The organism is Erwinia mallotivora (assembly GCF_000590885.1).
GTDB lineage: Bacteria > Pseudomonadota > Gammaproteobacteria > Enterobacterales > Enterobacteriaceae > Erwinia > Erwinia mallotivora.
On the sequence record NZ_JFHN01000072.1, the window covers coordinates 1 to 40860 of the forward strand.

54 protein-coding genes, 2 pseudogenes and 1 other annotated feature are annotated in these 40860 nt (G+C 47.5%); of the genes and pseudogenes, 52 read left to right on the forward strand and 4 right to left on the reverse strand.

Annotated features, from left to right (window positions below; translation table 11 throughout):
• The 35 genes from BG55_RS22130 to BG55_RS22140 form a co-directional block, all read left to right on the forward strand.
• Nucleotides 1–154: EF-Tu C-terminal domain-related protein (locus BG55_RS22130; protein ID WP_478210296.1), on the forward strand; the 154-nt coding region annotated here is incomplete at its 5' end.
• Between the two features lie 190 nt (nt 155–344).
• A complete protein-coding gene (gene bfd / locus BG55_RS18840) occupies nt 345–539 on the forward strand; it encodes a bacterioferritin-associated ferredoxin (protein ID WP_034940855.1) in 195 nt (64 codons plus the stop codon).
• A gap of 84 nt (nt 540–623) precedes the next feature.
• Nucleotides 624–1094 (forward strand): bacterioferritin, encoded by a 471-nt coding sequence (gene bfr / locus BG55_RS18845; RefSeq protein WP_034940857.1) that lies wholly within the window; start codon nt 624–626, stop codon nt 1092–1094.
• 316 nt (nt 1095–1410) lie between these two features.
• Nucleotides 1411–1722 carry a 30S ribosomal protein S10 gene (rpsJ, locus tag BG55_RS18850; RefSeq protein ID WP_001181005.1) on the forward strand — a complete coding sequence of 104 codons (312 nt, stop codon included), beginning with the start codon at nt 1411–1413 and terminating at the stop codon, nt 1720–1722.
• A gap of 32 nt (nt 1723–1754) precedes the next feature.
• Entirely contained in the window at nt 1755–2405 is a 651-nt protein-coding gene (rplC, locus tag BG55_RS18855; protein ID WP_034940860.1) for a 50S ribosomal protein L3, read from the forward strand.
• 10 nt (nt 2406–2415) lie between these two features.
• Nucleotides 2416–3021: a 50S ribosomal protein L4 gene (gene rplD, locus BG55_RS18860; RefSeq protein WP_034940862.1), complete on the forward strand. Its 606-nt coding sequence runs from the start codon at nt 2416–2418 to the stop codon at nt 3019–3021.
• Nucleotides 3018–3320 carry a 50S ribosomal protein L23 gene (gene rplW, locus BG55_RS18865; RefSeq protein ID WP_034940865.1) on the forward strand — a complete coding sequence of 101 codons (303 nt, stop codon included), beginning with the start codon at nt 3018–3020 and terminating at the stop codon, nt 3318–3320. Before rplD ends, rplW begins: the two co-directional genes overlap by 4 nt.
• Nucleotides 3321–3337: 17 nt before the next feature.
• Nucleotides 3338–4159, forward strand: coding sequence for a 50S ribosomal protein L2 (rplB, locus tag BG55_RS18870; protein WP_034940867.1), 822 nt, complete (start codon nt 3338–3340; stop codon nt 4157–4159).
• Between the two features lie 16 nt (nt 4160–4175).
• On the forward strand, nt 4176–4454 hold the full coding sequence (gene rpsS, locus BG55_RS18875; RefSeq protein ID WP_013204132.1) for a 30S ribosomal protein S19: 279 nt from the start codon (nt 4176–4178) through the stop codon (nt 4452–4454).
• A gap of 12 nt (nt 4455–4466) precedes the next feature.
• Entirely contained in the window at nt 4467–4799 is a 333-nt protein-coding gene (rplV, locus tag BG55_RS18880; RefSeq protein WP_000447532.1) for a 50S ribosomal protein L22, read from the forward strand.
• 17 nt (nt 4800–4816) lie between these two features.
• Nucleotides 4817–5515 (forward strand): 30S ribosomal protein S3, encoded by a 699-nt coding sequence (rpsC, locus tag BG55_RS18885; protein ID WP_034940870.1) that lies wholly within the window; start codon nt 4817–4819, stop codon nt 5513–5515.
• 12 nt (nt 5516–5527) lie between these two features.
• On the forward strand, nt 5528–5938 hold the full coding sequence (gene rplP / locus BG55_RS18890; protein ID WP_002438716.1) for a 50S ribosomal protein L16: 411 nt from the start codon (nt 5528–5530) through the stop codon (nt 5936–5938).
• Entirely contained in the window at nt 5938–6129 is a 192-nt protein-coding gene (gene rpmC, locus BG55_RS18895) for a 50S ribosomal protein L29 (protein WP_034940873.1), read from the forward strand. Before rplP ends, rpmC begins: the two co-directional genes overlap by 1 nt.
• Nucleotides 6129–6383: a 30S ribosomal protein S17 gene (gene rpsQ, locus BG55_RS18900; RefSeq protein WP_034940875.1), complete on the forward strand. Its 255-nt coding sequence runs from the start codon at nt 6129–6131 to the stop codon at nt 6381–6383. The genes rpmC and rpsQ overlap by 1 nt, the downstream gene beginning before the upstream one ends.
• 509 nt (nt 6384–6892) lie before the next feature.
• Nucleotides 6893–8248 carry an 8-oxoguanine deaminase gene (locus BG55_RS18905; RefSeq protein WP_034940940.1) on the forward strand — a complete coding sequence of 452 codons (1356 nt, stop codon included), beginning with the start codon at nt 6893–6895 and terminating at the stop codon, nt 8246–8248.
• Between the two features lie 293 nt (nt 8249–8541).
• Nucleotides 8542–8913, forward strand: a complete 372-nt coding sequence (gene rplN, locus BG55_RS18910; protein ID WP_004160583.1) for a 50S ribosomal protein L14 — start codon at nt 8542–8544, stop codon at nt 8911–8913.
• A 10-nt stretch (nt 8914–8923) separates the two neighbouring features.
• The gene (gene rplX / locus BG55_RS18915) at nt 8924–9238 is read left to right on the forward strand and encodes a 50S ribosomal protein L24 (protein ID WP_034940878.1); all 315 of its coding nucleotides are present in this window, start codon (nt 8924–8926) and stop codon (nt 9236–9238) included.
• A 14-nt stretch (nt 9239–9252) separates the two neighbouring features.
• Complete coding sequence (rplE, locus tag BG55_RS18920) at nt 9253–9792, forward strand: 50S ribosomal protein L5 (protein ID WP_034940880.1); 540 nt, start codon at nt 9253–9255, stop codon at nt 9790–9792.
• Nucleotides 9793–9805: 13 nt separating this feature from the next.
• Complete coding sequence (rpsN, locus tag BG55_RS18925) at nt 9806–10111, forward strand: 30S ribosomal protein S14 (RefSeq protein ID WP_034940883.1); 306 nt, start codon at nt 9806–9808, stop codon at nt 10109–10111.
• A gap of 30 nt (nt 10112–10141) precedes the next feature.
• Nucleotides 10142–10534, forward strand: a complete 393-nt coding sequence (gene rpsH / locus BG55_RS18930; RefSeq protein ID WP_034940885.1) for a 30S ribosomal protein S8 — start codon at nt 10142–10144, stop codon at nt 10532–10534.
• An 11-nt stretch (nt 10535–10545) separates the two neighbouring features.
• A complete protein-coding gene (gene rplF, locus BG55_RS18935; protein ID WP_034940888.1) occupies nt 10546–11079 on the forward strand; it encodes a 50S ribosomal protein L6 in 534 nt (177 codons plus the stop codon).
• Between the two features lie 9 nt (nt 11080–11088).
• Nucleotides 11089–11442, forward strand: a complete 354-nt coding sequence (rplR, locus tag BG55_RS18940) for a 50S ribosomal protein L18 (protein ID WP_034940890.1) — start codon at nt 11089–11091, stop codon at nt 11440–11442.
• A gap of 14 nt (nt 11443–11456) precedes the next feature.
• On the forward strand, nt 11457–11957 hold the full coding sequence (gene rpsE, locus BG55_RS18945) for a 30S ribosomal protein S5 (RefSeq protein WP_004160571.1): 501 nt from the start codon (nt 11457–11459) through the stop codon (nt 11955–11957).
• A 5-nt stretch (nt 11958–11962) separates the two neighbouring features.
• The gene (gene rpmD / locus BG55_RS18950) at nt 11963–12142 is read left to right on the forward strand and encodes a 50S ribosomal protein L30 (protein WP_004160569.1); all 180 of its coding nucleotides are present in this window, start codon (nt 11963–11965) and stop codon (nt 12140–12142) included.
• A gap of 3 nt (nt 12143–12145) precedes the next feature.
• Nucleotides 12146–12580, forward strand: coding sequence for a 50S ribosomal protein L15 (gene rplO, locus BG55_RS18955; RefSeq protein WP_034940893.1), 435 nt, complete (start codon nt 12146–12148; stop codon nt 12578–12580).
• Nucleotides 12581–12587: 7 nt separating this feature from the next.
• Complete coding sequence (gene secY, locus BG55_RS18960; RefSeq protein ID WP_034940895.1) at nt 12588–13919, forward strand: preprotein translocase subunit SecY; 1332 nt, start codon at nt 12588–12590, stop codon at nt 13917–13919.
• A gap of 31 nt (nt 13920–13950) precedes the next feature.
• Nucleotides 13951–14067 (forward strand): 50S ribosomal protein L36, encoded by a 117-nt coding sequence (gene rpmJ / locus BG55_RS22135; protein WP_013204118.1) that lies wholly within the window; start codon nt 13951–13953, stop codon nt 14065–14067.
• 136 nt (nt 14068–14203) lie between these two features.
• Nucleotides 14204–14560 (forward strand): 30S ribosomal protein S13, encoded by a 357-nt coding sequence (gene rpsM / locus BG55_RS18965; RefSeq protein ID WP_034940898.1) that lies wholly within the window; start codon nt 14204–14206, stop codon nt 14558–14560.
• A 16-nt stretch (nt 14561–14576) separates the two neighbouring features.
• Complete coding sequence (gene rpsK / locus BG55_RS18970) at nt 14577–14966, forward strand: 30S ribosomal protein S11 (RefSeq protein ID WP_034899652.1); 390 nt, start codon at nt 14577–14579, stop codon at nt 14964–14966.
• Nucleotides 14967–14998: 32 nt separating this feature from the next.
• Nucleotides 14999–15619, forward strand: a complete 621-nt coding sequence (gene rpsD, locus BG55_RS18975; protein ID WP_004160561.1) for a 30S ribosomal protein S4 — start codon at nt 14999–15001, stop codon at nt 15617–15619.
• 25 nt (nt 15620–15644) lie between these two features.
• The gene (locus tag BG55_RS18980) at nt 15645–16634 is read left to right on the forward strand and encodes a DNA-directed RNA polymerase subunit alpha (RefSeq protein ID WP_034940900.1); all 990 of its coding nucleotides are present in this window, start codon (nt 15645–15647) and stop codon (nt 16632–16634) included.
• A 40-nt stretch (nt 16635–16674) separates the two neighbouring features.
• A complete protein-coding gene (gene rplQ / locus BG55_RS18985; protein WP_003850180.1) occupies nt 16675–17061 on the forward strand; it encodes a 50S ribosomal protein L17 in 387 nt (128 codons plus the stop codon).
• Nucleotides 17062–17172: 111 nt separating this feature from the next.
• Nucleotides 17173–17544, forward strand: coding sequence for a DnaJ family domain-containing protein (locus BG55_RS18990; RefSeq protein ID WP_034940903.1), 372 nt, complete (start codon nt 17173–17175; stop codon nt 17542–17544).
• Nucleotides 17544–17966, forward strand: a complete 423-nt coding sequence (gene zntR, locus BG55_RS18995; RefSeq protein WP_034940904.1) for a Zn(2+)-responsive transcriptional regulator — start codon at nt 17544–17546, stop codon at nt 17964–17966. Before BG55_RS18990 ends, zntR begins: the two co-directional genes overlap by 1 nt.
• A 41-nt stretch (nt 17967–18007) precedes the next feature.
• Complete coding sequence (locus BG55_RS22140; RefSeq protein WP_071995064.1) at nt 18008–18184, forward strand: alternative ribosome-rescue factor A; 177 nt, start codon at nt 18008–18010, stop codon at nt 18182–18184.
• Nucleotides 18185–18234: 50 nt separating this feature from the next.
• On the opposite strand, the gene BG55_RS19000 is transcribed toward BG55_RS22140, so the two are convergent.
• Together BG55_RS19000 and BG55_RS19005 are read right to left on the reverse strand one after the other, a co-directional pair.
• Nucleotides 18235–19275 carry an IS481 family transposase gene (locus BG55_RS19000; protein WP_034940907.1) on the reverse strand — a complete coding sequence of 347 codons (1041 nt, stop codon included), beginning with the start codon at nt 19273–19275 and terminating at the stop codon, nt 18235–18237.
• 210 nt (nt 19276–19485) lie between these two features.
• Nucleotides 19486–20028, reverse strand: coding sequence for a tyrosine-type recombinase/integrase (locus tag BG55_RS19005; protein ID WP_034940909.1), 543 nt, complete (start codon nt 20026–20028; stop codon nt 19486–19488).
• A gap of 1926 nt (nt 20029–21954) precedes the next feature.
• Here BG55_RS19005 and BG55_RS19010 point away from each other — a divergent pair.
• The 10 genes from BG55_RS19010 (at nt 21955) to BG55_RS19050 (ending at nt 31135) form a co-directional block, all read left to right on the forward strand.
• On the forward strand, nt 21955–22134 hold the full coding sequence (locus tag BG55_RS19010; protein WP_034940912.1) for a hypothetical protein: 180 nt from the start codon (nt 21955–21957) through the stop codon (nt 22132–22134).
• Nucleotides 22131–22307 (forward strand): hypothetical protein, encoded by a 177-nt coding sequence (locus BG55_RS22915; RefSeq protein WP_160170878.1) that lies wholly within the window; start codon nt 22131–22133, stop codon nt 22305–22307. The genes BG55_RS19010 and BG55_RS22915 overlap by 4 nt, the downstream gene beginning before the upstream one ends.
• Nucleotides 22270–23850 carry a hypothetical protein gene (locus tag BG55_RS19015; protein WP_034940913.1) on the forward strand — a complete coding sequence of 527 codons (1581 nt, stop codon included), beginning with the start codon at nt 22270–22272 and terminating at the stop codon, nt 23848–23850. The genes BG55_RS22915 and BG55_RS19015 overlap by 38 nt, the downstream gene beginning before the upstream one ends.
• Before the next feature lie 974 nt (nt 23851–24824).
• Entirely contained in the window at nt 24825–25100 is a 276-nt protein-coding gene (locus tag BG55_RS19020; protein ID WP_034940915.1) for a hypothetical protein, read from the forward strand.
• Between the two features lie 310 nt (nt 25101–25410).
• Nucleotides 25411–25698 carry a hypothetical protein gene (locus BG55_RS19025; RefSeq protein WP_034940916.1) on the forward strand — a complete coding sequence of 96 codons (288 nt, stop codon included), beginning with the start codon at nt 25411–25413 and terminating at the stop codon, nt 25696–25698.
• A gap of 12 nt (nt 25699–25710) precedes the next feature.
• On the forward strand, nt 25711–26070 hold the full coding sequence (locus BG55_RS19030) for a hypothetical protein (protein WP_034940917.1): 360 nt from the start codon (nt 25711–25713) through the stop codon (nt 26068–26070).
• A gap of 14 nt (nt 26071–26084) precedes the next feature.
• Nucleotides 26085–26903: a major capsid protein gene (locus tag BG55_RS19035; protein WP_034940919.1), complete on the forward strand. Its 819-nt coding sequence runs from the start codon at nt 26085–26087 to the stop codon at nt 26901–26903.
• A gap of 141 nt (nt 26904–27044) precedes the next feature.
• The gene (locus BG55_RS19040) at nt 27045–27236 is read left to right on the forward strand and encodes a hypothetical protein (RefSeq protein ID WP_034940920.1); all 192 of its coding nucleotides are present in this window, start codon (nt 27045–27047) and stop codon (nt 27234–27236) included.
• 85 nt (nt 27237–27321) lie between these two features.
• Nucleotides 27322–29211: a hypothetical protein gene (locus BG55_RS19045; protein WP_034940922.1), complete on the forward strand. Its 1890-nt coding sequence runs from the start codon at nt 27322–27324 to the stop codon at nt 29209–29211.
• A 772-nt stretch (nt 29212–29983) separates the two neighbouring features.
• The gene (locus tag BG55_RS19050; RefSeq protein ID WP_034940923.1) at nt 29984–31135 is read left to right on the forward strand and encodes a glycosyltransferase; all 1152 of its coding nucleotides are present in this window, start codon (nt 29984–29986) and stop codon (nt 31133–31135) included.
• A gap of 105 nt (nt 31136–31240) precedes the next feature.
• On the opposite strand, the gene BG55_RS19055 is transcribed toward BG55_RS19050, so the two are convergent.
• Nucleotides 31241–31861: an L-threonylcarbamoyladenylate synthase gene (locus BG55_RS19055; protein ID WP_034940925.1), complete on the reverse strand. Its 621-nt coding sequence runs from the start codon at nt 31859–31861 to the stop codon at nt 31241–31243.
• Between the two features lie 32 nt (nt 31862–31893).
• Nucleotides 31894–32757: pseudogene (gene rnm, locus BG55_RS19060) on the reverse strand (RNase RNM).
• 170 nt (nt 32758–32927) lie between these two features.
• Nucleotides 32928–33024, forward strand: a sequence feature (Trp leader region).
• 24 nt (nt 33025–33048) lie between these two features.
• Between rnm and BG55_RS19065 the strand changes: the two are divergent.
• From BG55_RS19065 to BG55_RS19100, 7 genes and pseudogenes are all read left to right on the forward strand, one after another.
• Nucleotides 33049–34611, forward strand: a complete 1563-nt coding sequence (locus BG55_RS19065; RefSeq protein WP_034940926.1) for an anthranilate synthase component 1 — start codon at nt 33049–33051, stop codon at nt 34609–34611.
• Nucleotides 34611–36204: pseudogene (trpD, locus tag BG55_RS23355) on the forward strand (bifunctional anthranilate synthase glutamate amidotransferase component TrpG/anthranilate phosphoribosyltransferase TrpD). The gene BG55_RS19065 and the pseudogene trpD overlap by 1 nt, the downstream one beginning before the upstream one ends.
• A 2-nt stretch (nt 36205–36206) precedes the next feature.
• Nucleotides 36207–37568: a bifunctional indole-3-glycerol-phosphate synthase TrpC/phosphoribosylanthranilate isomerase TrpF gene (gene trpCF / locus BG55_RS19080; RefSeq protein WP_034940932.1), complete on the forward strand. Its 1362-nt coding sequence runs from the start codon at nt 36207–36209 to the stop codon at nt 37566–37568.
• Nucleotides 37569–37610: 42 nt separating this feature from the next.
• Complete coding sequence (gene trpB, locus BG55_RS19085; RefSeq protein ID WP_034940934.1) at nt 37611–38801, forward strand: tryptophan synthase subunit beta; 1191 nt, start codon at nt 37611–37613, stop codon at nt 38799–38801.
• Nucleotides 38801–39607 carry a tryptophan synthase subunit alpha gene (gene trpA, locus BG55_RS19090; protein WP_034940936.1) on the forward strand — a complete coding sequence of 269 codons (807 nt, stop codon included), beginning with the start codon at nt 38801–38803 and terminating at the stop codon, nt 39605–39607. The genes trpB and trpA overlap by 1 nt, the downstream gene beginning before the upstream one ends.
• 155 nt (nt 39608–39762) lie before the next feature.
• Nucleotides 39763–40077: a BON domain-containing protein gene (locus BG55_RS19095; RefSeq protein ID WP_034940938.1), complete on the forward strand. Its 315-nt coding sequence runs from the start codon at nt 39763–39765 to the stop codon at nt 40075–40077.
• Between the two features lie 228 nt (nt 40078–40305).
• Nucleotides 40306–40698 carry a CesT family type III secretion system chaperone gene (locus BG55_RS19100; RefSeq protein WP_152542855.1) on the forward strand — a complete coding sequence of 131 codons (393 nt, stop codon included), beginning with the start codon at nt 40306–40308 and terminating at the stop codon, nt 40696–40698.
• Nucleotides 40699–40860 lie beyond the last annotated feature (162 nt).

Consider the following 40860-nt stretch of genomic DNA (forward strand, 5'->3'; position numbering starts at 1 on the left):
GCCAGAAGGCGTTGAAATGGTAATGCCAGGTGATAACATCAAAATGGTTGTTACGCTGATCCACCCAATCGCAATGGACGACGGTCTGCGTTTCGCAATCCGCGAAGGCGGACGTACTGTTGGTGCGGGCGTTGTTGCTAAAGTTATCTCTTAATTATTGATAACCTTACTGGCGGTAATTCGCCAGAATAAAAAAGAGCACTTCGGTGCTCTTTTTTTTCATGAAAATATCCTGGCACCATAAAGTAAGCGCTTCAGACAGTCAGATGGCGAAATAAATGCGGATTGAAATAAAAACAATTCGTATTTAGAATATCATTCAGGAATTGTATCGGAGTAATGATATGTACATCTGTTTGTGCAACGCAGTGAGTGACAAAACAATCCGTGAAGCCGTTCGGCGCTATCAGCCCAGGTCTGTTCAGCAATTGCGCCAGCTTGTGCCAGTAGGTAAACAGTGCGGCAAATGTATTCGTGCTGCACGTGATATCATGGATGAAGAACTAAAACATACTCCGCAATATAAAGAGATCGCCTGATTATCTCCCTTTAGTTAATAATGTTTTTTTGACTTCCCCTGTTCCGCGTCTACGCTCAGATCAACGGGCAGCGGAGGATGCGAAATGAAAGGCGATGCAAAGATCATTAATCATTTAAATAAATTGCTTGGTAATGAACTGGTTGCTATCAACCAGTATTTTCTGCATGCGCGAATGTTCAAAAACTGGGGACTGATGCGCCTGAATGACGTCGAGTACCACGAATCGATCGATGAAATGAAACATGCGGATAAATATATTGAACGTATTTTATTTCTTGAGGGCATTCCCAATCTCCAGGATTTGGGGCGGTTACGCATTGGTGAAGATGTGGAAGAGATGCTGAAGTCAGATCTGGCGCTGGAACTGGAGGGTGCCAGAGACTTGCGTGAGGCTATCGATTATGCCGACAAAGTCCATGATTATGTCAGCCGGGATATGATGATTGTTATTCTGGAAGATGAAGAACACCATATCGATTTCCTCGAGACGGAGCTGGATTTGATAGGCAAAATTGGCATTCAGAATTACCTGCAATCACAAATCAAATCATAGCGGGCAGGGCACCGATAATCTTCGCGCTTACTTTATGCCGCTGATAAAGGCTTTCGGCGGCTCCCTCACCCGAAGACTTTGCAGTTCCATCCCTGTCTCCTGATAAACCAGTTGCAATACCCTGGTATGTACGTATAATGCGCGGGCTTGTCAGAAATGACGGCCCGGTTCGATATGAACCGCAGGCGGGTGTCAAAGCCAGCCTGACAATACTCCCAATCGGGGAGTTATGTACAGACGATTACACTCCCCCATCAATCGTAATGGGTGCGGGTAGTAATTTTTTTCGTTTATAAATAATTGGAGCTCTGGTCTCATGCAGAACCAAAGAATCCGTATCCGTCTTAAAGCGTTTGATCATCGTCTGATCGATCAATCAACTGCGGAAATCGTAGAGACTGCCAAGCGCACTGGTGCGCAGGTACGTGGTCCTATCCCGCTGCCGACCCGCAAAGAGCGCTTTACCGTTCTGATCTCTCCGCACGTTAACAAAGACGCGCGCGATCAGTATGAGATTCGCACTCACAAGCGTCTGGTTGACATCGTTGAGCCAACTGAAAAAACGGTTGATGCTCTGATGCGTCTGGATCTGGCTGCCGGTGTAGACGTGCAGATCAGCCTGGGTTAATCAGGTCATTGAGCGATTGAGAGGTTGAAACAATGAGTGATTTAGTCGGTAAAAAACTGGGTCTGGTCGGTAAAAAAATCGGTATGACTCGCATCTTCACTGAAGATGGCGTTTCTATCCCAGTTACCGTAATTGAAATTGAAGCAAACCGCGTAACTCAGGTTAAGAGTCTGGAAAACGACGGTTACACTGCTGTTCAGATTACCACCGGTGCCAAAAAAGCAAACCGTGTGACTAAGCCTGAAGCAGGTCATTTTGCGAAAGCTGGAGTTGAAGCTGGCCGCGGTCTTTGGGAATTCCGTACCGCCGAAGGCGAAGAATTCGCAGTAGGTCAGAGCATCAGCGTTGATATTTTCGCTGACGTGAAAAAAGTTGACGTGACTGGAACATCTAAAGGTAAAGGTTTTGCCGGTACTGTTAAGCGCTGGAACTTCCGTACTCAGGATGCAACCCACGGTAACTCCTTGTCTCACCGCGTTCCGGGTTCTATTGGTCAGAACCAGACTCCGGGCAAAGTGTTTAAAGGCAAGAAAATGGCAGGCCAGCTGGGTAATGAGCGCGTAACCGTTCAGAGCCTGGATGTAGTACGTGTTGACGCTGAGCGCAACCTGCTGCTGGTTAAAGGTGCAGTTCCCGGTGCAACCGGTAGCGACCTGATCGTTAAACCAGCTGTGAAGGCGTAAGGGGATAGCAATGGAATTAGTATTGAAAGACGCGCAAAGCGTGCTGACTGTTTCCGAAACTACCTTCGGTCGTGATTTTAACGAAGCGCTGGTACATCAGGTTGTTGTTGCTTATGCAGCAGGTGCCCGTCAAGGTACTCGTGCTCAGAAGACGCGTGCTGAAGTTACTGGTTCTGGCAAAAAGCCATGGCGCCAGAAAGGTACCGGCCGTGCACGTTCAGGTTCTGTTAAGAGCCCGATCTGGCGCAGCGGTGGTGTGACCTTTGCTGCTCGTCCACAGGACCACAGTCAAAAAGTAAACAAAAAGATGTACCGCGGCGCGCTGAAAAGCATTCTGTCCGAACTGGTACGTCAAGATCGTCTGATCGTTGTCGAGAAGTTTTCTCTGGAAGCACCTAAAACTAAGTTGCTGGTCGAGAAACTGAAAGACATGGCGCTGGAAGACGTGCTGATTATCACTGGTGAACTGGAAGAGAATCTGTTCCTGGCCGCCCGCAACCTGTACAAGGTTGATGTACGTGATGCAGCCGGTATTGATCCAGTTAGCCTGATCGCCTTCGACAAAGTCGTTATGACTGCTGATGCAGTTAAGCAAGTTGAGGAGATGCTGGCATGATCCGTGAAGAACGTCTGCTGAAAGTACTGCGCGCGCCGCACGTATCTGAAAAAGCGTCTGCTGCGATGGAAAAAACTAACACCATCGTTCTCAAAGTTGCTAAAGACGCGACCAAGGCAGAAATCAAAGCCGCTGTACAGAAGCTTTTCGAAGTGGAAGTAAAAGACGTAAACACCCTGGTTGTTAAAGGGAAAGTGAAGCGTCATGGGCAGCGTATTGGTCGTCGTAACGACTGGAAAAAAGCTTACGTCACCCTGAAAGAAGGCCAGAATCTGGACTTCGTCGGCGGCGCTGAGTAAGTCGGAGGAGAAGAACAATGGCAGTTGTTAAATGTAAACCGACATCTCCGGGTCGTCGTCACGTAGTAAAAGTGGTGAACCCAGAGTTGCACAAGGGCAAACCTTTTGCCCCGCTGGTTGAGAAAAACAGCAAATCCGGTGGCCGTAACAACAATGGTCGCATCACTACCCGTCATATCGGTGGTGGTCATAAGCAGGCTTACCGTATTGTTGACTTCAAACGCAACAAAGATGGTATCCCGGCAACCGTTGAACGTCTTGAGTACGATCCGAACCGTTCCGCGAATATCGCGCTGGTTCTGTACAAAGACGGCGAGCGCCGTTACATCCTGGCCCCTAAAGGCCTGAAAGCTGGTGACCAGATTCAGTCTGGTGTTGATGCTGCGATTAAAGCAGGTAACACCCTGCCAATGCGTAACATTCCAGTAGGTTCTACCGTACATAACGTAGAAATGAAACCAGGTAAAGGCGGTCAGATTGCCCGCTCAGCCGGTGCTTACGTGCAGATCGTTGCGCGTGAAGGTTCCTACGTTACCCTGCGTCTGCGTTCTGGTGAAATGCGTAAAGTCGAATCTGACTGCCGCGCGACACTGGGCGAAGTCGGTAACGCTGAGCACATGCTGCGCGTTCTGGGTAAAGCTGGTGCTGCTCGTTGGCGTGGTGTTCGTCCTACCGTTCGCGGTACTGCGATGAACCCAGTCGATCACCCACACGGTGGTGGTGAAGGTCGTAACTTTGGTAAGCACCCGGTAACTCCGTGGGGCGTTCAGACCAAAGGTAAGAAGACCCGTAGCAACAAGCGTACTGATAAATTTATCGTGCGTCGCCGTAGCAAATAATTTTAGAGGATAAGCCATGCCACGTTCTCTCAAGAAAGGTCCTTTTATTGACCTGCACTTGCTGAAGAAGGTAGAGAAAGCGGTGGAAAGCGGAGACAAGAAGCCTTTGCGCACCTGGTCCCGTCGTTCAACGATCTTCCCTAACATGATCGGTTTGACCATCGCTGTCCATAATGGTCGTCAGCACGTTCCTGTCTTTGTTTCCGACGAAATGGTCGGACACAAATTGGGTGAATTTGCACCGACTCGTACTTATCGCGGTCACACAGCTGATAAGAAAGCCAAGAAACGCTAACAGGAGGAAGAGATGGAAACTATCGCTAAACATCGCCACGCTCGTTCTTCTGCCCAGAAGGTTCGACTGGTAGCGGATCTTGTACGCGGTAAGAAAGTGTCGCAGGCTCTGGATATTTTGACCTACACCAATAAGAAAGCGGCTGTACTGGTTAAAAAAGTTCTGGAATCTGCCATTGCTAACGCCGAACACAACGATGGCGCTGACATTGATGATCTGAAAGTGACGAAAATCTTCGTCGACGAAGGCCCAAGCATGAAGCGCATTATGCCGCGTGCAAAAGGTCGTGCAGATCGCATCCTGAAGCGCACCAGCCACATTACTGTGGTTGTGTCCGATCGCTGAGACTCTGGAGACTAGCAATGGGTCAGAAAGTACATCCTAATGGTATTCGCCTGGGTATTGTTAAACCCTGGAACTCTACCTGGTTCGCCAATACCAAAGAATTCGCTGACAACCTGGACAGCGATTTTAAAGTTCGTCAGTACCTGATGAAGGAACTGGCTAAAGCGTCTGTATCTCGTATCGTTATCGAGCGTCCGGCCAAGAGCATCCGTGTAACTGTTTACACCGCTCGTCCGGGTATCGTTATCGGTAAAAAAGGTGAAGACGTAGAAAAACTGCGCAAGGGCGTAGCGGATATCGCTGGTGTTCCTGCACAGATCAATATCGCCGAAGTCCGTAAACCGGAAATGGACTCTAAGTTGGTTGCTGACAGCATCACTTCACAGCTGGAGCGTCGTGTGATGTTCCGTCGTGCAATGAAGCGTGCTGTTCAGAACGCAATGCGTCTGGGCGCTAAAGGGATCAAAGTTGAAGTTAGTGGCCGTCTGGGTGGTGCTGAAATCGCACGTACCGAATGGTATCGCGAAGGCCGTGTGCCGTTGCACACACTGCGTGCTGACATTGACTACAACACCTCAGAAGCGCACACCACTTATGGTGTAATCGGCGTTAAGGTATGGATCTTCAAAGGTGAGATCCTGGGTGGTATGGCTGCTGTTGAACAACCGGAACCGGCTGCTCAACCTAAAAAGCAGCAGCGTAAAGGCCGTAAGTAAGGAGAGTCGCTGATGTTACAACCAAAGCGTACGAAATTCCGTAAAGTGCACAAAGGCCGCAACCGTGGTCTGGCGCAGGGTACGGATGTTAGCTTCGGTACTTTCGGTCTGAAAGCTGTTGGCCGTGGTCGTCTGACTGCTCGTCAGATCGAAGCAGCACGTCGTGCTATGACCCGTGCAGTTAAGCGTCAAGGTAAAATTTGGATCCGTGTATTCCCGGACAAACCAATTACCGAGAAGCCGCTGGAAGTGCGTATGGGTAAAGGTAAAGGTAACGTAGAGTATTGGGTTGCCTTGATCCAGCCTGGTAAAGTCCTGTATGAAATGGACGGTGTTCCGGAAGAGCTGGCCCGTGAAGCATTCAAGCTGGCAGCAGCAAAACTGCCTATCAAAACCACCTTTGTAACTAAGACGGTGATGTAATGAAAGCAAATGAGCTGCGTGAAAAAAGTGTTGAAGAGCTGAACACTGAGCTGCTTAACCTGCTGCGTGAGCAGTTTAATCTGCGCATGCAGGCAGCATCTGGCCAGCTGCAACAGACTCATCTGTTGAAGCAGGTACGCCGTGATGTTGCACGCGTTAAGACTTTACTGACTGAGAAGGCGGGTGCGTAATGACCGATAAAATCCGTACTCTGCAAGGTCGTGTGACCAGCGACAAAATGGAGAAATCCATTGTTGTTGCTATCGAACGTTTCGTTAAACACCCTATTTACGGGAAGTTCATCAAGCGTACGACCAAACTGCACGTACATGACGAGAACAATGAATGTGGAATTGGCGACAAGGTAGAAATCCGTGAATGCCGTCCACTGTCCAGAACGAAGTCCTGGACTCTGGTTCGCGTTGTAGAGAAAGCGATTCTGTAATAAAGAATCTTTTCTCTGTGAAAGCCTCCGCTTGTCGGGGGCTTTTTTATTGCCTGATGGATGCGGTACGCTGTGCGTGTGACCAGTTTCAGGCTCTGATTCCACCATAATCGAACAGGAACTGACTGATAAGACTGATTTTCCAAAACTGGAACTATGTTGTCGTTAATAGAATTGATATCCCCTTTCACGGCGCGTTTTACATATCATTTTTCAGCCCCTCTAAACTCAATGTATTAATTTATCTGATGCTTTTTGCGCTGTCAGGTGTCTTAGTCACAGTGTGTTTGATACGGATCACGTCTGGCTGTTTATCTTAAGAATAAGATTTTCATCGGATTTCAGGACTGCCGCTTTTCACGGGCAGCGAGTTTTAAACATGGATGATTTATATGACTAAAGATACACCCGATCGTACTCGCCGGTTGTTGTTATCTGTTCCTCTACTTGCTGCGTCATCACAATTAATCGCTGCTACTAAGACCTTTGCTCCAGCAACAGATTTATTGGTGCCTGGTCGTACCCTGTTGCTCAAAAACGCGGATGTGATTGTCACTATGGACAGCGAAAAAAGGGAAATCAGGAATGGAAGTATCCTGATCAGAGACAACAAAATTGCGGCCGTTGGAAAAACAGAAGAATTACCGCAAACCGCTGATGAGGTGATTAATCTTAAGGGACATATCGTCATACCCGGCTTAATCAACACTCACCATCACATGTATCAGAGTCTGACACGCGTCATTCCCCCGGCTCAGGATGGTGAATTATTTAAATGGATTAGCAACCTTTATCCCATCTGGCAAAAGATGACCCCGGAGATGATTCGCATTTCAACTAAGATGTCGATGGCCGCACTGATCCTTTCAGGTTGTACCACTACCAGCGATCATCTCTATTTATATCCCGGAGGGTGTCGTCTTGATGACAGTATTGATGCAGCAAAAGAAATGGGAATGCGTTTTCATCCCAGTCGTGGAAGCATGAGCTTAGGGCAGTCACAGGGAGGTTTGCCGCCAGACTCTCTGGTAGAGAAAGAAAGTGACATCCTGGAAGATACCCAGCGTGTTATTGAGCGTTATCATGACGCGAACCACGGCTCAATGCTGCGTCTGGTCGTTGCTCCCTGTTCACCATTTTCCGTCAGCCAGAATTTGATGAAAGAATCAGCCACGCTGGCCCGTCATTATCAGGTTTCAATGCACACACACCTCGCAGAGAATGACAACGATATTCGTTACAGCAGGGAAAGGTTTAACCGTACACCTGCGCAATACGTTGAAGATTTAGGCTGGACAGGGCATGACGTCTGGCATGCACATTGCGTAAAACTTGATGACTATGGCATCGAACTATTCTCACGGACTGGAACGGGAGTAGCACATTGTCCATGCTCGAATATGCGACTGGCTTCAGGTATTGCCCCGGTCCGCAAAATGCTGGACGCTGGTTTGCATGTGGCAATAGGTGTGGATGGCTCAGCTTCAAATGATACCTCGGATATGATAGCGGAAGTTCGCCAGGCAATGCTGTTGCAGCGGGTAGGCTTTGGCCCTGATGCAATGACGGCAAGGCAGGCGCTGGAAATAGCGACACGGGGAGGCGCTAAAGTGCTCAATCGTGATGATGTGGGTGCGCTTGAAGTCGGGATGGTGGCAGATATTGCCGTATTTAATTTAAATAAACCGGGTATGGCTGGCGCTGTTCATGATCCCGTTGCTGCGCTGGTATTCTGTAATCCCGGACAGGTGGCTTACAGCATTATCAATGGCAAAGTTAAGGTAAGAGAAGGCCAGCTAACAGGCATCGATTTACCGGTGTTGATTGAACGACATAATCAGCTGGCTGCCACGCTGTACGATTAACCCACTGTTATTCATCAAAATTGTCATTTAATTTTCGGCCTGGTTACGGTTGCCAGTAAGCTCTCGAGCCCGGCTGAAAAAGTGTGCATATTACGATTGCTACAGGATGAACAATTCCTTAGAATGTCGCGTCCCTCTTCCCGGAGGGACAAATGTCGGTTTAATAATTAGCCGTTTATTTTTTCTACCCATATGCGAGATGCGGTGTTATAATACTGCGCCCTCAATAATGGGGCTTTCATACGACCTGAATCAGGTCCCGAAGTAGTAGTTGACATTAGCGGAGCACTAAAATGATCCAAGAACAGACTATGCTGAACGTCGCCGACAACTCCGGTGCACGTCGCGTAATGTGTATCAAGGTTCTGGGTGGCTCGCACCGTCGCTACGCAGGCGTAGGCGATATCATCAAAATTACCATCAAGGAAGCAATTCCTCGCGGTAAGGTTAAAAAAGGTGATGTGCTGAAAGCGGTAGTGGTGCGCACCAGGAAGGGTGTTCGTCGCCCGGACGGTTCTGTCATTCGCTTCGATGGTAATGCATGCGTTATTTTAAATAATAACAGTGAGCAGCCTATCGGAACGCGTATTTTTGGGCCGGTAACTCGTGAACTTCGTACTGAAAAGTTCATGAAAATTATCTCTCTGGCACCAGAAGTACTCTAAGGAGCGAAAAATGGCAGCTAAAATCCGTCGCGATGACGAAGTTATCGTGCTGACCGGTAAAGATAAAGGTAAGCGCGGTAAAGTTAAAAATGTCCTGTCTTCTGGCAAGGTCATTGTTGAAGGTATCAACCTGGTTAAGAAACATCAGAAGCCGGTTCCGGCCCTGAACCAACCGGGCGGCATCTTTGAAAAAGAAGCTGCTATTCAGGTTTCCAACGTTGCGCTTTACAACAGTGCCACCGGCAAGGCTGACCGTGTAGGCTTTAGATTCGAAGACGGCAAAAAAGTCCGTTTTTTCAAATCTAACAGCGAAACTATCAAGTAATTTGGAGTAGTACGATGGCGAAACTGCATGATTACTACAAAGACGAAGTAGTTAAAAAACTCATGACCGAGTTTAACTACAATTCTGTCATGCAAGTCCCTCGGGTCGAGAAGATCACCCTGAACATGGGTGTTGGTGAAGCGATCGCTGACAAAAAACTGCTGGATAATGCAGCAGCAGACCTGGCAGCAATCTCTGGTCAAAAGCCGTTTATCACCAAAGCACGCAAATCAGTTGCAGGCTTCAAAATCCGTCAGGGCTATCCGATCGGCTGTAAAGTGACTCTGCGTGGCGAACGCATGTGGGAGTTCTTTGAGCGTCTGATCTCTATTGCTGTTCCTCGTATTCGTGACTTCCGTGGCTTGTCCGCTAAGTCATTCGATGGTCGTGGTAATTACAGCATGGGCGTTCGTGAGCAGATCATCTTCCCAGAAATCGACTATGACAAAGTCGATCGCGTTCGTGGTTTGGATATTACCATTACCACTACTGCGAAATCTGATGATGAAGGCCGTGCTCTGCTGACTGCCTTTGACTTCCCGTTCCGCAAGTAAGGCAGGGTTACTGATGGCAAAGCAATCAATGAAAGCACGCGAAGTTGTTCGCGTAAAACTGGCTGAAAAATACCGCGCTAAACGCGAGGAATTGAAGGCTATCATCTCTGGTGTGAACTCTTCCGACGAAGAACGTTGGAATGCTGTTCTCAAGCTGCAAACTCTGCCGCGTGATTCCAGCCCGTCCCGTCAGCGTAAACGCTGCCGCCAAACTGGCCGTCCACATGGTTATGTGGGCAAATTCGGGTTGAGCCGTATTAAGCTGCGTGAAGCCGCCATGCGCGGTGAAGTGCCTGGCTTGAAAAAGGCTAGCTGGTAATTACCAATTGAATCACGGGAGTAAAGACAGATGAGCATGCAAGATCCGATCGCGGATATGCTGACCCGTATCCGTAACGGTCAGGCCGCGAACAAAGTTGCGGTCACCATGCCTTCCTCCAAGCTGAAAGTGGCAATTGCCAACGTGCTGAAGGAAGAAGGTTATATTGAAGAATTTAAAATTGAAGGCGACATCAAGCCAGAACTGGAACTGACTCTTAAGTATTTCCAGGGCAAGGCTGTGGTAGAAAGCATTCAGCGTGTAAGCCGTCCAGGTCTGCGTATCTATAAACGCAAAGACGAACTGCCAAAAGTTATGGCTGGACTGGGTATTGCTGTTATTTCTACCTCTAAAGGTGTTATGACCGATCGTGCAGCGCGCCAGGCTGGTCTTGGTGGCGAAATTATCTGCTACGTAGCTTAACGGAGGAAAGAATGTCTCGTGTTGCTAAAGCACCTGTCGTCATTCCTGCCGGCGTAGAGGTAAAACTCAACGGTCAGGTTATTACGATTAAAGGTAAAAACGGCGAGCTGACTCGTACTATCAATGCTGCTGTAGAAGTTAAGTTTGCTGACAACGTCCTGACTTTCGCTCCTCGCGAAGGCTTCCCGGATGGATGGGCGCAGGCTGGTACTACTCGTGCGCTGTTGAACAGTATGGTTATCGGTGTTACCGAAGGCTTCTCTAAGAAGCTGCAGCTGGTTGGTGTAGGTTATCGTGCAGCAGTAAAAGGCAACTCAGTGAGTCTGGCTCTTGGCTTCTCTCACCCTGTTGACCATGCGCTGCCAGCGGGAATTACTGCTGAATGTCCAACTCAGACTGAAATCGTGCTCAAAGGCGCTGATAAGCAGCTGATTGGTCAGGTTGCAGCTGATTTACGCGCCTACCGTCGTCCTGAGCCTTATAAAGGCAAGGGTGTTCGTTACGCCGACGAAGTCGTGCGTACCAAAGAGGCTAAGAAGAAGTAAGGTAACACTATGGATAAGAAATCTGCTCGTATCCGTCGTGCGACCCGCGCACGCCGCAAGCTCAAGGAGCTGGGTGCAACTCGCCTGGTGGTACATCGTACCCCGCGTCATATTTACGCACAGGTAATTGCACCTAATGGTTCCGAAGTTCTCGTTGCTGCTTCTACAGTAGAGAAAGCAATCAATGAGCAACTGAAGTACACCGGAAACAAAGATGCTGCTGCTGCTGTTGGTAAAGCAGTTGCTCAGCGCGCAATCGAAAAAGGCATCACTGGTGTTTCTTTCGATCGCTCTGGTTTCCAATATCATGGTCGTGTCCAGGCACTGGCAGATGCTGCCCGTGAAGCTGGCCTACAGTTCTAAGGTAGAGGTGTAAGATGGCACACATCGAAAAACAAGCTGGCGAACTGCAGGAAAAGCTGATCGCGGTAAATCGCGTATCGAAAACCGTTAAAGGTGGTCGTATTTTCTCCTTCACTGCACTGACAGTGGTAGGTGATGGTAACGGTCGCATCGGTTTTGGTTACGGTAAAGCGCGTGAAGTTCCAGCAGCGATCCAGAAAGCGATGGAAAAAGCTCGTCGCAATATGATCAATGTTGCGTTGAACAACGGTACCTTGCAGCACCCTGTTAAAGGTGTTCATACAGGATCTCGTGTGTTCATGCAGCCAGCTTCCGAAGGTACCGGTATCATTGCCGGCGGTGCGATGCGCGCCGTACTGGAAGTTGCTGGGGTTCATAACGTTCTGGCTAAAGCCTACGGTTCCACAAACCCAATTAACGTGGTTCGTGCAACTCTGGATGGCCTGGCCAACATGAATTCCCCAGAAATGGTCGCTGCTAAACGTGGCAAATCCGTTGAAGACATTCTGGGGTAATGACCATGGCTAAGACTATTAAAATCACTCAAACCCGTAGTTCCATCGGTCGTTTGCCAAAACACAAGGCAACGCTGCTTGGCCTGGGTCTGCGTCGTATTAACCACACCGTCGAGCGTGAAGATACGCCAGCTGTACGCGGTATGGTTAACGCGATTTCCTATATGGTTAAAGTGGAGGAGTAACAGATGCGTTTAAATACTCTGTCTCCGGCCGAAGGGTCTAAACACGCACCTAAACGTTTGGGTCGTGGTATTGGTTCTGGCCTCGGTAAAACCGGTGGTCGTGGTCACAAAGGTCAGAACTCTCGTTCTGGCGGTGGCGTACGTCGCGGGTTCGAAGGTGGTCAGATGCCTCTGTACCGTCGTCTGCCGAAGTTTGGTTTCACCTCTCGCAAAGCAGCAGTCACCACAGAAGTGCGTCTGTCTGACCTGGCGAAAGTTGAAGGCGGTATTGTCGACCTGAACACGCTGAAAGCAGCCAACATTATCGGTATTCAGATTGAATTCGCTAAAGTTATTCTTTCTGGCGAAGTCTCTGTGCCGGTAACGATTCGCGGCCTGCGTGTCACTAAAGGCGCTCGTGCTGCAATCGAAGCTGCTGGCGGTAAAATTGAGGAATAAGTAGCAGATGGCTAAGCAACCGGGATTAGATTTTCAAAGTGCCAAAGGTGGATTTGGCGAACTGAAACGCAGACTTCTGTTTGTGATTGGTGCGCTGATTGTTTTCCGCATTGGTTCTTTTATTCCAATCCCTGGTATTGATGCCACTGTACTTGCCAAACTGCTTGAGCAACAGCGTGGTACCATCATTGAAATGTTTAACATGTTCTCTGGTGGTGCACTGAGCCGTGCTTCTATCTTTGCCCTGGGAATCATGCCGTATATCTCGGCATCCATCATTATCCAGCTGCTGACTGTGGTTCATCCCGCGTTGGCAGAAATAAAGAAAGAAGGGGAGGCTGGCCGTCGTAAGATCAGTCAGTACACCCGTTACGGTACTCTGGTGCTGGGTATTTTTCAGTCAATTGGTATTGCTACCGGTTTGCCGAATATGCCTGGAATGCAAGGCCTGGTGTTAAATCCAGGCTTTGCCTTCTACTTTACCGCTGTTGTAAGCCTGGTGACCGGAACAATGTTTCTGATGTGGCTGGGTGAACAGATTACTGAGCGGGGTATCGGTAACGGTATCTCAATCATTATCTTCGCGGGTATTGTTGCGGGGTTACCGCCGGCCATTGGCCATACCATCGAGCAAGCACGGCAAGGCGACCTGCACTTCCTCCTGTTACTGTTGGTTGCAGTTCTCGTATTTGCAGTGACCTTCTTCGTTGTTTTCGTTGAGCGTGGTCAACGCCGCATTGTGGTGAACTATGCGAAACGTCAGCAAGGCCGTCGTGTCTATGCTGCACAGAGCACACATTTACCGTTGAAAGTGAATATGGCTGGGGTCATCCCGGCAATCTTCGCCTCGAGCATCATTCTGTTCCCTGCAACCATTGCATCATGGTTTGGGGGCGGAACGGGCTGGAACTGGCTGACAACTATTTCAATGTATTTGCAGCCCGGACAACCGCTTTATGTGTTACTCTATGCGTCTGCAATCATCTTCTTCTGTTTCTTCTATACGGCGTTGGTTTTCAATCCGCGTGAAACAGCAGATAACCTGAAGAAGTCTGGTGCATTTGTACCAGGTATTCGTCCGGGAGAACAGACGGCGAAGTATATTGATAAAGTTATGACCCGCCTGACTTTGGTCGGTGCGCTTTATATAACCTTTATCTGCCTGATCCCGGAGTTCATGCGTGATGCGATGAAAGTTCCGTTCTACTTTGGTGGTACATCACTGCTGATCGTAGTCGTTGTCATCATGGACTTTATGGCTCAAGTGCAAACTCTGATGATGTCCAGTCAGTACGAGTCTGCATTGAAAAAAGCAAACCTGAAAGGCTACGGCCGGTAATCAGGCGCTTGTGAAGTTACGGAGAGTAAAAATGAAAGTTCGTGCTTCCGTCAAGAAATTATGTCGTAACTGCAAAATCGTTCGTCGTGAAGGCGTTGTTCGTGTTATTTGCAGCGCCGAGCCTAAGCACAAACAGCGCCAGGGCTAATATTTTTCTTGCAAAGTCGGGTTGAGCTGGCTAGATTAGCCAGCCAATCTTTTGTATGTCTGTGCGTTTCCATTTGAGTATCCTGAAAACGGGCTTTTCGGCATGGGACGCATTAGTAATTAAATAGGAGTGCATAGTGGCCCGTATAGCAGGCATTAACATTCCTGATCATAAACATACCGTAATTGCATTAACTGCTATTTTCGGTATCGGCAAAACCCGTTCACAGGCTATCTGTGCATCAACGGGTATCGCTGAAAATGTTAAGATCAGTGAGCTGTCTGAAGAACAAATCGACCTTCTGCGTGATGCAGTTGCAAAATTTGTTGTTGAAGGCGATTTGCGTCGTGAAGTCACCCTGAGCATCAAGCGTCTGATGGACCTTGGTTGCTATCGTGGTTTGCGTCATCGTCGTGGTCTTCCAGTGCGCGGTCAGCGTACCAAGACCAACGCACGTACCCGTAAGGGTCCGCGTAAACCGATCAAGAAATAATCGGGGTGATTGAATAATGGCAAAGGCACCAGTTCGTGCACGTAAGCGTGTAAGAAAGCAAGTCTCTGATGGCGTGGCTCATGTCCATGCATCTTTCAACAACACCATCGTAACTATTACCGATCGTCAGGGTAATGCGCTGGGTTGGGCAACAGCCGGTGGTTCCGGTTTCCGTGGTTCTCGTAAGTCCACTCCGTTCGCAGCTCAGGTCGCTGCTGAGCGCTGTGCTGACGCCGTGAAAGAATACGGTATTAAGAATCTGGAAGTTATGGTTAAGGGTCCAGGTCCAGGCCGCGAATCTACGATTCGTGCTCTGAATGCTGCTGGTTTCCGCATCACGAACATTACTGATGTGACTCCGATCCCTCACAACGGTTGTCGTCCGCCGAAAAAACGTCGCGTATAACGCTCGTTTTTTAGGAATGTTGGAGAAAGAAAATGGCAAGATATTTGGGTCCTAAGCTCAAGCTGAGCCGTCGTGAAGGTACAGACCTCTTCCTGAAGTCTGGCGTTCGGGCGATTGATACCAAGTGTAAGATTGAACAAGCTCCTGGTCAGCACGGTGCGCGCAAGCCACGTCTGTCTGACTATGGTGTACAGTTGCGTGAAAAGCAAAAAGTTCGTCGTATCTACGGCGTTCTGGAGCGTCAGTTCCGTAACTATTATAAAGAAGCTGCACGTCTGAAAGGCAACACCGGTGAAAACCTGTTAGCTCTGCTGGAAGGTCGTCTGGATAACGTAGTCTATCGTATGGGCTTTGGTGCCACTCGTGCAGAAGCACGTCAGTTGGTTAGCCATAAATCTATTATGGTAAATGGCCGCGTTGTTAGCATCGCTTCTTATCAGGTAACTCCGAATGACGTTGTTAGCATCCGTGAGAAAGCCAAAAAGCAGTCTCGCGTGAAAGCCGCTCTGGAGCTGGCTGAACAGCGTGAAAAGCCAACCTGGCTGGAAGTTGATGCAACTAAGATGGAAGGTGTGTTCAAGCGTATTCCTGAACGTACCGATCTGTCTGCGGACATTAACGAACACCTGATCGTCGAGCTTTACTCTAAGTAAAGCTTAGTACCAAAGAGAGGACACAATGCAGGGTTCTGTGACAGAGTTTCTAAAACCGCGCCTGGTAGATATCGAGCAAGTGAGTTCGACGCACGCCAAGGTGACCCTTGAGCCTTTAGAGCGTGGCTTTGGCCATACTCTTGGTAACGCACTGCGCCGTATTCTGCTTTCATCAATGCCGGGTTGCGCGGTGACCGAGGTTGAAATTGATGGTGTACTGCATGAGTACAGCACCAAAGAGGGCGTACAGGAAGATATCCTGGAAATCCTGCTCAACCTGAAAGGGCTGGCGGTAAGAGTTCAGGGGAAAGATGAAGTTATTCTTACTCTGAATAAATCTGGCATTGGCCCTGTGACTGCAGCCGACATCACCCATGATGGTGATGTTGAAATCGTCAAGCCTCAGCACGTTATCTGTCACCTGACTGATGAAAACGCAGCTATCAGCATGCGTATCAAAGTTCAGCGTGGTCGTGGTTATGTGCCGGCTTCTGCCCGAATTCATTCGGAAGAAGATGAGCGCCCGATCGGTCGTCTGTTGGTCGACGCCTGCTACAGCCCTGTAGAGCGTATTGCCTACAATGTTGAAGCAGCGCGTGTAGAACAGCGTACTGACCTGGACAAGCTGGTCATCGAAATGGAAACCAACGGCACTATCGATCCTGAAGAAGCGATCCGCCGTGCGGCAACCATCCTGGCAGAACAACTTGAAGCTTTCGTTGATTTACGTGATGTACGTCAGCCGGAAGTGAAAGAAGAGAAACCAGAATTCGCTCCGATCCTGCTGCGCCCTGTTGACGATCTGGAATTGACTGTCCGCTCTGCTAACTGCCTTAAGGCAGAAGCTATCCACTACATCGGTGATCTGGTACAGCGCACAGAGGTTGAGCTACTTAAAACGCCTAACCTTGGTAAAAAATCTCTTACCGAGATTAAAGATGTGTTGGCTTCTCGTGGACTGTCTCTGGGCATGCGCCTGGAAAACTGGCCGCCCGCTAGCATTGCTGATGAATAACCCGATCACAGGTTAAGGTTTCACTGAGAAGGATAAGGTCATGCGCCATCGTAAGAGTGGTCGTCAACTGAATCGCAACAGCAGCCATCGTCAGGCTATGTTCCGCAACATGGCTGGCTCTTTGGTTCGTCATGAGATCATCAAGACGACCCTGCCAAAAGCAAAAGAGCTGCGTCGTGTAGTTGAGCCGCTGATTACTCTTGCCAAGACCGACAGCGTAGCTAATCGTCGTCTGGCATTCGCCCGTACTCGTGATAACGAGATCGTGGCAAAACTGTTTAACGAGCTGGGCCCGCGTTTCGCGAGCCGTGCCGGTGGTTACACTCGCATTCTGAAGTGTGGCTTCCGCGCTGGTGACAACGCTCCGATGGCTTACATCGAGCTGGTTGATCGTCCAGAAGCTCAAGCAGAAGCTGCCGCAGAGTAATTCTGTAGCGCTTTAAAAAAACCGGGCTTGCCCGGTTTTTTTACGTCTGAATTTTCCCTTCTTTTCTCTTCGCGCTATGCTGTTTTCTTCCATTACTTTCCTGAGGTTGCTATGTGGTTGATTGATCAACTGGCAGAGCAGTATATTACCGAGGCTCAGAAAAACGGTGAATTTGATAACCTTGCTGGCAAAGGTAAAAGGCTTAAGCTCGATGATGACAGTCACGTGCCTGTGGAATTACGTGCAGCTTATCGGTTGATGAAAAATTCAGGTTTTCTTCCCCCGGAACTTGAGATGCGCCGGGAAGCAATTAGCCTGAATGAGCTGTTAACACAAGTGGATCCTGGAGATCAACAATACGATCTGCTATCTAAACGTTTAACTCTGCTTAGAATAAAACTCCAGCAGGCGGGTATGAGTACTGATTTTTTACAAAGTGAATACGCCCCCTGTTTTCATCATCGTTTTAATGGAGAAGAGTAATGTACAAAATAGGCCAGTTGGCAAAGCTTGCAGACGTCACGCCCGATACAATTCGTTACTACGAAAAGCAGCAGATGATGGACCACGAAATTCGCTCTGAGGGTGGTTTTCGTCTTTACAGCCAAAACGATCTACAGCGGCTTAAATTCATCCGCTATGGCAGACAACTGGGTTTTAGTCTTGAAGCTATTCGGGAGCTGTTATCAATTCGTGTAGATCCTGAGCATCATACCTGTCAGGAATCCAAAAATATCGTTCAGGCACGACTCCTGGAAGTTGAAAGAAGGATTGCAGAACTACAACATATGCATCGATCGCTTAGCATGTTGAATGATGCTTGTTGTGGCACGGCTCATAGTAGTGTTTCATGTTCGATTCTCGAAGCTCTGGAAAAAGGGGAAATTGCATTACCAACTGATTAATTTTTTGCATTTATTGTAACATTCAGTCAAAGGAATCCATCATGGCAATATATCAACATAAGAAAGGTATTATTCGGGACAATGCGCTGGAGGCACTACTGCATGATCCGTTGTTCAGAAGCCGGGTAGAAGTGAATAAAAAAGGGAAGGGAAGTTATCGACGTAAAGATAAGCACGTCAGTCAGGACAGCCGGGAGGCCAGTGGTAAAGTGTATTAGCTCAGACCTGATCTGACAGTTACCGGTTATTTATACAGGTGTCTGTCAGATTACATCTGGCTTAAGTTTTTCTCAGCCCAGATGTGTTTTCCATCAAGTAACGTTTCCATTGGCGTCCGGCCACAGCACATTTTCCCCTGATGGGTTCGTTCATTATTATAGTGAACCAGCCATTCATCAAGATCCGACTGTAATGTATCGAGTTCGCCATACAGTTTTTTGCGGAATGCTACCTGATAAAACTCCTGCAATATCGTCCTGTGGAACCGTTCGCAGATGCCGTTCGTCTGCGGCGACATCGCTTTGGTCTTCGTGTGGTCGATATCATTTATTGCCAGATAAAGCTGGTAATCATGCTGCTCCACTTTGCCACAGTACTCTGTGCCTCTGTCGGTCAATATTCTCAGCACAGGCAGTCCCTGAGAGGCATAGAACGGCAGCACACGGTCATTCAGCAGATCTGCTGCTGTAATTGGCGTTTTGGTGACATACAGCTTGCAGTGAGCGACCTTCGAGTAGGTATCCACGAACGTCTGCTGATAAAGACGTCCAACACCTTTCAGGTTTCCCACGTAGAACGTGTCCTGAGACCCCAGATAACCCGGATGAGCGGTTTCAATTTCGCCACAGGCCTCGTCATCACTGGCTTTACGTTCCAGTGCGGCGATCTGGCTGTCAGTCAGTTCGATACCCTCACGAGCTACTTTTTCTTCCAGTGCTTTAAGGCGCTTTTTGAAATTCTCAAGGTTGTGGCGCAGCCAGACAGAGCGGACACCACTGCCGGAGATAAAAACGCCCTGTTTACGCAGTTCGTTGCTGGTCCGGTGCTGGCCGTGAGCCGGGAATGCGACAGCATAATCAGCGACAGCTCGTTCAGTGGCCTCATCGGTTCGGTTCTTAAAGTTAGGAGCACGACGGCTGCGATTTATCAGCGCATCCACGCCACCTTCATCGGCCAGCTCACGATACCGGTAAAACGTATCTCGTGAAACGCCCATTATTTTGCAGGCTTTGGAGACGTTGCTGAGTTCTTCTGCCAGATTGAGCAAACCGGCTTTGTGTTTGATAACGGGATTGTTAGTATGGAGCATGAGAGTTACCTCGTGTTTTGTATAAGGATTCGACACCCATATCAAAACCGGTAACTCTCAACCTTTCAAGGCTATATGTCAGATCAAGTCGCGACTAATACAAGTGATGTTACGCCCGGTGTAGTTGTATACGGCTAGTAGGTACGTTAGAAACGCTGTATATATTTTCATCTTCATACATTATCGTCTGTTTACTTAAAACTGGTAATCCTAGTAGGACTGATGCACTTCTGACTCCCGAATATCAAGATAAATCTCTGTGACTTTTATTGAGCTATGGTTCAGCATCTTACTAACTAAGGCAATGTCTCTAGTCTCTTCATAGATGATACGTGCGCGAGTCTTTCTCGCCGAATGCGTTCCTACGTTCAGATCCTTACAGACCCTTTCCCCCGCTGCCTTGAATGCCCTTGAAACGCCCTCACGAGCGACAGGAGAGGCTTGGGCTTTAACCCTGTTTGATTTGCTCTGGAATAGGTAAACGTCTTCAGGGTTTTCCTTACGGCGCTTCTCGATGATTGCACGGGCTGCATCATTAATTGGAAACTGTTTCACTTTGCCTGTTTTTGTTTCGGTGATGCGTAATGTGTTCGCCTGTACATCTTCAAAGGTCAGTGCCAGTAAATCAGAAATCCTTAAAGCCAAATTAAGATTTAGCCTCCAGATTTCTGCGTACGTCTCCTGTTTGCTACGGCGTAGGACCTGTTCAATCTGTGCGGCCTGAACTCTATCGACTGCATTCACCTTCATCATTACATCCTCATTACATCACAATATCAAAGAGTATTGATCAGTATTCATATAATTTACAAGTGATTTTTAGATCATTTTTTCTAATTAAAGAGATATTAAAGCCTATTAAATGTGATTAATTGTCAATTAAATCTGATTAAAAATTGCACATTTAGTAACCAGCTATACAGCCCTTAACACACAAATCAATTTAAAAATTATAAAAATCAATATCTTATAATTTTATGTAGTTTGATTGACGTTCTACTGCCAGGCAATAACCCTCCAATAAAAAAATTATTACACCCCCACCCCATACAACTCAGCCAGCGCCGTGTCATCGCACAAATCAAACGGGAATAAATATCAACCTCCCATAACCGCCCTCACCTTTCAGCCTACTCAACTGGAATGGCGCTTAACGCAACACCATAAGCGATTCTCATTTGCATTTAAAAATGACAAATATCAGAGGTTGCTTTCGCTTTATCGTGGCGGTAACTATGCAAATAAGTGCATAAAGGCTGCATAAATTGGCGATACAGGCTAAACGGTCGTTTGTTAACTGTAACTCAATCGCTAAGTTATTGATTTTAATTAGGTGAGAATACTTAGATCACAATATGATAATTAAGTGATTTAATAACTTTACTGCCAATTTAGTTATCATGCTAATTGTTTTATAAGATATGATTAATTATGTTATGTTTTCATGTGAAACCATATTGCCTTGAGATTTTGTTCAAATTCTGAGAGAAAGAAGAAAATGTTGTTTAGCATACTTAGCATAATAATAATCACATAACAGGCATCTCAGAGTTAAATTAGATTAAATTACTTGAAAACATTATCTATTCTTGTAATTGTCAATAAATTTATTATTAGATTGCTAATTGTTATTATTGTTATCATTTATGTATTAGTAAGGGTTTCATTACATATTTCCTTTGATTTACTTTCTATTTTCAGGTGATTTTAATGTGGATTATTCGCAGACTTAGTTGCCCATATATTTTTCTTTGGAATACATCCAGAGAAAAGCCTTAGCACGTGTTAGATTAAGAGGAATAAGGGAATGACTATGACTGAATAACGATTAATCTTTTACTAAGTGTTAAGCTTGAGCGAATGTAATGAGTGATAAGCTGTTACATTATCAACACGAGTCCAGAAGCTTGCACGGATTGAAAGGTTATGGATAACGAGTGTTAGAGTGGTTATTTTAATGAATGATAATGAATTAAATAATCCTCTTACACATAAGCACGAATCATTAAGCATTGCATATTGAACGAATGTAATGAGTGAGATTGTAATGGTTAATGTTATGAGTGTTATATAGTGACATACCTCATAAAGCCTTGCACATTAAATGAATGATAATGAATTAAATGGGTAATGGTTTATGAATAGGTATGTTATAGGATTATTGATGAGTGAATGTTAATGAGCGATTTATAAGCCTATTACTTATATTATTTCTATTACCTTGAACGTTGCCTGTGTTGGCAATGGTGAAAGGTGATAGCTTTGATTACTGTGGGCGACTGTGGAGTCCCACATTACACATTTACATTAAACCTTTAATCAAAAAGGTATCACTTTCCCATATAAGGGTCTTATATGTAAAAACGATACTTTTTTCACTTAGCCTGCGAGTAGACATCCCACCTACTGTAGACCTCTGAGATTATAAACCACTTACGATAAAACCTAAGATATCATAAATAAACAGATATACATTAGTAAATTACAATAAATCAATTAAAAATTTTTGACAAAATGTAATAAATCGTAGTATTATAGAAATAGGGTAATAAAGATTTAATAGATAGTTATTTCCATTCCTGAGTTATTCTAATTCCCAAATACAAAAACACTGTCGTGCTGAGGCTAATAAAGTCTTCCAGCGTGGCATTTTTCTATCCCAATAAAAAAGGAGAGCAAATGGCCTGGCCAAAATACGACCTGCCGGAACAAGTCTTTAACCTCTTTAAAGAGGGCAAGTTAACTAAGCAAAGAATCCAGACATCCTATTATGATAATCTCAGGCTTAAACGGAAACGTGCAGATTTCTACTGGGAAGTGTTAGAGATGATTAAACAGTATGAGGAAACAAAGAAATGAATATTCGATTAACTCCTGATGTATTCGATTTATTGATGAAGAAATCACGATTAGAAGGTATGGGTGCTGCTGCCCTGATGTGCAAAATTATCACCGATTACCTGAAAGGCAATATCCTAAAAGATGAGGAAATTAATGAAAAAGGAACAACTAAAAGTCGCACCATCGCCTGATGTAAAGCCAGTTCATTTCGTTGATGCGATTCCTTCAAGTGGAAAATCAGTAAAACTTCTCCAGCATATCAAATCGTATCACGGTAATAACAGAATTCTTGTAGCATTGCCTACAGCCGATTTGATCAGACAAACCAGAGACGAACTTAAAGGCATTTCCAAAAGAACTGTACTTTCATCTGAGGGGTCTAATTCAGTTGTAAGAGACCTGAAAGCAGCACTTGCCCCTGATTCGACGGAGAAAGTAATCCTTTGTACGCACGATGGCCTATCACTTTATGCTCAGGCGTCTGTATTTGATGGGTCGATGCAGACAGCATTTAATAATGTTCAGGTATTTATCGACGAGGTGCCAGCAGGTTCATTTGGACAGCAAATCAGAGTCCGGCACAGCGAAATCGGTGAGTTAGAAAACAACTTTCATTTTATGAAGTGGTTATCTGTAGATTCAAAAGGCGGATTTTTTCTTAACCCTGAATATTTTGATGAACTGAAAAAGTATTGGGAAGAAGGCCACGCCCATTCTAATCAGATGAAAGATATTGTTTGGTGTCTTCTGAATAGTAGTGCAATGACTAAATCTACTGATGACTCCGGATTCTGGCTCACAAGTTACTCTGCTAACCCTATCCTGCTGGCTTCACAGTGGTGCGTATCCTTCACGTTATTGGGGTGTGGAGCAAGTGATTCAGAATTTTTATATAGGGCTAAAGAACACCTGAAGTATCCGGTTCTGAAAGCTGACGATAAATTTCAGCCTGATATCTCACGTGCAAAATTTACCAATACCGAAAATATAACGATTCACTACGTATTACAAGAAAAGGCGAGTATGACTAAGTTGTCTTCTGTTTATCTTGAAGCATTGCAATGGGTTAAAAGAAACTATAGAGAAAACTTTTTATATACCACAAATAACGATAAATCCACTTCGGCGCTGAACATTGATTTTACCTCTCTTGCAGATAGTGAATTTTCAGAACTTGGTCAACGGGTATCTATGGCCTCATATGGATTAAATTATTACGCTGGTCATTCTGTGAATCGTTTGACACGAGAGCAGTTAGCGGGGATTGTATCGAATGTTGATGCTGCATACCAAGGATATGCAAAATGCGCTTACCTGGCATCTGTGAATATGGACCCTTTCAGTCTCATCAGACTAAAAGAATATTGTGAGGTGATGGACTGGGATTTCCAAACGCTTTACGATAAATGGTCTGTACAGCAAAATACTGAACGGTGTTTACAAGTTATTTCGAGGACTGTTATTCGAAATCGTGCTAATAAGGAAAAAGTATCCTTTCTGGTTCCCGATAAGTCCACTGCTGAATACCTGAAAAATAAATACTTTTACAACTGCACCCTCACCCATACAGGGATAAAAACCCCAGTTAAAGAAAACAAGGGTAATATTCAATATCAAAAGGTACAGGAGTTGAGATTACAAGGAAAAAGAATTAAAGAGATTTCCCAAACTTTAGGTCTATCTCTTCCACAGGTAAAACGTTATAGTGCAAAATGCAGCAAAGAGGCAGCTTAATGACATATCTAACTATGCTGATTTTGCTATTAGCTATCTATGCTGATTTTAAACTTACATTTCCAAAGGAGAAATATTGCAAGAAAAAGAAGATAAATCGTTAATTGGCTACATAAAATCTAACATAAATCTTTCAAATGAAAAAATTGCATTAGATTTAGGCATATCACCTGAACTTGTATCAAAACTAAGGAAGTATGTAAGATTTAATAGATAGTCAAAGTAAAACAAAGTTAACTTTAAACAATCAAATATTGGAGGTAATATTTACGTTTCAAAATCAAATTATAATACAAATGCACTTTATAAAAACCCAGCGCATTCAGCAAGAAAGAAAACAAACAAATCCCCGCTGATTATTGAAAAGATTTACACCCCATCCCCTAAACTAAGTACTGAAGAGATTATAAATCTCAAAGATATCTTGCAAAGCTGTTCCGGGGTTAGATATAACCCACGCCCGGTTCAAAAAACAGTAATCTCAGGGGGAGATAAATGGGAAATGATTTTTCAAGACAAAGATCATTACGCCGGGTGGCTTCATTACCAAAGGTTAGATAACAGTAATTACTCCGCTGGAGAACTGGATAGTTTATTTAATCAAAATAACTATGGGGAAGAATAATGAATAATAAAGACCTTTAATATTACCGAGGGGTAATTTTTGATATTCGAAATGACCTTGCCGTCCATTGCAGAAGAAATATTTTTAAGTATGGGGATGCTGTTTTATCCTCTATCACTGATTTAATAAATATTCTACAGGAAGTCACAAAAGAAGCCCTCGATAGCCCCTCTCTGAGCCATTCTGACAAGAGTTCTCTGTGGTGTGAGGTAGAGATATTGCTCGAACAATTTAAGAGCGCCAGGGTGCATCTGAGAGCGATTCATGAGCTACAACAAGAACTCAATCCATCCACCAGTTCATATAGTTATGTGACCGACAGATTTTTAAGAGATTAACAGGATAAAAAATGGAAAATAACATTAAGAATGAATTCGAAAATTTTTATAATCAGGTTTCTGATTTGACACTCAATCTAATCGAGGGAGCGTATAAAACGCAGGATACATATCTCCAAAATTACAACTTCGTAAAAGAAAAATTACTGGCTTTTAACGAAAAAACAAATAAAGAAGAAATGAAAATATTAGCGATGGAACATCCAAATCTATTTATTGATTGGACAAACATCTCAACTTGCATCGCCTCAATAGAAAATTGCCTTCAGCACCTTAAATTAAAATAAATATAAATTTATATTGAAAAATGCAACCTTTTAGTTGCAAGTATAATTAATCTCTGATATAATAAAATTATAGACATTGATTATTTAAATATGTTATTGGCATTCCATATTTCCCTGATTAATATCTTGTTTTGGTCATTATATACCAATAAAGGTAACGCCTTTTACCTTCCCTCAAAAAGCGTCTGATTAACGCATAGGCACCTTCCTTATTATTTCCAAAGTGAATTTAAACTCCTTTGTTTTATTTAAGTTAGCTTAAAGCCCTTCCCTGACAGGTGGGGCTTTCTTTTTATGGAAGATAAAAATAATGAAAGAACCGATTTTCAAACAGATGCTACCGGACGGTAGGGTCGCTGTTACATTGCTTGTAAGCGACATTGAGATCGCAAATGAGCTATTCAAGATTGCTAAAAAAAATGCAGTTGAAGTAGTAGAGGCTGAACCTGAAAAGCCCACAGTGAACAAAACAGCAGATAAAACAAATCAAGAAGAAATATTTAAACGCATTTCAGCTATTGCTGATCAAATGACAAAAAAGGCACCAGAAAAGCAAGAAACTCTTGCGGAACGCCTTGCAAATAAAATCAAAAAATAAGGAGTTCAAAATATGGCACTTGTTGGTGTTAAAAATAACCCATACAACATTACAGATGTGGTATCTCACGAAATTATCCCCTTTAGTCGTAAGGTTCTCAAGACCGCCCTTGCACAAGATGTGGTCCCAGGCTCTGTTATTGATGAATCTGGTGCGCTTGTAACAGGCGATTCAAATCAGGCATTTGTTGTACTGGAATATGTAAAGGCTTCATCTGAGCAAGTCTCCGTTCTCGTTGGTGGAACTAACATTTGGTATAAGAAGTTTGCTCTCCAAGCCGCTGATAAGGCAGGTGTAGATAAAGCTGTGCTGCTGCTGTTGCAGAACCCAGCAGTTCGTTTCTCGGACGCACCCGATTTCCAAACAACTTAATAAGGATAATAATAATGGCAACTTTAATTGATTATAGTGCTTTCGGTTTGGTTGATTTGACCCCGGCCTTTACCGTTACTTCCCAGCAGAATTACCTTTTACAGGCTCTTAATATTTTTGAATCTGTTGGCTCAGAAACCATTAAGATTAGTTTTGACCGTATCGTTGAGAGCAATAAGTCACTGCTTAACGATCCTAAGAAACGTTACAGCTTTGAGCACAACTCAACAGCCCGTGGCGATGCAACTAACTTCTTGATTGAATGTCCTTATTTCCTGCGTTCAGATCAGGTTAGTGCCGCAGATTTCCAGCGTGGCAATCGTCGTCCAGGCCGTGATGAGTATGACCAAGTCGCAGATAGTGCAGAAGGTTTGTATAGCAATATGACCCGTGTAATAGTCTTTGCTGGTCGGAATGTGTATAACAAGCTTCGATTCCATCCCAGTATGAAAAGTGCTTTCCAGTATGTCTCACCATTGGATGTCGAAAATATCATTACTAAACGCAGGGAATTGCTGCCAAACGTGCAAACAATGACCGTGCCGGGCCTGAGTCTGGATGTTGTAAGTGTAGCTGACCCCTTGCTCACGCAATATATCGGCGCTGATGAGCTGATTCTGGTGCCTATCTTCCGTGCAGGAACAAACGCCTACAATCATATTTACACTCCCGCAAGTACAAACACTAAACTGGCTCGTACAGGTGTTGCCGCAGAGTATTTCAGTTATATGATTGAAAAGGATTTGGGAGAGACCGATATTTATTTTGAGGCCTCTATTCTCCCAGTGAATAATGTGACCAGTTCGATCCTTAAGGTCAGCGTCAAAATTTAATGAAGCGTTTTAGTATCCTGCTGTTTCTCTTCGTCATTGAAATGGCGGTTTACTTTGGATTAGTGAATGCAGGGTATCATTACATACCCTTTCATTTATTATTCCCTCTATTAAAACAATTTATTGAATAAGGATTAGAATATGAAAATATTATTCAAGAAAGATAATGGCCAGGTCGTTGATTTTAACGTGAGAGAAGATCAATTGTCTTCTGTACTCAATATCGCCGGAATGTGCAGACTGCTTGACTTGCCTTACGAAAGAGTTAAGTCACGTATTAATCGGGGCTGGCATCCGCTTTTAGCGCTGAGCACATCTGAGTCAGAAGAATAAATAAACTGATAAAGTTATCAAGATAACCCCTGTCCCTTTAACCGGGGATGGGGTTTTTTATTATAAAAAATTTAAGGAGTTAATTGTGTCTACAAATATAACGGGTGCCAGGATTATTAACAAGGTTGTTTATGATTCTGATAGAGCTTCATTACGCCGCGTAAGAAAAGAACTACAGGCATTAAAAAACCTTTCAGCTAAACAAAGCGTGGATAGTGCCAAAGCTGAAATCAAAGCTGCAAAAGATGCTGCAAATGCACAAATTGCGCAGACAAAAAGGGTCATTCAGTTTCATCAACAGCAGGAAAGAAAAGGAAAAGGAACTGGGATGGTTGGCACTGCTGCTATGTATGACCCGGCAAAAGTAGCCCGTCAGACCGCTCAGATGAATAATCTTGCACAAAAAAGTGTTTCTGAGCGGATGCGTCAGCAGGAAAGACAACAGAAAGCAGCAGCTAAGCAGAGAAAAGATGCTTTAGACCGGGATATCAACGGAATTATGGGCTTGAGAAAGACAGCATTTGATATCAACAGATTGCAAGGTCTGGATATAGGTAAACGTTATGAGGCTATCCAACAGGCTCGGAAATTAGCTGATGAGTACAAGCGTGGAAATTTAGAGATCGGCGAGATGCGCGAGGGCCTACGTCAAGTAAAAGTGCTTACCTCCGCTACAGCTCGTGAAGCCCGCAAGATGGCTAAACGTGATGGCAGACCAACTAAAAAGGGAAATAGCAACTGGCTAACTTCTGGAGCAGCCTTTGGAGGATTTGTACCTGCATTAAGTCTCGCCGGAGCTACCTATGGCGCGATTCATACAACGAGAAGTAATCTCAGCGATAGCATTGACCGCCAGGCTGGGAGGCGCATGCAAAAGAGTATGGGCCTAGACCCCCTTGAAGGGCAAGCACTCCAGCAGGCCATCTTTCAACAGACAGGCCAGAATTTCTCAGCAGACAAGCTTTCAAATATATCTAAAGACGTACAGGATAAAGTTGGACAGCTATCACAAGGCCAATGGAAGCAAAACAAAAAAGACGGAACCTGGAATTTCTCTGGTGGTGGTGAACTTTCAGATTGGCTAAATATTATGACTACAAGAGGTGGTTATGGTCGAGACGAAGCCGTTCAGACATTAAGAAATGCCAAAGGGCCTGTAGAGTTTGCTTTGATTCTGGAAAATCTTAAAAAACAAGCAAAACTAACAGATACAGAATTCACAGCTTTATCTGAATCCGTTGATGACCTTTCTTATGTAACTAAATCCATAGGACCAGAGGCTGAAAATGTCACAAAGAATCTGAATGAGATTGCACGTAGCGGACTGGCCCTGACTGACCAACAGCAGAAATATATTGAATCTCTTTCAGAATTGTCTACGAAAACAAGAATGGTTAGTGAAAACCTGAGTGATAATTTCTCTGCATCTTTTGCAAAAGGGTTGTCAGATGCAGGTTTAACCGCTGGCAAGCTAACTGATGACTTGTTAGAGCTTCGCCCCATTGTAAAAACGCTGGGGCATGAATTTGGTGAGTTAACAGCGAATATCTTGAGTTTGCTTAGACATATACCCGGCACACAGAGCTACAACAGGCAAGCATACAGTGATGCGCAGGCCAACCAAAAATGGGCCTCTAAGCAAAATGACCCGGTTGTCAGTTGGTTAGTTGAACGCTGGAGTAGCACCAGTACAGCAGGTGCTCAAGGTTGGAATGATGCGGTTCAGCAGAACAGAGATGGTAATCAGAATAATATGTTCACCAATATCAAATCTGATTGGATGTCCCAGGCCACACAGGGGAATCCCTTTGCTATGCAACTTCCAAACCTTCAATTGTCGATGGCTGGAAATGTCAATGTCAACGTCAATGCAGGTGAATTAACCTCTCTCTTTAACGCAGAAATGGACAGCAGGATTACCAACTCCTGGGATGCTGCAACCTTCGATTTGAACCAATCTAATTCATATAATTGATAAATATGTAAGTTTAGGCAGAGCGTTTGTCTATTCTTACTTTTTGTTATTATTAGGCCCCTCATCATCACTTACCCTTATGGCAAATTTCAGAGATTCCAAAACGCTTCAGGTGTTCGTATAGCGTGTACCAAAAACAGGTACACACGGGGTTCATAAAAGGTGGGATACACAAGGAGATACACTGCTGAACTTGTTATTTCAAGTTATTGAATTTATTAAATTTTTTATTTTTATTGACCGCCTTCCCAGGCGTCATGTTGGATGTAAATTTCTTTTATTTTCAATTACTTAAATTTGCGTAACATTATACAGACATTTCACCACAGTGTAACCTTCTTTGTTGCCGCCCGGACAACGTACCTTTCGCGCCCTGTCTGATGAAAAGACTGGCCATCTTCATGAAAGAAGATTACCCGGCGGACCATTCAACTCCCGACCGTGAAGTAATGGTATTACACAATTTTTCGCTGATAAAAGGGCAACTATCAGCTTAATACCCCAAACACTTTCGTTCAGGTCTTATTGTTTCATCTCGCCATAAGCAGATATATCTGACACTACCATCCTGGTTTTAAATTTTATTGGTTTGAATATTTTCGATTCGGGAAAATGACTTAATTCAACTGTGTGACTTCAGGGTGAAATTGCAGCTAAGGAATAATCCTATTATCAATCGGTTAGATTTCGTGTAAACCGTTTAACATAGCTAATGAATGGTTTCAGCTCATCAACCTGAATCCTCCCTGAAACAACAGAGTGTCGGAAATTTATGAAGATTGCGATTAGTGGCACAGGATATCCGGAGCAGAGAAACATTATTGTTGATCCGCAAAATGACTACGTTAATTGCAAAAAGAAAAACATCTATTCTTATATCAATGTGATACGCAGTAAATTTCTCAAGAAAAACAAAACCTTTTTGTTCCAGTGCTTACCGGGCACCCTGCCTGCTGGTACTCAGGTTATTCATCTTTTTAATGAGGTTGCCCGCACCTCGCATCCATGGGTGGCTACTTTTGAGACAGAAATCCCCAGAGTACTGCCTGTCGCGGGTGTGGCTAAGACAGAGAATCCTGAACTGCATCACCTTCTCGGGCTGGCTGCCGATAAATCCTGCATCCGTTTGATTGCCATCTCAGAGTCCACCCTTCAGATTCAGAACAAACTGTTACAGGCTTTTCCGGCCTGGCAAAAAGTAATCAGCGAGAAATTATGTGTGTTACACCCGCCACAACCGGTACTGGCCGGCAATGCACGCCAGGTGCAGAGCGGCAAGGTGAATTTCACTTTTGTGGGCAATGAGTTTTATCGTAAGGGCGGAGCGGAAGTGGTTCTGGCATTCTCGGCGCTGGCAGATGAGGGATTAATTAACAGCGATGACGTACAGGTAAATCTGATTGGTGATTTATCCCGCAAACACAACATTGCCCATCGTGGCTGGCAGGACACAGCAGATTTTCACCGCCATATTGAAAGTCAGCTGGCAAAATACCCTTTTTTCAGACACCACAGCAGCCTGCCTAATGCGCAAGTGATGACGTTGCTGGCTGAGAGTGATGTCGGGTTATTACCCACCTGGCAGGACACCTATGGCTTTTCAGTGCTTGAAATGCAGGCCAGCGGTTGTCCGGTTATCACCACCAATCTGCGCGCGCTACCAGAAATAAATCCGGACGCCGCTGGATGGCTGATTAACTGCCCACTGAACGATATGTATGAATTTGATGTGAACAGTGCGAGCGCTAAAGAAAAGTTAAGGAAATCCATCGTCGGGCAGCTCAAGGCGCATGTTCTTTCCGCCCTGCATAACCGTGATGACATCAGCGCGAAATCTGCCCGTTCGCTGGAAAGGATAAAAGATGAACACGATCCAACCAGATTCAAACAGCAACTGAATAATATCTATTCATCTGCCCGATAACTGCCCCTGATGGTTCAGCGCCACAACCGGCGGCAGTTTTACATTAAAATCCGTCAGCCATAAGGAACAGCACGCCTTATGGCTGGTTGTTTCCCTTCTGCGTTATCACAGAAAAGGCTGAACATCTCCGACACCTTCCCTGACTACAACTGGCGCGTCTTCAGTAAGATCAATCACCGTAGTCGGCTGCTGGCCCAGATAGCCACCATGAATAATCAGGTCTACCAGCTTACCTGTACTGTCCTGAATGGCCTCCGGATCGGATTCGGTGAAATCATTGCCGGGTAGCATCAGGGAGGTCGACATCAGCGGTTCATTCAGTGCTTCAAGCAACGCCAGCGCGATCTGGTTTGAAGGTACGCGCAGGCCAATGGTTTTTCGCTTCTCACTCATCAGCCGCCGGGGCACTTCTTTGGTTGCTTTCAGAATAAACGTGTAATTCCCGGGCGTATTATTTTTGATCAGCCGGAAGGCACTGTTATCGACGTGAGCATAGGTAGAGAGTTCCGAGAGATCGCGACACATCAACGTAAAGTTGTGGTCGCCATCCAACTGCCTGATGCGGCAGATGCGCTCCATGGCATTTTTATCTTCCAGCCGACAGCCAAGCGCATAACCGGAGTCGGTCGGATAGACAATCACTGCGCCTTTAGTCAGCAGTTCCACCGCCTGTTTAATCAGGCGAGGCTGGGGATTTTCCGGGTGAACATAAAAAAACTGACTCATAAAAACCTCTTGTCTGCCGCATCACCGACGGTTCAACGTTTCGCGATGTCGGGAAAACGCTGCCAGACGGCCTCAACACCGCCCGGCAACCATAATTTTTTTCCCAGCTCTATCCACGCACAGGGTTGATGGAAATCAGAACCCTGTGACGCAGCCAGCTGGAAGTCCTGGGCGTAGCGCGCCAGCTGGCTTCGTTCCTGGGGGGGCTGCTGGCACTGCGCCACTTCCATCGCATCGCCTCCGGCTTCACAGAAGCAGGTCAGCAGACGCTTTAACCATTTGGCCGACAATCCGTACCGCCCCGGATGCGCCAGGACGGCGCAGCCGCCAGAATGATGAATCGCATCAACAGCTTGTTTAATTGTACACCACTGGGGTGGCACGTAGCCGGTTTTCCCTCTGGCAAGATATTTTCTGAAAACCTGCGCCATATTCTCCGCCTGACCCTGCGCAATCAGAAAACGGTCGAAGTGACCGCGGGTTACCGCCCCGCCCTCTGCCAGCGCCAGTGCCCCCTCCAGCGCACCGGGAATGTGAGCTTTCTCAAGACGTTCCGCCATCAGCGTTGCACGGGACAGACGTCGTTCACTCTACTCATGCAGAAATACCGTCATCGCCGGGTGGCACTCATCAATACCCAGCCCGACAATATGAATCTCATGATTTTCCCACAGAGAAGAGATTTCCACGCCAGCTATCAGCTTTAGCGGGAGTTGATGGTGGGCAACAGCCTCGCGCGCTGGTTGAATACCGGCAATGGTGTCATGATCGGTGATCGCCAGCACCCCAACACGATGCTCAACGGCTCTCAGCACCAGCTCCTGCGGCGAGAGTAATCCGTCAGAAGCCTTTGTATGGCTGTGGAGATCGTATACAGGCCAGGGATTATCGGTCATTACATCGCTCACAACGACTCCGGATTAAGTGGATTGCACAGCCGCGCATGATACGCAGATTTAATGACGGGGGAAAAAGAGTATTGACTTTTTTTCCCTGAACCAGTTAACTAGTACGCAAGTTCACACGCAGGGGTATCTGGATCATGACAATCACCAATACAACGATGACAGGCTGGTGGCGCACTTTTCCCTGAACGGGCGAAGGATGGATGCACGCAACCAGCGAAATGCAGATACCCGGCCCGCACCAGCGGGCTTTTTTTTTAGCAAATTTCAGAGAGTGTCCTGATGCAAAATGCCAAACCTGTAATGAAACTGATCACCGGTAATGCGCCTTACCGCGCCGATCCGGCCGCTGTTTTTCATCAGCTGTGTGCTGCACGTCCGGCTACACTGCTGCTGGAGTCAGCCGATATAGACAGCAAACGTAATCTCAAAAGCCTGCTGATTGTCGACAGCGCGCTGCGAATTAAAGCATTAGGCAACCAGGTTACCGTACAGGCTCTGTCAGAAAACGGCCGTGCCGTACTGACGCAGCTGACCGCCGCGCTGCCGTCAGCGGTGACCATCAGCTTAAGACCTGACAGCCTTGAGCTGACGTTTCCGGCAGACAGCGAAGTGCAGGATGAGGATTCACGGCTTAAGTCGACCTCGGTGTTTGATGCTCTGCGCCTGATCCCTCAGCTTTTCAGTTGCCCGGAAGACGAGCGGGAGGCGATGCTGTTGGGCGGCCTGTTTGCTTACGATCTGGTGGCTGGCTTCGAAAATCTCCCCGCGCTGGATAATCAGCAGAACTGCCCGGACTATTGCTTCTATCTGGCAGAAACGCTGCTGGTTATCGATCATCAAACCCGGACCGCACGCTTACAGGCCAGCCTGTTTACCTCAGCACCTGCGGAGTTTTTACGCCTGCAAAGTCGTATTGAACAACTGCATACCCAGATGCTGCAACCCGCACATTCCCTGCCGGTTCAGCAGGTTGAAACCATGACCCTGGCGTGCAACCAGAGAGATGAAGAGTACTGCAACATCGTCTCTCAGTTGCAGCAACAGATCCGCGCCGGAGAAATTTTTCAGGTTGTGCCGTCTCGTCGCTTCTCGCTGCCCTGTCCCTCTCCTCTGGCCGCCTACGAGACGCTGAAAAACGCTAATCCCAGTCCGTACATGTTCTTTATGCAGGATCAGGATTTCAGCCTGTTTGGCGCTTCACCAGAAAGCTCACTGAAATACGATGCCACCTCACGGCAAATTGAGATCTACCCGATTGCCGGTACTCGTCCGCGCGGACGCCATGCCGATGGCTCTCTGGACCACGATCTCGACAGCCGTATTGAACTGGAAATGCGAACGGATCATAAAGAGCTGGCAGAACATCTGATGCTGGTTGACCTGGCCCGTAATGATCTGGCACGCATCTGTAAACCAGGCACCCGATACGTAGCGGATCTGACTAAAGTTGACCGTTATTCTTTTGTTATGCATCTGGTGTCCCGGGTGGTAGGCCAGCTGCGCGACGATCTCGACGTGCTCCATGCCTACCGCGCCTGCATGAATATGGGGACGCTCAGCGGTGCACCGAAGGTTCGCGCCATGCAGCTGATTGCCGCCGCAGAAGGCAGCCGACGCGGCAGCTACGGCGGTGCCGTCGGCTACTTCACCGCCAGCGGCGATCTCGACACCTGCATCGTTATCCGTTCGGCTTATGTTGAAGACGGCATTGCCACCGTTCAGGCGGGTGCCGGTGTGGTTCTGGATTCTGTGCCCCAGGCGGAAGCGGATGAAAGCCGTAATAAAGCCAGGGCAGTGCTGCGCGCGATTGCCACGGCTCATCATTGTAAGGAGATTTTCTGATGGCGGATATTCTGCTGCTCGACAACATCGATTCGTTTACCTGGAACCTCGTCGACCAGTTACGCGCCTCGGGCCACAACGTGGTGATATACCGTAACAATGTCCCGGCGGAGGTACTGACTGAACGCCTTCAGGCGATGGAAAACCCGGTGCTGATGCTGTCTCCCGGACCGGGTGCGCCCTCTGAAGCAGGCTGTATGCCTGAACTGCTGGCCCGCCTGCGCGGACGTCTGCCGATTATTGGTATCTGCCTCGGCCATCAGGCGATTGTGGAAGCTTACGGCGGCTATGTCGGCCAGGCAGGGGAAATCCTGCACGGTAAAGCCTCTGCCATTGAACATGACGGTGAAGGCATGTTCGCCGGGCTGAGCAATCCGTTGCCGGTGGCACGCTATCACTCGCTGGTTGGCAGTAAAGTTCCTGCCGGGCTGACGGTGAACGCCACCTTTAACGGCATGGTTATGGCCGTTCGTCATGATGCCGATCGTGTCTGTGGATTCCAGTTTCACCCGGAATCGATCCTCACTACCCACGGCGCTCGCCTGCTGGAACAGACGCTGGCCTGGGCGCTGGCGGGATAATAAGGAGATAACGATGAACAGCATTCTTGAAAAACTTTACCAGGGACAAACCCTGGCCCGTAATGAAAGTCAGCAACTTTTTTCCGCCATCGTTACCGGGCAGCTGGAGCCAACCCAGCTGGCAGCCGCACTGATCGCCATGAAGGTACGCGGTGAGCATCCGGAAGAAATTGCCGGTGCCGCCACCGCCCTGCTGGCCGATGCTCAACCGTTTCCCCGCCCCGATTACAGCTTTGCGGATATCGTCGGTACGGGTGGTGACGGCAGCAACAGCATTAATATCTCGACGGCCAGTGCCTTTGTTGCGGCAAGCTGTGGGCTGAAAGTGGCAAAACACGGTAACCGCAGCGTCTCCAGCAAATCGGGTTCATCCGACCTGCTGGCGGCCTTTGGCATCCGCCTGGATTTACCCGCAGAGCAGGCACGTCAGGCGCTGGACGATCTCAACGTCTGCTTCCTGTTCGCTCCGCAGTATCACACCGGTTTTCGTCATGCCATGTCGGTGCGTAAAGCACTGAAAACCCGCACGCTGTTTAATGTGCTGGGACCACTGATTAACCCTGCCCGTCCGCCGCTGGCGGTGATTGGCGTCTACAGTCCGGAACTGGTATTGCCTGTGGCGCAGACGCTGAAGATCCTGGGCTACCAGCGTGCGGCGGTGGTTCACGGCGGCGGTATGGATGAGGTGGCGTTGCACAGTGCCACTCATGTGGCAGAACTGCGCGACGGTGAGATCACCAGCTATCCGTTGACGCCAGAAGATTTTGGCCTGCACAGCTATCCGCAGCAGGCGCTGGAGGGCGGTACGCCAGAAGAAAACCGTGACATTCTGGCACGATTGCTCCAGGGTAAAGGCGATCGCGCACACGAAGAAGCCGTCGCCGCCAATGTGGCGCTGTTGCTGAAAATTTTCGGCAACGAAGATCTGCGGCAAAATGCCCAACGGGCGCTGGATGCCATTCGTGGCGGCGACGCCTGGCAACGTGTTGTCGCACTGGCAGCAAGAGGATAATCATGCAGGAAACCGTACTGACTCAAATTGTTCAGGATAAAGCCGTCTGGCTGGCAGAAAGACAGCAGCAACAGCCGCTGGCGACCTTTCAGAACGAGATTACACCGTCCACCCGCAGTTTTTATGATGCGTTGCGCGGTGCCCGTACCGTCTTTATCCTGGAGTGCAAAAAGGCGTCACCCTCGAAAGGGTTAATCCGCGAGGATTTCGATCCGGCAGTCATCGCCGGTGTTTACCGGCACTATGCGTCGGCTGTTTCCGTGCTGACCGATGAAAAATATTTTCAGGGAAGCTTCGATTTTCTGCCGGTGGTCAGCGCGGCCATCACTCAGCCAGTGCTGTGTAAAGACTTTATTATCGATCCGTACCAGATCTACCTGGCGCGCTACCACCAGGCTGATGCCATCCTGCTGATGCTTTCAGTGGTGACGGATGAGCAGTATCGCCAGCTTTCTGCGGTCGCGCACAGCCTCAATGTGGGTGTGCTGACTGAAGTCATCAGCGATGACGAGCTGGCGCGCGCCACAGCGCTGGGAGCGAAAGTCGTTGGGATTAACAATCGCGACCTGCGCGATCTGTCAATCGATCTGAACCGAACCCGCCAGCTGGCACCGAAAGTAGCGCACGGGGTCACTGTCATCAGCGAATCCGGCATCAACAGCTACGCGCAGGTGCGTGAGCTGAGCCATTTTGCCAACGGTTTTCTGATTGGTTCTGCACTGATGGCGGAAGACGATCTCACTGCGGCTGTTCGCGGGGTAATCATCGGTGACAACAAAGTATGTGGACTGACCCGTGCGGAAGATGCCCGTAGCGCATTTGAATCGGGTGCCATCTATGGTGGTCTGATTTTTGCCGAAGGTTCTCCGCGCCAGATCACTCAGGATAAAGCCACAGAGGTGATGGCCGGTGCCGCATTAAAGTATGTTGGCGTGTTCCGTAATAACGCCATGAGTGACGTTGTCACTACTGCCACTGCCCTGCAACTCAGTGCGGTGCAGCTGCACGGAGATGAAGACCAGCAATGGGTGACGCTGTTACGCAGCCAGCTGCCAGCGGAAATCCAGATCTGGAAAGCTTTCAGCATCGGCGATACGCTGCCCACCCGCGACTGGCAGGACGTGGACCGCTATGTTTTCGACAATGGTCAGGGTGGCAGCGGCAGGCGTTTTGACTGGAGCCTGTTGCAGGGACAATCGCTGGAGAATGTCCTGCTGGCCGGAGGTCTGGGTGCAGATAACTGCGTTGAGGCGGCTCAACTCGGTTGTGCTGGTCTGGATTTCAATTCCGGCGTGGAAAGCGCGCCAGGAATCAAAGATCCCATGAAAATTGCCTCAGTTTTTCAAACGCTGAAGGCGTACTGACCTTTCAGAGCGGCTGCTCTGCTTAGTGAAAAGAGAAGCGATATGACCTTACTCAATCCCTATTTTGGTGAATTTGGTGGCATGTATGTGCCACAAATCCTGATGCCCGCCCTGCGTCAGCTGGAAGAGGCTTTCGTCAGCGCCCAGCGCGACCCGGAGTTTCAGGCCGAATTTAACGACCTGCTGAAAAACTACGCTGGTCGCCCCACCGCGCTCACCCTGTGTCAGAATCTGACCAGAGGCACCAGAACCCGTCTGTATCTGAAACGTGAAGATCTGCTGCACGGTGGCGCGCATAAAACCAACCAGGTGCTGGGACAGGCTTTGCTGGCTAAGCGGATGGGGAAAAACGAAATCATCGCGGAGACGGGTGCCGGTCAGCATGGCGTGGCTTCGGCGCTCGCCAGTGCCCTGCTGGGGCTTAAGTGCCGCATTTATATGGGCGCGAAAGATATTGAACGCCAGTCTCCCAACGTGTTCAGAATGAAACTGATGGGCGCTGAAGTCATCCCGGTACACAGCGGCTCCTCAACGCTGAAAGATGCCTGTAATGAGGCGCTGCGCGACTGGTCCGGCAGTTATGAAACCGCGCACTATATGCTGGGAACAGCGGCCGGCCCCCATCCGTTTCCAACCATCGTCCGTGAGTTTCAGCGAATGATTGGTGAAGAAACCAAAGCACAGATACAGGAAAAAGAGGGACGTCTTCCGGACGCGGTGATCGCCTGTGTCGGTGGTGGCTCCAATGCTATCGGCATGTTTGCAGACTTTATCGATGAGCCTGCGGTTGGCCTGATCGGCGTTGAGCCTGCCGGACACGGTATCGAAACCGGCGAACATGGTGCACCACTGAAACATGGTCGGGTGGGTATCTACTTTGGTATGAAAGCCCCCATGATGCAGACTGAGGACGGACAGATTGAGGAATCTTATTCGATTTCTGCCGGGCTGGATTTCCCGTCTGTCGGACCACAACACGCTTATCTCAACAGCACCGGCCGTGCCGACTATGTTTCGGTTACCGATGATGAAGCGCTGGATGCATTCAAGCTCCTTTGTCGTAGCGAAGGGATTATTCCGGCGCTGGAGTCCTCCCATGCGCTGGCCCACGCATTGCGGATGATGCGTGAAGCACCGGAAAAAGAGCAGCTGCTGGTGGTGAACCTTTCCGGACGGGGCGACAAAGATATCTTCACCGTCCACGATATTCTGAAAGCGAAGGGAGAAATCTGATGGAGCGTTATGACCAGATGTTTAAACGGCTCAGCGCCAGTAAAGAAGGTGCCTTTGTGCCTTTCGTTACGCTGGGCGATCCGACACCGGAGCTTTCACTGCAAATTATTGATGCGCTGGTTGCGGCGGGTGCCGATGCACTGGAGTTGGGTATCCCGTTCTCTGATCCACTGGCCGATGGCCCGACAATTCAGAACGCCACCCTGCGGGCCTTTGCCGCAGGCGTGACACCGTCACAATGTTTTGAGCTGCTGGCTGCCGTACGTCAGAAATATCCGCAGATCCCCATCGGCCTGTTGATGTACGCCAATCTGGTTTTTTCCAACGGGATTGATAACTTTTATGCCCGTTGCGAACAGGCGGGAGTGGATTCGGTGCTGGTTGCGGATGTGCCGGTTGAAGAGTCAGCGCCCTTTCGTCAGGCCGCGATGCGCCACAATATCGCGCCGATTTTTATCTGCCCGCCTAATGCAGATGACAATCTGCTGCGTGAAATAGCCTCGCATGGCCGTGGTTACACCTACCTGCTCTCGCGGGCAGGCGTCACCGGCGCGGAAAAACGTGGTGAAAGCCATTCGCTGCAACATCTGGTCAACCGGCTGCGGGAATTCAATGCCGCCCCACCGGTACAGGGATTCGGTATCTCTGAACCCGAACAAGTGAAACAGGCCCTCGCGGCAGGCGCAGCCGGAGCCATTTCCGGCTCTGCCATTGTGAAAATTATTGAAAAACATCATGGCAACCCGCCGGTGTTACTGGCCGAGCTGAAGACATTTGTCAGCAGTCTGAAAGCCGCCACCCGCTGATGCGGTCGGGTGCCTTGTCTTTTAAGGTAAGGCACTCTTTTTCAGCCATTTTTACGGCCTGAATATTGCGTATTCTTCCCCCGAGGCTAAGCTTCTTTTACAGAGCAAATCTGTAATCACGGCGAAGGCCAATTCAATGGGCAGGGAGAAAAACCATGAAGTTAATGAAAATTCTGACAAGTCTGGTTGTTGCAGCAGTGGTGGCGCTGTCTGTCAGCGCCTGTGCGCCAACAAAAACGCAGGAAGGAACCGGTGGTTATCTTGATGACACCGTTATCACCACCAAAGTTAAAGCGGAACTGCTGAAAGATGACTCGCTGAAATCCACCGAAATTAATGTCGAAACCTTCAAGGGGCGCGTCCAGCTTAGCGGATTTGTCAGCTCCCCGCAGATGGCTAATCGCGCCGTTTATCTCACCCGTAACGTGAAGGGCGTGACATCGGTCACTAATAAAATGCAAATCAAGTAACAACCGATTACTGCAAAAAGGCGCATCCCTGCGCCTTTTTTTATTCTGCCCCTGAGCTCCCCCCCCCACACGGTATCCCGGGAACCTTTTCCTGAGCGAAACCACTTAACGTCACAGTGCAGATATTGCAGGCGGTCTGCCACAGGATGCCGCAGAGCGATTTTCAGCCGGTGCACAATACCCGTTACCTGAACGTTGATATTGGATTTCACTCATACCGGAACAGCCATGACCAGATTTCTTACGTCCCAAAAACTTTACGACGATTTGCATCACACCGATACCAGCAATACCGGTATCCATGCGGTGAATTCGCCTGACGGCATCACCCTTACGTTATATGTAAACGGCCCGTCGCTGACCTTTCTGGCTGAAATCGTTCCGTTGCAGGCCACTCCCCGGGATGATTTGCTGCTGCGCAAGATGCTGACTTATGCATTTCCCGGGCTGCGGCTACGGGGCGGCGCGTTGACCATCAATCCTGATGAAAAAACGCTGGTGTACTGCTATGAGCAGGCTCTGAACACCTTGAGTAAAACGCAGTTTGAAAGCCTGCTGGCTAATTTTTCCAGCACCGCGCTGGAACTGCGTCAGGCTGCCGAACGGTTAAAATTCAGTTGAGGGATAAGATCAGTGGTAAATGAAATTAATGCGGCCGGTAAAATCGCCCGGTCAACTGCCGTCAGCAATGAGGCTCCGTCGCCGATGCGCATGGATGCCGCACGCGGACAACAGGCGCAACCTCCGCTGGACTCACCCTCCGGATTACGTCTGCGGGCCGCC

Excerpts from the sequence above, each read along its gene's own strand:
- bfd (WP_034940855.1), top strand. The coding sequence starts at position 345 with ATGTACATCTGTTTGTGCAACGCAGTGAGTGACAAAACAATCCGTGAA.
- bfr (WP_034940857.1), top strand. The coding sequence starts at position 624 with ATGAAAGGCGATGCAAAGATCATTAATCATTTAAATAAATTGCTTGGT.
- rpsJ (WP_001181005.1), top strand. The coding sequence starts at position 1,411 with ATGCAGAACCAAAGAATCCGTATCCGTCTTAAAGCGTTTGATCATCGT.
- rplC (WP_034940860.1), top strand. The coding sequence starts at position 1,755 with ATGAGTGATTTAGTCGGTAAAAAACTGGGTCTGGTCGGTAAAAAAATC.
- rplD (WP_034940862.1), top strand. The coding sequence starts at position 2,416 with ATGGAATTAGTATTGAAAGACGCGCAAAGCGTGCTGACTGTTTCCGAA.
- rplW (WP_034940865.1), top strand. The coding sequence starts at position 3,018 with ATGATCCGTGAAGAACGTCTGCTGAAAGTACTGCGCGCGCCGCACGTA.
- rplB (WP_034940867.1), top strand. The coding sequence starts at position 3,338 with ATGGCAGTTGTTAAATGTAAACCGACATCTCCGGGTCGTCGTCACGTA.
- rpsS (WP_013204132.1), top strand. The coding sequence starts at position 4,176 with ATGCCACGTTCTCTCAAGAAAGGTCCTTTTATTGACCTGCACTTGCTG.
- rplV (WP_000447532.1), top strand. The coding sequence starts at position 4,467 with ATGGAAACTATCGCTAAACATCGCCACGCTCGTTCTTCTGCCCAGAAG.
- rpsC (WP_034940870.1), top strand. The coding sequence starts at position 4,817 with ATGGGTCAGAAAGTACATCCTAATGGTATTCGCCTGGGTATTGTTAAA.
- rplP (WP_002438716.1), top strand. The coding sequence starts at position 5,528 with ATGTTACAACCAAAGCGTACGAAATTCCGTAAAGTGCACAAAGGCCGC.
- rpmC (WP_034940873.1), top strand. The coding sequence starts at position 5,938 with ATGAAAGCAAATGAGCTGCGTGAAAAAAGTGTTGAAGAGCTGAACACT.
- rpsQ (WP_034940875.1), top strand. The coding sequence starts at position 6,129 with ATGACCGATAAAATCCGTACTCTGCAAGGTCGTGTGACCAGCGACAAA.
- rplN (WP_004160583.1), top strand. The coding sequence starts at position 8,542 with ATGATCCAAGAACAGACTATGCTGAACGTCGCCGACAACTCCGGTGCA.
- rplX (WP_034940878.1), top strand. The coding sequence starts at position 8,924 with ATGGCAGCTAAAATCCGTCGCGATGACGAAGTTATCGTGCTGACCGGT.
- rplE (WP_034940880.1), top strand. The coding sequence starts at position 9,253 with ATGGCGAAACTGCATGATTACTACAAAGACGAAGTAGTTAAAAAACTC.
- rpsN (WP_034940883.1), top strand. The coding sequence starts at position 9,806 with ATGGCAAAGCAATCAATGAAAGCACGCGAAGTTGTTCGCGTAAAACTG.
- rpsH (WP_034940885.1), top strand. The coding sequence starts at position 10,142 with ATGAGCATGCAAGATCCGATCGCGGATATGCTGACCCGTATCCGTAAC.
- rplF (WP_034940888.1), top strand. The coding sequence starts at position 10,546 with ATGTCTCGTGTTGCTAAAGCACCTGTCGTCATTCCTGCCGGCGTAGAG.
- rplR (WP_034940890.1), top strand. The coding sequence starts at position 11,089 with ATGGATAAGAAATCTGCTCGTATCCGTCGTGCGACCCGCGCACGCCGC.
- rpsE (WP_004160571.1), top strand. The coding sequence starts at position 11,457 with ATGGCACACATCGAAAAACAAGCTGGCGAACTGCAGGAAAAGCTGATC.
- rpmD (WP_004160569.1), top strand. The coding sequence starts at position 11,963 with ATGGCTAAGACTATTAAAATCACTCAAACCCGTAGTTCCATCGGTCGT.
- rplO (WP_034940893.1), top strand. The coding sequence starts at position 12,146 with ATGCGTTTAAATACTCTGTCTCCGGCCGAAGGGTCTAAACACGCACCT.
- secY (WP_034940895.1), top strand. The coding sequence starts at position 12,588 with ATGGCTAAGCAACCGGGATTAGATTTTCAAAGTGCCAAAGGTGGATTT.
- rpmJ (WP_013204118.1), top strand. The coding sequence starts at position 13,951 with ATGAAAGTTCGTGCTTCCGTCAAGAAATTATGTCGTAACTGCAAAATC.
- rpsK (WP_034899652.1), top strand. The coding sequence starts at position 14,577 with ATGGCAAAGGCACCAGTTCGTGCACGTAAGCGTGTAAGAAAGCAAGTC.
- rpsD (WP_004160561.1), top strand. The coding sequence starts at position 14,999 with ATGGCAAGATATTTGGGTCCTAAGCTCAAGCTGAGCCGTCGTGAAGGT.
- BG55_RS18980 (WP_034940900.1), top strand. The coding sequence starts at position 15,645 with ATGCAGGGTTCTGTGACAGAGTTTCTAAAACCGCGCCTGGTAGATATC.
- rplQ (WP_003850180.1), top strand. The coding sequence starts at position 16,675 with ATGCGCCATCGTAAGAGTGGTCGTCAACTGAATCGCAACAGCAGCCAT.
- BG55_RS18990 (WP_034940903.1), top strand. The coding sequence starts at position 17,173 with ATGTGGTTGATTGATCAACTGGCAGAGCAGTATATTACCGAGGCTCAG.
- zntR (WP_034940904.1), top strand. The coding sequence starts at position 17,544 with ATGTACAAAATAGGCCAGTTGGCAAAGCTTGCAGACGTCACGCCCGAT.
- BG55_RS22140 (WP_071995064.1), top strand. The coding sequence starts at position 18,008 with ATGGCAATATATCAACATAAGAAAGGTATTATTCGGGACAATGCGCTG.
- BG55_RS19000 (WP_034940907.1), bottom strand. The coding sequence starts at position 19,275 with ATGCTCCATACTAACAATCCCGTTATCAAACACAAAGCCGGTTTGCTC.
- BG55_RS19005 (WP_034940909.1), bottom strand. The coding sequence starts at position 20,028 with ATGATGAAGGTGAATGCAGTCGATAGAGTTCAGGCCGCACAGATTGAA.
- BG55_RS19010 (WP_034940912.1), top strand. The coding sequence starts at position 21,955 with ATGGCCTGGCCAAAATACGACCTGCCGGAACAAGTCTTTAACCTCTTT.
- BG55_RS22915 (WP_160170878.1), top strand. The coding sequence starts at position 22,131 with ATGAATATTCGATTAACTCCTGATGTATTCGATTTATTGATGAAGAAA.
- BG55_RS19015 (WP_034940913.1), top strand. The coding sequence starts at position 22,270 with ATGAAAAAGGAACAACTAAAAGTCGCACCATCGCCTGATGTAAAGCCA.
- BG55_RS19020 (WP_034940915.1), top strand. The coding sequence starts at position 24,825 with ATGGAAAATAACATTAAGAATGAATTCGAAAATTTTTATAATCAGGTT.
- BG55_RS19025 (WP_034940916.1), top strand. The coding sequence starts at position 25,411 with ATGAAAGAACCGATTTTCAAACAGATGCTACCGGACGGTAGGGTCGCT.
- BG55_RS19030 (WP_034940917.1), top strand. The coding sequence starts at position 25,711 with ATGGCACTTGTTGGTGTTAAAAATAACCCATACAACATTACAGATGTG.
- BG55_RS19035 (WP_034940919.1), top strand. The coding sequence starts at position 26,085 with ATGGCAACTTTAATTGATTATAGTGCTTTCGGTTTGGTTGATTTGACC.
- BG55_RS19040 (WP_034940920.1), top strand. The coding sequence starts at position 27,045 with ATGAAAATATTATTCAAGAAAGATAATGGCCAGGTCGTTGATTTTAAC.
- BG55_RS19050 (WP_034940923.1), top strand. The coding sequence starts at position 29,984 with ATGAAGATTGCGATTAGTGGCACAGGATATCCGGAGCAGAGAAACATT.
- BG55_RS19055 (WP_034940925.1), bottom strand. The coding sequence starts at position 31,861 with ATGAGTCAGTTTTTTTATGTTCACCCGGAAAATCCCCAGCCTCGCCTG.
- BG55_RS19065 (WP_034940926.1), top strand. The coding sequence starts at position 33,049 with ATGCAAAATGCCAAACCTGTAATGAAACTGATCACCGGTAATGCGCCT.
- trpCF (WP_034940932.1), top strand. The coding sequence starts at position 36,207 with ATGCAGGAAACCGTACTGACTCAAATTGTTCAGGATAAAGCCGTCTGG.
- trpB (WP_034940934.1), top strand. The coding sequence starts at position 37,611 with ATGACCTTACTCAATCCCTATTTTGGTGAATTTGGTGGCATGTATGTG.
- trpA (WP_034940936.1), top strand. The coding sequence starts at position 38,801 with ATGGAGCGTTATGACCAGATGTTTAAACGGCTCAGCGCCAGTAAAGAA.
- BG55_RS19095 (WP_034940938.1), top strand. The coding sequence starts at position 39,763 with ATGAAGTTAATGAAAATTCTGACAAGTCTGGTTGTTGCAGCAGTGGTG.
- BG55_RS19100 (WP_152542855.1), top strand. The coding sequence starts at position 40,306 with ATGACCAGATTTCTTACGTCCCAAAAACTTTACGACGATTTGCATCAC.